Source organism: Sphingomonas oleivorans (genome assembly GCF_003050615.1).
GTDB classification, from domain to species: domain Bacteria; phylum Pseudomonadota; class Alphaproteobacteria; order Sphingomonadales; family Sphingomonadaceae; genus Sphingomonas_H; species Sphingomonas_H oleivorans.
This window is the reverse complement of the sequence record NZ_NWBU01000018.1, coordinates 107847-165517: the sequence shown is the minus strand read 5'-3', so window position 1 is coordinate 165517 and position 57671 is coordinate 107847. Positions and strand designations below refer to the sequence as shown.

At 65.8% G+C, this 57671-nt stretch carries 49 protein-coding genes (1 of these 49 only partly in view); 21 read left to right on the top strand and 28 right to left on the bottom strand.

From position 1 onward, the window contains the following. Positions 1–74: 74 nt before the first annotated feature. From CLG96_RS18115 to CLG96_RS18105, 3 genes are all read left to right on the top strand, one after another. Positions 75–1253 carry an MFS transporter gene (locus tag CLG96_RS18115; RefSeq protein ID WP_107970197.1) on the top strand — a complete coding sequence of 393 codons (1179 nt, stop codon included), beginning with the start codon at positions 75–77 and terminating at the stop codon, positions 1251–1253. Positions 1254–1412: 159 nt separating this feature from the next. Next, positions 1413–2354 carry a cyclase family protein gene (locus CLG96_RS18110; protein WP_107970195.1) on the top strand — a complete coding sequence of 314 codons (942 nt, stop codon included), beginning with the start codon at positions 1413–1415 and terminating at the stop codon, positions 2352–2354. A 73-nt stretch (positions 2355–2427) separates the two neighbouring features. Next, entirely contained in the window at positions 2428–2847 is a 420-nt protein-coding gene (locus CLG96_RS18105) for an SRPBCC family protein (protein WP_243395857.1), read from the top strand. On the opposite strand, the gene CLG96_RS18100 is transcribed toward CLG96_RS18105, so the two are convergent. Then, entirely contained in the window at positions 2831–3778 is a 948-nt protein-coding gene (locus CLG96_RS18100; protein WP_107970193.1) for a LysR family transcriptional regulator, read from the bottom strand. The two genes, CLG96_RS18105 and CLG96_RS18100, sit on opposite strands and share 17 nt — an antisense overlap. A gap of 125 nt (positions 3779–3903) precedes the next feature. Here CLG96_RS18100 and CLG96_RS18095 point away from each other — a divergent pair, with 125 nt between their 5' ends. From CLG96_RS18095 to CLG96_RS18075, 5 genes are all read left to right on the top strand, one after another. After that, positions 3904–4899 carry a TIGR03571 family LLM class oxidoreductase gene (locus tag CLG96_RS18095; RefSeq protein ID WP_207796751.1) on the top strand — a complete coding sequence of 332 codons (996 nt, stop codon included), beginning with the start codon at positions 3904–3906 and terminating at the stop codon, positions 4897–4899. 28 nt (positions 4900–4927) lie between these two features. Next, complete coding sequence (locus tag CLG96_RS18090; RefSeq protein ID WP_107970189.1) at positions 4928–5755, top strand: aldo/keto reductase; 828 nt, start codon at positions 4928–4930, stop codon at positions 5753–5755. 28 nt (positions 5756–5783) lie between these two features. Continuing rightward, on the top strand, positions 5784–6896 hold the full coding sequence (locus CLG96_RS18085) for an alkene reductase (RefSeq protein WP_107970187.1): 1113 nt from the start codon (positions 5784–5786) through the stop codon (positions 6894–6896). After that, entirely contained in the window at positions 6893–7789 is an 897-nt protein-coding gene (locus tag CLG96_RS18080; protein WP_107970185.1) for an NAD-dependent epimerase/dehydratase family protein, read from the top strand. Before CLG96_RS18085 ends, CLG96_RS18080 begins: the two co-directional genes overlap by 4 nt. Before the next feature lie 63 nt (positions 7790–7852). Beyond that, positions 7853–8104 (top strand): LysR substrate-binding domain-containing protein, encoded by a 252-nt coding sequence (locus CLG96_RS18075; protein ID WP_107970183.1) that lies wholly within the window; start codon positions 7853–7855, stop codon positions 8102–8104. On the opposite strand, the gene CLG96_RS18070 is transcribed toward CLG96_RS18075, so the two are convergent. From CLG96_RS18070 to CLG96_RS18035, 8 genes are all read right to left on the bottom strand, one after another. Further along, positions 8036–9484 carry a heavy metal sensor histidine kinase gene (locus CLG96_RS18070; protein WP_107970181.1) on the bottom strand — a complete coding sequence of 483 codons (1449 nt, stop codon included), beginning with the start codon at positions 9482–9484 and terminating at the stop codon, positions 8036–8038. The two genes, CLG96_RS18075 and CLG96_RS18070, sit on opposite strands and share 69 nt — an antisense overlap. Beyond that, positions 9481–10164 carry a heavy metal response regulator transcription factor gene (locus CLG96_RS18065; protein ID WP_107970179.1) on the bottom strand — a complete coding sequence of 228 codons (684 nt, stop codon included), beginning with the start codon at positions 10162–10164 and terminating at the stop codon, positions 9481–9483. The genes CLG96_RS18070 and CLG96_RS18065 overlap by 4 nt, the downstream gene beginning before the upstream one ends. Continuing rightward, positions 10161–11576 carry an efflux transporter outer membrane subunit gene (locus tag CLG96_RS18060; RefSeq protein WP_107970177.1) on the bottom strand — a complete coding sequence of 472 codons (1416 nt, stop codon included), beginning with the start codon at positions 11574–11576 and terminating at the stop codon, positions 10161–10163. Before CLG96_RS18060 ends, CLG96_RS18065 begins: the two co-directional genes overlap by 4 nt. Beyond that, a complete protein-coding gene (locus tag CLG96_RS18055; protein WP_107970175.1) occupies positions 11573–14719 on the bottom strand; it encodes a multidrug efflux RND transporter permease subunit in 3147 nt (1048 codons plus the stop codon). Before CLG96_RS18055 ends, CLG96_RS18060 begins: the two co-directional genes overlap by 4 nt. Then, positions 14716–15864 (bottom strand): efflux RND transporter periplasmic adaptor subunit, encoded by a 1149-nt coding sequence (locus CLG96_RS18050; RefSeq protein WP_207796750.1) that lies wholly within the window; start codon positions 15862–15864, stop codon positions 14716–14718. Before CLG96_RS18050 ends, CLG96_RS18055 begins: the two co-directional genes overlap by 4 nt. Positions 15865–15994: 130 nt before the next feature. Beyond that, a complete protein-coding gene (locus CLG96_RS18045; RefSeq protein WP_107970172.1) occupies positions 15995–16291 on the bottom strand; it encodes a DUF3861 domain-containing protein in 297 nt (98 codons plus the stop codon). Between the two features lie 42 nt (positions 16292–16333). Next, positions 16334–17263, bottom strand: coding sequence for an NADP-dependent oxidoreductase (locus tag CLG96_RS18040; protein ID WP_107970170.1), 930 nt, complete (start codon positions 17261–17263; stop codon positions 16334–16336). A 32-nt stretch (positions 17264–17295) separates the two neighbouring features. Further along, positions 17296–17778, bottom strand: a complete 483-nt coding sequence (locus CLG96_RS18035) for a DoxX family protein (RefSeq protein ID WP_107970168.1) — start codon at positions 17776–17778, stop codon at positions 17296–17298. Between the two features lie 141 nt (positions 17779–17919). Here CLG96_RS18035 and CLG96_RS18030 point away from each other — a divergent pair, with 141 nt between their 5' ends. Then, the gene (locus tag CLG96_RS18030) at positions 17920–18816 is read left to right on the top strand and encodes a LysR family transcriptional regulator (RefSeq protein ID WP_107970166.1); all 897 of its coding nucleotides are present in this window, start codon (positions 17920–17922) and stop codon (positions 18814–18816) included. Positions 18817–18850: 34 nt separating this feature from the next. Here CLG96_RS18030 and CLG96_RS18025 read toward each other — a convergent pair whose 3' ends face one another. The 12 genes from CLG96_RS18025 to CLG96_RS18885 form a co-directional block, all read right to left on the bottom strand. Then, a complete protein-coding gene (locus tag CLG96_RS18025; protein WP_107970164.1) occupies positions 18851–19294 on the bottom strand; it encodes an RrF2 family transcriptional regulator in 444 nt (147 codons plus the stop codon). Positions 19295–19383: 89 nt separating this feature from the next. Next, positions 19384–20619 (bottom strand): rhodanese-like domain-containing protein, encoded by a 1236-nt coding sequence (locus tag CLG96_RS18020; RefSeq protein WP_107970162.1) that lies wholly within the window; start codon positions 20617–20619, stop codon positions 19384–19386. After that, entirely contained in the window at positions 20616–21233 is a 618-nt protein-coding gene (locus CLG96_RS18015) for a cysteine dioxygenase family protein (RefSeq protein WP_107970160.1), read from the bottom strand. Before CLG96_RS18015 ends, CLG96_RS18020 begins: the two co-directional genes overlap by 4 nt. After that, complete coding sequence (locus tag CLG96_RS18010; RefSeq protein ID WP_107970158.1) at positions 21230–22045, bottom strand: ABC transporter ATP-binding protein; 816 nt, start codon at positions 22043–22045, stop codon at positions 21230–21232. Before CLG96_RS18010 ends, CLG96_RS18015 begins: the two co-directional genes overlap by 4 nt. A gap of 2 nt (positions 22046–22047) precedes the next feature. Further along, complete coding sequence (locus tag CLG96_RS18005; RefSeq protein WP_107970311.1) at positions 22048–22836, bottom strand: ABC transporter permease; 789 nt, start codon at positions 22834–22836, stop codon at positions 22048–22050. A 207-nt stretch (positions 22837–23043) separates the two neighbouring features. Continuing rightward, the gene (locus CLG96_RS18000; protein WP_107970156.1) at positions 23044–25209 is read right to left on the bottom strand and encodes a TonB-dependent receptor; all 2166 of its coding nucleotides are present in this window, start codon (positions 25207–25209) and stop codon (positions 23044–23046) included. 73 nt (positions 25210–25282) lie between these two features. Next, the gene (locus tag CLG96_RS17995; protein ID WP_107970154.1) at positions 25283–26062 is read right to left on the bottom strand and encodes a class II aldolase/adducin family protein; all 780 of its coding nucleotides are present in this window, start codon (positions 26060–26062) and stop codon (positions 25283–25285) included. Positions 26063–26080: 18 nt separating this feature from the next. Further along, positions 26081–27028, bottom strand: coding sequence for an NAD(P)-dependent oxidoreductase (locus tag CLG96_RS17990; RefSeq protein ID WP_107970309.1), 948 nt, complete (start codon positions 27026–27028; stop codon positions 26081–26083). 4 nt (positions 27029–27032) lie between these two features. Continuing rightward, a complete protein-coding gene (locus CLG96_RS17985; protein WP_107970152.1) occupies positions 27033–28211 on the bottom strand; it encodes an acyl-CoA dehydrogenase family protein in 1179 nt (392 codons plus the stop codon). A 5-nt stretch (positions 28212–28216) separates the two neighbouring features. Continuing rightward, positions 28217–29212, bottom strand: coding sequence for an ABC transporter substrate-binding protein (locus CLG96_RS17980; RefSeq protein WP_423828215.1), 996 nt, complete (start codon positions 29210–29212; stop codon positions 28217–28219). A 271-nt stretch (positions 29213–29483) separates the two neighbouring features. Next, entirely contained in the window at positions 29484–30539 is a 1056-nt protein-coding gene (locus tag CLG96_RS17975; RefSeq protein WP_107970150.1) for an aldo/keto reductase, read from the bottom strand. Further along, the gene (locus CLG96_RS18885; protein WP_165799698.1) at positions 30506–30676 is read right to left on the bottom strand and encodes a hypothetical protein; all 171 of its coding nucleotides are present in this window, start codon (positions 30674–30676) and stop codon (positions 30506–30508) included. Before CLG96_RS18885 ends, CLG96_RS17975 begins: the two co-directional genes overlap by 34 nt. A gap of 85 nt (positions 30677–30761) precedes the next feature. Here CLG96_RS18885 and CLG96_RS17970 point away from each other — a divergent pair, with 85 nt between their 5' ends. Beyond that, positions 30762–31712 (top strand): LysR family transcriptional regulator, encoded by a 951-nt coding sequence (locus CLG96_RS17970; RefSeq protein WP_107970148.1) that lies wholly within the window; start codon positions 30762–30764, stop codon positions 31710–31712. Between the two features lie 13 nt (positions 31713–31725). On the opposite strand, the gene CLG96_RS17965 is transcribed toward CLG96_RS17970, so the two are convergent. Beyond that, positions 31726–32343 (bottom strand): LysE family transporter, encoded by a 618-nt coding sequence (locus CLG96_RS17965; protein ID WP_107970146.1) that lies wholly within the window; start codon positions 32341–32343, stop codon positions 31726–31728. Positions 32344–32462: 119 nt separating this feature from the next. On the opposite strand from CLG96_RS17965, the gene CLG96_RS17960 reads away from it, so the two are divergent. Both CLG96_RS17960 and CLG96_RS17955 read left to right on the top strand, forming a co-directional pair. Next, positions 32463–33335, top strand: coding sequence for a LysR family transcriptional regulator (locus CLG96_RS17960; RefSeq protein ID WP_207796749.1), 873 nt, complete (start codon positions 32463–32465; stop codon positions 33333–33335). Positions 33336–33448: 113 nt separating this feature from the next. Then, complete coding sequence (locus CLG96_RS17955; RefSeq protein ID WP_107970142.1) at positions 33449–34459, top strand: LacI family DNA-binding transcriptional regulator; 1011 nt, start codon at positions 33449–33451, stop codon at positions 34457–34459. Between the two features lie 4 nt (positions 34460–34463). Here the strand turns inward: CLG96_RS17955 and CLG96_RS17950 are convergent, their stop codons facing one another. Further along, entirely contained in the window at positions 34464–36062 is a 1599-nt protein-coding gene (locus CLG96_RS17950) for an alpha-glucosidase (RefSeq protein ID WP_207796748.1), read from the bottom strand. After that, positions 36059–37900, bottom strand: a complete 1842-nt coding sequence (locus tag CLG96_RS17945) for an alpha-amylase family glycosyl hydrolase (RefSeq protein WP_423828214.1) — start codon at positions 37898–37900, stop codon at positions 36059–36061. Before CLG96_RS17945 ends, CLG96_RS17950 begins: the two co-directional genes overlap by 4 nt. 575 nt (positions 37901–38475) lie before the next feature. On the opposite strand from CLG96_RS17945, the gene CLG96_RS17940 reads away from it, so the two are divergent. From CLG96_RS17940 to CLG96_RS17910, 7 genes are all read left to right on the top strand, one after another. Continuing rightward, a complete protein-coding gene (locus CLG96_RS17940; protein WP_207796747.1) occupies positions 38476–40065 on the top strand; it encodes a sodium:solute symporter in 1590 nt (529 codons plus the stop codon). A gap of 225 nt (positions 40066–40290) precedes the next feature. Then, positions 40291–41157, top strand: a complete 867-nt coding sequence (locus CLG96_RS17935) for a cytochrome c oxidase subunit II (RefSeq protein ID WP_107970136.1) — start codon at positions 40291–40293, stop codon at positions 41155–41157. Further along, on the top strand, positions 41154–43685 hold the full coding sequence (locus CLG96_RS17930) for a cbb3-type cytochrome c oxidase subunit I (RefSeq protein ID WP_107970134.1): 2532 nt from the start codon (positions 41154–41156) through the stop codon (positions 43683–43685). Before CLG96_RS17935 ends, CLG96_RS17930 begins: the two co-directional genes overlap by 4 nt. After that, positions 43682–44071, top strand: coding sequence for a hypothetical protein (locus CLG96_RS17925; RefSeq protein WP_107970132.1), 390 nt, complete (start codon positions 43682–43684; stop codon positions 44069–44071). The genes CLG96_RS17930 and CLG96_RS17925 overlap by 4 nt, the downstream gene beginning before the upstream one ends. Then, positions 44072–44695 (top strand): cytochrome c oxidase assembly protein, encoded by a 624-nt coding sequence (locus tag CLG96_RS17920; RefSeq protein ID WP_107970130.1) that lies wholly within the window; start codon positions 44072–44074, stop codon positions 44693–44695. Then, positions 44692–45750 carry a c-type cytochrome gene (locus CLG96_RS17915; protein WP_107970128.1) on the top strand — a complete coding sequence of 353 codons (1059 nt, stop codon included), beginning with the start codon at positions 44692–44694 and terminating at the stop codon, positions 45748–45750. The genes CLG96_RS17920 and CLG96_RS17915 overlap by 4 nt, the downstream gene beginning before the upstream one ends. 74 nt (positions 45751–45824) lie before the next feature. Continuing rightward, positions 45825–46268, top strand: coding sequence for an MgtC/SapB family protein (locus CLG96_RS17910; protein ID WP_107970126.1), 444 nt, complete (start codon positions 45825–45827; stop codon positions 46266–46268). 24 nt (positions 46269–46292) lie between these two features. On the opposite strand, the gene secA is transcribed toward CLG96_RS17910, so the two are convergent. Then, positions 46293–49028 (bottom strand): preprotein translocase subunit SecA, encoded by a 2736-nt coding sequence (gene secA / locus CLG96_RS17905; RefSeq protein ID WP_107970124.1) that lies wholly within the window; start codon positions 49026–49028, stop codon positions 46293–46295. Between the two features lie 139 nt (positions 49029–49167). Between secA and argJ the strand changes: the two genes are divergently transcribed. Together argJ and CLG96_RS17895 are read left to right on the top strand one after the other, a co-directional pair. Further along, positions 49168–50391: a bifunctional glutamate N-acetyltransferase/amino-acid acetyltransferase ArgJ gene (argJ, locus tag CLG96_RS17900; RefSeq protein WP_107970122.1), complete on the top strand. Its 1224-nt coding sequence runs from the start codon at positions 49168–49170 to the stop codon at positions 50389–50391. Then, entirely contained in the window at positions 50388–51185 is a 798-nt protein-coding gene (locus tag CLG96_RS17895; RefSeq protein ID WP_107970120.1) for an inositol monophosphatase family protein, read from the top strand. The genes argJ and CLG96_RS17895 overlap by 4 nt, the downstream gene beginning before the upstream one ends. A 58-nt stretch (positions 51186–51243) precedes the next feature. Here CLG96_RS17895 and trxA read toward each other — a convergent pair whose 3' ends face one another. The 3 genes from trxA to addB all read right to left on the bottom strand — a co-directional run. Beyond that, positions 51244–51564, bottom strand: coding sequence for a thioredoxin TrxA (gene trxA / locus CLG96_RS17890; protein ID WP_107970118.1), 321 nt, complete (start codon positions 51562–51564; stop codon positions 51244–51246). A gap of 53 nt (positions 51565–51617) precedes the next feature. Further along, complete coding sequence (gene addA, locus CLG96_RS17885; protein ID WP_107970116.1) at positions 51618–55064, bottom strand: double-strand break repair helicase AddA; 3447 nt, start codon at positions 55062–55064, stop codon at positions 51618–51620. A gap of 111 nt (positions 55065–55175) precedes the next feature. Then, a protein-coding gene (gene addB, locus CLG96_RS17880; RefSeq protein WP_107970114.1) for a double-strand break repair protein AddB crosses the window boundary here: on the bottom strand, positions 55176–57671 show its 3' portion. 462 nt of this gene lie beyond the right edge of the window; 2496 of the gene's 2958 nt are visible here — the last part of the coding sequence; its start codon lies beyond the right edge, outside the window — the gene reads right to left on this strand; its stop codon occupies positions 55176–55178.

The window sequence follows — 57671 nt, the reverse complement described above, 5'->3', positions numbered from 1 at the left end:
GAGGCGGAGCGGCTTATGCTTCCGGCGGGACATCCCCAGAATGATGGCCAAAGCTGCTATGTTCGAGGGATGGCATGAAACCCAATTTTCCGCTCCTGGCCCTGTCGGTCGGTGCCTTCGGCATCGGGACGACCGAATTCGCACCGATGGGGCTTCTGCCCGTGATCGCCACCGATCTCGGCATATCGATCCCGACTGCCGGGATGCTCGTCACCGGCTATGCTATGGGCGTCATGGTCGGTGCGCCACTGATGACGCTCGGCACGCGCCGCATCCCGCGCCAGACGGTGCTGGTGGGCCTGATGGCCATCTTCACGATCGGCAATCTGCTTTCCGCTCTGTCCTCCAGCTATGCGATGCTGCTCGGCGCCCGGATCGTCACCTCGCTGTCGCACGGTGCCTTTTTCGGCGTCGGCTCGATCGTGGCGGCCAATCTCGTGGCGCCCGAGCGGCGGGCGAGCGCGGTGGCGACGATGTTCATGGGCCTCACCATCGCCACCATCGGCGGCGTACCCCTAGCCACGCTGGTCGGGCAACTCGTCGGCTGGCGGACGGCCTTTGCCGGCATCACCGCGCTCGGCGCGCTCGCCATGCTGGCGCTGTGGTTCGCCCTGCCCAGGCTCGATGCGGACGCATCGATCGACCTTAGGCATGAAATCGGCGTCCTGACGCGGCCGCCGGTGCTGCGTGCGCTGCTGACGACCGTGCTCAGCGCGGGCGCGATGTTCACCCTGCTCACCTATATCGCGCCGATCCTGCAGCATGAGACGGGCGCGGCGCCCGCCCTCGTCACGCTGATGCTCGTCGTGGTGGGCGTGGGCTTCACCGTCGGCAATGGCGTCGGCGGGCGCTTCGCCGACCGCTCGCTGGACGGCAGCCTGATCGCCTTCCTCGGCATGCTGGCCGTGCTCCTGCTGATCTTCCCCTTTGCCATGCACGCATCCCTGCCCGTTGCCGTCGCCATCTTCCTGTGGGGCATGGCCGCCTTCGCGGTGGTGCCGCCGCTTCAGATGCGGGTGATGGAGACGGCGTCGGACGCGCCGAGCCTTGCCTCGTCGGTCAATGTCGGCGCCTTCAATCTCGGCAATGCGCTGGGCGCCGTGGTGGGCGGCGGGGTGATCGGAACCGGCCTCGGCTATGCCTGGGTTCCCATTGCCGGCGCGCTGCTGTCGCTGGGCGGGCTCGCGATCGTCCTCTTCAGCCGTCGAGGCGCGGCCGCGCCCGACATGACGGTGAGCCGGGCAAGCGCCTGAATGGCGCCGCACCGCACATTCCGCGCGGCAAGCATCGAGCCATGGCGCGACTTATGAAACTTCTTCCAAGAAGCTGTTAGCGCTGGGGGAATTTCTTGGACTTTGAATGAAGGCTACCCGCCTTCTCACGCATATCTGCCTGCTCTTGAGGAGAAGGACGTGACTATCTGGAAGAACAGGGCCCTGCTCGGCGTCGCTCTTGCGGCCGGGCTGGCTGCTCCGGCGGTGGCGGAGGATTGGTCTCCGTCCCAATATGGTCCCGAGGACGAGATCGGCGCGGCCAATTTGCTGACCCCCGATCTGGTGCTGCAGGCGGCGAAGCTGGTCAGGACCGGCAAGACCTATCCGCTCGCGGTGCGGGTCGACAAGGATCTGCCGGCTTTCCGCCATCGCAGCTTCAGGCTCTACAATATCCAGCCCGGCCAGCAGGCGGGGCGGACCACCGGCCCGAACAAATTCACCTTCAATGACGAAATGGTCGTCGTCTGGACAGGCGTCGGCACGCAACTCAACGGCATCGGCCATATCGGCATCGACAATGTCTATTATAATGGCAACAAGGCCGCCGATTTCGTGACGGTCGAAGGTGTGAAGAAGCTGGGCATCGAGAAGGTGCCGCCGATTGTCACCCGCGGCGTCGTGCTCGACATGACCGCCCATTATGGCAAGCCGATCGTGCCGGAAGGCACCGTCTTCACCGTTGCCGACATCGAAGCGGTGCTCAAGAAGCAGGGTATCGCCATCCGGAAGGGCGACGTCGTCCTGTTCAACACCGGCTGGCTGGAACTGATCGGCAAGGACGACAAGCGCTTCCTGGAAGGCGAGCCGGGCATCGGCATGGAGGCCGCGAAATGGCTGGCGGACAAGGGCATCGTCGCCTTTGGCGGCGACACCTGGGCATCTGAGGCCTATCCCGGGGAAAGCGGCGACGAATTCCCCGTCAACCAGTTCATGCTTGCCAGGCACGGCATCTACAATCTCGAGCTGATCGACAGCCGTGCGCTCGTTCGTGACAAGGCCTGGGAGTTTCTGTTCGTGCTGGGGCAGCCGCTCTACACGGGCTCGACCCAGGTCAATGTGAACCCGGTCGCGATCCGCTGACCGGCTACGGCCGGGCGGTCTCCCGCCCATCCCCCCGGACCGCCCGGCCGGACCTTATTCTGACAGGAGAAATATGATGGCCAGCGCATCCCGGAGCATAGAGATTGCAGCTCCGGCCGAACGGGTCTGGGCCGTCGTCGGTGGTTTCGACAATCTGCCTCTGTGGTTGAAACTGCTGACGAACAGCAGCCTCGAAGATGGCGGCCGCGTCCGCCGGCTCGTTGCCATCGACGGATCGGTGATCGTCGAGCGCCTGCTGAGCTTCGACGAGGTCGCCCGACGCTACAGCTATAGCCATGTCGAGGCGCCCGATCCGGTGACGGACTATGTCGGCGCCATGATGGTCGAGGAGATCGACAGCGGACGGTCGCGCGTGACCTGGTCGAGCAGCTTCGTGCCGGCCGGCGTGACCGAGGCGGAAGCCGCCACCCAGCTCGAGACGGTCTACGACCAGGGCCTGACCGACCTGAAAAGCCTCATCGAGCGGGGCTGAGCGACGGAGCGGCGCTGGCCGAAAACCGGTCGTGCGCCATATAGGCCTGAAGGCGCGGCACCATGAAATCGAGGAAGGCGCGCACGCGTTGCGGCACGCGCTGGCCGCCCAGATAGAGCGCATGGACGTCCTCGACATCGCTATAGGCATCGTCGGCCAGCACCTCGACCAGCCGGCCCGCCGCGATATCCTCATCGATGTGGAAATTTCCCAGCCGCGCCAACCCGACGCCACCGATCGCCATCCGGCGTACCGTCTCGCCATTATTGGCAAGCAGGCTGCCGCGCACCATCCGATCGACAATACGACCGCCCTGGCGCGCGGGCCAAACGGGCGCCGAGCGCCGGAAGTTGAAGCCGAGGCAATTATGATCGTCAAGATCCTCGAACGATCGCGGCGTGCCGTGTTTTTCCAGATAGGCGGGCGCGGCGACGATCTTGCGCCTGGCCACGCCGATCTTGCGCGCCACCAGGTTGGAATCCGTCAGGGCGCCCACGCGGAACGCGATATCCGTCCGGTCGAGATAGAGGTCGACAATCTCGTCGGACAGCGAAATGTCGACGATGATGTTGGGATGCGCTTCCCAGAATAGCGGCAGCAGCGGCACCACGCCATGCGCGCCGAACGCCACCGATGCATTGACCCGGACGGTTCCGCTCGCATGGCGCGCGCCCTGGGCGAGCTCCCGCTCGATATCGTCGAGTTCGGCGAGCAGCGCGCCGCTGCGCTCATAATAGATCCGCCCCTCGTCGGTAAGCGACAGGCGCCGCGTCGAACGCTCGATCAGGCGCGCGCCCAGTCGCTCCTCGATCCGGCCGATCAGCTTGCTGACGGTGGATGGCGTCATAAGGAGCTGGCGGGCTGCTTCCGAGAAGCTTCCGGCCTCAACGACGCGCACGAATACCTGCATTTCGCCGGCGCGGTTATCCATTCCAACCCCTGACTTATGAAATTCAATCAAAGATTATGTGGACTGCCAGCGGATTATCAAGTGGCGGCCGTGCATCCATGTTCCGATCAACAGGCGACGCCATGTCGCCATCGATGGACAGGAAGATGGCTATTATATCCTCCGCGCTCGACCGGATCCGCAAGCCCGGCCGACTGACATTAGGGATCGAGCTGCCGCTCGACAATGACTGGTCTCCCGCCGGGGAAGCGAAGCGACGGGCGGATGGACGCCCGGGCGGCGTTCCCGATCTCGCCCGCCATGCGGAGCTCGTCCGCAAGGTGGATGCGGGCGGCTTCGCAGCCGTGTGGATGCGCGACGTGCCGGTGTTCGACAGCGTACGCATGGGCGATGCGGGCTCGGTCTATGATGTCTTCACCCATCTCGGCTTCCTCGCGGGCATCACGCGCAACGTGGCGCTCGGCACGGCGGCGGTGGTGCTGCCGATCCGCCATCCGATGATGATCGCCAAGGCTGCGGCCTCGGCGGATGCGCTGTCGGGCGGCCGGCTGATCCTGGGCGTCGCGTCCGGCGACCGGCCCGTCGAATATCCGCTGCTCGGCCTCGATTTCGAGAGCCGGGGCGAGCGCTTCCGCGAGGCGGTCGCCTATATGCGCGCGGCCTGGACGCCCGGCGGCCTGCCGATCGGTGACGGCACGCGCGAACCGACGCTCGATCTGCTCCCCCGCCCCGCCCAGCCGACCATCCCGCTGGTGGTGGCGGGCCGCGCGCAGCAGAGCGAGCCGTGGATCGCGCAGAATATGGACGGCCGCTTCGTCTATCCGGGAGACATTATGCGGCTGGCCGCGCAGGCGGCCGCATGGCGGGCGGCGCGCGGCTCGGAGGGCGCGTTCATCAGCGCCTTTCACCTCGACCTTGCCGATGATCCGGATGAGGCTGCAACCCCGCACCGCTTCGGCGCGCGCATGGGCCGCAATCGCTTCCTCGATCATCTGGAGGCGCTGCGGCGCGTCGGCGTTGATCATATGGCGGTGCTGCTGCGCCGCTCCGTCCGCCCGGTCGACGAGGTGCTGGACGAGCTCGCGGCGGAGATCCTGCCCGCGCTCGATGCGCCCTCGCCAGCCGTGGTGCAGGCCGCCTGACATAGTTTCAATTCCAAAGGACAGCATCATGCACAATGTGATTGCCCATGGGGCATCGATACCCGCGCTCGGCTTCGGCGTGTTCCGCATGTCTGGCGCGGAAGTCGAGCAGATCGTGCCGCTGGCGCTCGAAACGGGCTTCCGCCATTTCGATACGGCGCAGATCTACGAGAATGAGGCCGATCTCGGCCGCGCGCTGGAGAAGGCCGGTGCGAAGCGCGACGATCTCTTCATCACCACCAAGATATGGATCGACAATTATCCGGCGGAGAAGTTCGCCGCATCGGTCGACGAAAGCCTCGACAAGCTCCGCATGGATCATGTCGATCTGCTGCTGCTGCACTGGCCCAATGACAAGGTGCCGCTCGCCGATCAGATCGCCTCGCTGAATGCGGTGAAGGCCGCCGGCAAGGCGCGCCATATCGGCGTCAGCAACCTGCCGACGAAGCTGATGGCGGAAGCGATCGCGCTGAGCGAGGCACCGCTCGTCACCAACCAGGTCGAATATCAGCCCTATCTCGACCAGACGGCCGTACTGGAAGCCGCGCGCGCGGCCGGGCTTTCGCTCACCGCTTATTATGCCATGGCGGACGGCAAGGTCGTTACCGATCCCGCGATCCAGGCGATCGGCGCGCGCTATGGCAAGAGCGCCGCGCAGGTGGTGCTGCGCTGGCTCGTCCAGCAGGAAGGCGTGATCGCGCTGTCCAAGACGGCCAATCCGAAGCGCATCTCTGAGAATTTCGCCATCTTCGATTTCACGCTCAGCGACGAGGATATGGCGGCGATCCATGCGCTCGCCCGCCCCGATGGCCGGATCGTGAGTCCCCCCGGCCTTGCGCCCGTGTGGGACCGCTGAACCACCCTTCACTCAAAGGACCAAGGATATGAGCAAGCTTTTCGAGCCATTCTCTCTCGGCGACCGCATCCTTCCCAACCGCATCGCGATGGCGCCGATGACGCGCTCGCGCAATCCGGACGGCGTTCCCAACGACTTGACCGCGCTTTATTATCGCCAGCGCGCTGGCGCGGGACTGATCGTCACCGAAGGCACGCCGATCTCGGCCACCGCCGAGGGCTTCCTGTTCATCCCCGGCCTCTATCGCGCCGATCAGGTCGCCGGTTGGCGCAAGGTGACGGATGCGGTGCATGAGGAAGGCGGCACGATCTTCACGCAGCTCTGGCATGTCGGGCGCGTCAGCCATGTCTCCAACCAGCCGGATGGCATCGCGCCGGTCAGCTCGACCGCGCAGATCGCGCGCAATTCGCAGGCCTGGGGCCTGAAGGACGATGGCACGCCGGGCGCGGTCGATGTCTCGAAGCCGCGCGCGCTTTCCACCGAGGAAGTGCGCGGCGTGATCGAGGATTTCGCCCAGGCCGCGGCCAATGCGATCGAGGCGGGCTTCGACGGCATCGAGCTGCATGGCGCCAATGGCTATCTGATCGAGCAGTTCCTGAATCCGCTCGTCAACGACCGCACCGACGAATATCGCGGCGACACGCTGGAAGGCCGGACGCGCTTCCTGCTCGAAGCCGTCGATGCCGTGATCGAACGGATCGGCGCGAAGCGGACCGCGATCCGCCTCTCGCCCTATGGCGGCCTGTTCGACATGGGCCATTATCCGGAGATCGAGGAGACCTATCTCTTCATCGCCGACGCGCTGTCCGAGCGCGGGATCGCCTATGTCCACCTGATGGATCAGAAGTCGCGCGGCAGCTCGGCGATCCCGGCTGACTTTCTCGGCAAGTTCCGCACCCATTATAAGGGCGTGCTGATCCTCGCGGGCGGCATGACGCGCGAGCTGGCCGATCGCTATCTGGCCGACGGGCTGATCGACATCGCCGCGTTCGGCGAGCCCTTCATCGCCAATCCCGATCTTGTCGAGCGCCTCCGCAACGGCTGGCCGCTCGCCCCGGCCGATCGCGCGCTCCACTATGGCGGCGGCGCCAAGGGCTACACCGACTATCCGACCTATGCGCAAGAAAGGACCGCAGCATGAAGATCTTCGTAACCGGCGCGAGCGGCTATATCGGCGGCTCGGTCGCCGCCCTGCTCGCCGCCAAGGGGCATGAGGTGCGTGGCCTCGTGCGCACCGCGAGCAAGGCCGATGGCGTCCGTGCCAAGGGCATCGTGCCCGTGATCGGCACGCTCGACGATGCGGCCCTGCTGACGGCCGAGGCGAAGGCGGCCGATTCCGTCATCAATGCGGCCGACAGCGACCATCAGGGCGCGGTCGAGGCGCTGCTCGCCGGCCTTGCCGGATCGGGCAAGCCCTTCATCCACACCAGCGGCACCAGCCTTGTCGGCGACGAGGCGATGGGCGAGCCGTCCGACGCCACCTTCACCGAGGACACGCCCGTGAAGCCGGAGCCGGACAAGGAGCATCGCGTCGCGCTCAACAAGCTGATCGTCGATGCGGCGCCGGGCGTGCGCACCATCGTGCTGTGCAACAGCCTGATCTACGGCCACACGCTGGGGGCGCCGGCTGCGAGCGTGCAGATCCCGCCGCTGGTCGCGCAGGCGAAGGAAAGCGGCGTGCCTCGCTATATCGGCCGCGGCCTCAACATCTGGTCCAACGTCCATATCGCGGACATGGCCGATCTCTATGTGCTGGCGCTGGAAAAGGCCCCGGCCGGCAGCTTCTATTATGTCGAGAATGGCGAGGCGGCGTTCGGCGATCTCGTCCGCGCGATCGGCAAGGCGCTGGGCCTTGGCCCGGCGGAATCCTGGCCGGCCGAGGCGGCGGTCGCGAAGTGGGGCCGCGAGCTTGCGGTGTTCGCGCTCGGATCGAACAGCCGCGTGCGGGCCGACAAGGCGCGCAAGGAACTCGGCTGGGCGCCACAGCGTGGCTCGGTGATCGAATGGGTCGAAAAGGAACTCGTCCAGGCCTGAGCCCGGATCGTTCCTTCACTAATGTAGCGTAGCGTAGCCTATGGATGACACCGTCGCGCGGACGTGCGGCGGTGTCGTTCCATCAGTCTGAGGCTTATCGCCAATGCCGTGGCGGTGGGTGCGGGATGGTCGGTGCTGCCCGACTATCTCGCCGCCGACCATCTTGCCTCGGGCAGGCTCGTCGAGCTTTCCACCGCGCGCCCCGGCCCGGAAAATCTGCTCTATCTGACGTGGAACAAGGGTGCCCTACGTCATCCGCGCGTCGTCCATGTCCGCGACCATCTGATCGCTTCGGCCCTGCCTGCCTCTCTCTAGGCCGGGAACGGCCGGATCCAGTCCTTTCGCGATCGTCAGCCCTACCAATATCTCGCCGCCCTGGCTCCGCGCGAAGACGGAGCCGCCATGCATCTGGGCGATGGCCTTGACGATCGCCAGGCCCAGGCCATGGCTGTCCTTGCTGTTGGGCCGCACCGGATCGATCCGATAGAAGCGATCGAAGATGCGGTCGAACTGATCCGGATCGATGGGCGCGCCGGGGCTCCGGACGCCGATCGCCACATCGCCGGCCCTGTCCTCGATAGCGACGATGACGGTGCCGCCCGCATCGCCATGCCGAACCGCATTGTCGAGCAGATTGGTGATCGCCAGCCCATAGAGCGCGCGTTCCACCCGCGCGCGCGCATCCCCTTGTATAAGCAGCGTCGTGCCCGCTTCCTCGAACAGCATCTCCATGAAATCGGCGCTCTTGCGCGTTTCGGCGGCGAGCGACACTTCCGCCAGATTGGCGGCCAGATCGCCCTGATCCGCGCGCGCGAGGAAGAGCATGTCGTTGATGATGCTGCGCAGCCGCTCGAGTTCCTCGAGATTGGATTGGAGGACCGCCTCGAACTCGCCGGCCGAGCGGTCGCGCGAAAGCGCCACCTGCGTCTCGCCGATCAGATTGGCGAGCGGCGTCCGCAATTCATGCGCGACATCCGCGTTGAAGGTGGAAAGCTGCACATAGGATTGCTGCAACCGATCCAGCGCCTCGTTGAGCGCCAGGACGAGGCCCCCGAGCTCGGACGGAAGCGTGGCGGTCGGCAGCCGCAGCGACAGATCGCCGCCACCCAGCCGCCGGGCATGATCGGACAGCCGGTCGACCGGCGCCAGGCCACGCCGCGCGATCCACCAGCCGAGCCCGGCGACGGCAAGGATCGCAAGAATGGACACGATCAATATGCCCAGTGCGAGCACCCATTGCGCTCTGTCGACATCGCTCCGGCCGATCGCGATGATGAGCCGGACCTGCGGCCGTTCGTCCAGCGGCGGCACCAGCTTCGACAACGTCAGATAAGGACGTCCATCCATCTCGGCCCGGCCGAAGCCCTGGCGCGGCCCGGTCATGCTCGCGCGCGCCAGAAAGTCGCCGCTGAAACGGAAGCGCGGATCCGGGCTTTCGACGATGAAGCGCAAACTATTGTCGGGCGGCGTGAAGTCGTTCAGCTTCTCGGTGAAGCGGGACCATTTGGCCGCATCCCCATTATGCTGCGCCATCCGCTCGACGATGATGAAGCGGCCTGCCAGCTCCTCCATCTTGTGACGGCGCAGCTCCGTGGCCTGGAGAGCATAGAGGGCGATTCCGGCGATGGTGGAGACAAGTGCGGCTGCCAGCCCGAACATGATCGCCAGCCGGCCCGCGATGGATTGTGCCCTCATTCCCCCACCCCGTCGCGCAATTCCAGCACATAGCCCATGCCGCGCACCGTATGGAGCAGCTTCGCCTCGCCCGGCCCATCGAGCTTGGCGCGCAGCCGCTTGATCGCCACTTCGACGACATTGGTATTGGTGTCGAAATTTATGTCCCAGACGAGCTCGGTGATCGCCGTCTTGGAAACGATCTGCGACCGGCGCCGGGCGAGCGCCGCGAGCAGCGAAAATTCCTTGGCGGTCAGGTTCAGGCGGCGCCCCCGACGCGTCGCGCGCCGGGCGACGAGATCGATATGGAGATCGGCCACCTGTATCTGCGTCGCCTCCTGCGAGCGCCCGCGGCGGAGGATCGCCTGCATGCGCGCGAGCAGCTCGAGAAAGGAAAAGGGCTTGACGAGATAATCGTCCGCGCCGGCACCGAGGCCGCGCAGCCGATCATCGACCTTGTCGCGCGCCGTGAGCATGATGACCGGCGTGTCGCGCGAACTGCGCAGCGATTGCAGCAGCGAAATGCCGTCCAGCCTGGGCAGCATGATATCGAGCACGATCGCATCATAGTCGCCGGTGAGGGCGAGGTGCAGCCCATCCTCGCCATTGCCGGCATAATCGACCGAATAGCCCTGCTCCGCGAGCCCACGACGGAGATAGGCCACGGTTTTATCCTCATCCTCGACGATCAGGATCTTCACGGCAGAGCGCCATTCCCTCCCTCGGCCCGCGAGGCGATCATGGGCGCCTCGGGTGCGATTCCCATCAGGCGATACAGCGAAACGAGCCGCGACGACACATCCGCCATTGCCTGCACATGATCCCGCTCCGCCTGATAGACGGTGCGCGCCGCATCGAGAATGTCGAGCTGCGACAATGTCCCTTCGCGAAATTGCAGCCGGGAAAGCTCGGCGGCCCGGCGCGCCGCCTCGGCCGCGCGGGCGAGCTCGCGCTCGCGCACCTGCCCCTGCAGATAGGAGACGATCGCCGTCTGGGTTTCCTGAAGCGCGGTCCTGACGACTTGCTCATATTCCAGCCCCGATTGGCGCAGACGGGAGTCGGCAGCATCATAATTCGCCCTGCGCCGACCGAAATCGACGATCGGCGCAACCAGGCCGACAGCGACCGAGGCGATGCTGGTGCCGCCGTCGAGCAGGCTGCCGATGCCGTTGGCGTCGAGCCCGACCAGGCCCGATAGGGTAAGCGAAGGCAGCCGCGCCGCCGCCGCACCGTCGCGCTGGGCGCCGGCGGCGGCATAGCGTGCTGATGCAGCCCTCACGTCGGGGCGCCGTTCGAGCATCTCGGTTGGAGACAATAGCACATGGAGCGGATCGGCGGCCGGAATGCCGTCCCTGCCCGCAAGACGCGAAGCGATATCTTCGGGCGTGGTCGCGAGCAGATAGGCGAGGCGGAAGCGGGCGGCATCGGCCGCCTCGACCGCGACCGCGCTTTGCGACCGGGTCTGCGCCACCAGCGAGGCGGCGCGCTGGACGTCGAGATCGCTTGCCGTGCCGAATTCGAACCGATCGCGGGTGATCCGCAACGTATCTTCCTGCGCCGTGACGGTCTGTGCGGTCAGCACCACCAATGCCCGCTGTAACCGATAGTCGATATAGGCACGCGCAACCTCGTCCAGCAGCAGCAGGCGCACCGCCTCCGCATCCGCGGCGCTGGCCGCGACGTCGGCGCGCGCCGCGCGGACTGCGGCGGAAAGCCTGCCGCCGATATCGGGTTCCCATATCGCGCCGAGCGACACCGATGCGGAATCGCCCCGATTTAGGCCGGAGAATCGGCGCGCCTCCGTAGCACCGGCCTGGGCGCTCAGCTCTGGAAAAAGTCCGGCGGTGGTGGCGCGGCTGAGCGCACGCGATTCAAGAATGCGCTCCGCCGCCAGACGCAGATCGACATTGCGACGCTGCGCATCGTCGATAAGCGTGTCGAGCACCGGATCGGCAAAGCTCTTCCACCACGCGCCGGTTATCTCGCCGGCCGCAACAGGGGGGGAAGCCTCCCAGCCGAGGGGAATGTTGCTGGGAGTGGGCGGTGTTGCGGGCGAATGCACGCAACCGGCGAGAAACGGTAGGGAGGCCAGGAACGGCCATGCGCTCTTCATGCGCCGGCTCCTTCCATGACGCGCTTGAGACGCGGTTCCCGGCGCGGCGTGCGGCGGCGGAACAGGCGATCAAGCGCAAGATAGACGACAGGCGTCGAGAACAGGGTCAGCACCTGGCTGATGAGCAGCCCGCCGACGACGGCGACGCCGAGCGGCTGGCGCAGCTCCGCGCCGGTGCCGAAGGCAAGCATCAGCGGGATGGCGGCAAGCAATGCTGCGATCGTCGTCATCATGATCGGCCGGAAGCGCGTGACCGCCGCCTCATAAATCGCCTCCTCGGCGGAAAGCCCGCGATTGCGCTGCGCATCGAGCGCGAAATCGACCATCAATATGCCGTTCTTCTTGACGATGCCGATCAGCAGGACGACGCCGATCAGCGCCATGATCGAAAAATCGAGGCCGTAGAGCCAGAGCATCAGCACCGCGCCGAGGCCCGCCGAAGGCAGGGTCGAAAGAATGGTGAGCGGGGTCGAGAAGCTTTCATAGAGAACGCCCAGGATGATGTAGACCGCGATCAGCGCGGCGAGGATCAGGAGCGGCTGCGTGGCGAGCGAGGCCTGGAACGCCTGGGCCGAACCCTGGGCAGCGCCGGTGACGCTCGCGGGCACGCCGATTTCCTGGCGGATGCGCTCAATTTCCGCCATGGCATCGCCCAGCGCGACGCCCGCGGGCAGGTTGAAGCTGATGTTCGCCGCGGGCGACAGGCCATGGCGGGCGATCGACAGAGGTCCCGCGCGCTGCGGCTCGATCCGCGCGACTGCCGAGAGCGGGACCATGCCGCCCGTCGGCGAGCGCAGGAACATGGTGTCGAGACTGCCGACCCGGGCATAATGTCTCGGATCGACTTCGAGCACCACGCGATACTGGTTCGCCTGCGTCTGATATTCGCTGATCTGGCGCTGGCCGAAACTGTCGTAGAGCGCCTGGTCAATCATATCGACGCTGAGCCCGTAGCGGGCGGCGGCGATGCGATCGATGGTGATCGCCTGCATTCTGGCGCCGAGCTGCACATCGTTGCGCACGTCGCGGAAGAGCGGGGACGAAGTCATGCGCCGCGTCATCCGATCGGCCCACAGCGCCATCTCGTCGGTATCGGCGGACTTGACCACATAGGAATATTGCCCTGCCCCGCCGCCGGTGCCGATATTGATGTCCTGCGCGGAACGGAGCGACACGGTGATGCCGGGGATCTTCGCCAGTTGCGGACGCAGGCGCGCGATCAGCCCTTCGGACGACACATCGCGATCGCCACGATCCTTGAGCACGATCCACACCCGGCCATTGGCGAGCGACTGGCTGCCGCCGGTCGTGCCGATCGCCTGGTTGAACTGCTGCACGGCGGGGTCCTTGGCGATGATCGCCGCAATGGCCTCATGCTTGGCGCGCATCTCCTCATAGGAAATATCCTCGGCAGCAAGCGTCTGGCCGACGACGAACGCCGTGTCCTGGAGCGGGAAAAAGCCTTTCGGGATCATGACATAGCTCGCGACGGCCGCGGCGATGGTGGCGAGAAAGCCGAGCAGCATCAGCTTCTGCCGCGCGAGCGTCCAGCGCAACGCTGCGCCATAGCCGTCGATCAGCCGGTCGGCGAGGCCCGGCTTGCCGTCATCGGCGCGATGGCCCGGTGCCTTCATATATCGGGCGCATAGCGTCGGCGCGAGCGTGAGCGCGGCGACGACCGAGATCAGCAGCGAAAGCGTGACGGTCATCGAAAATTCGCGGAACAGCCGGCCGATGATGCCACCCATGAAGAGCAGCGGGATGAAGGCCGCGATGAGCGAAAAAGTGATCGAAACCACGGTGAAGCCGATTTCCCGTGCCCCTTCGATCGCCGCCTGGACGGGCTTCTTGCCCATTTCGAGGTGCCGGTGGATATTCTCCACGACCACGATCGCATCGTCGACGACGAAGCCGATGGCGATGACGAGCGCCACGAGCGTCAGATTGTTGAGGCTGAAGCCCAGCAGATACATCGCAGCGAAGGTCGCGACCACGGAAACGCCGAGTACCGCCGCGACGATCAGCGTGGCCGACACCTGCCTCAGGAACAGGCCCATGACCAGCACGACGAGCAGCAGCGTGATGACCAGCGTCAGCTCCACCTCATGCAGCGAGGAGCGAATGGTGCGGGTGCGGTCGTTGAGCACCGACACTTCGACGCTTGCGGGCAGCGAGGCGGTGAGCCGAGACAGCGCGGCCTGGATGGCGTCGGCGATGCGGACGATGTTCGCGCCTGGCTGACGCAGGATGATGATGCCGAGGCCCGGTTTGCCGTTTGGAAAGGCGCCGACATAGCTGTTTTCCGCGCCGATGCTGACCTCGGCCACGTCGCGCACGCGGACGGGGGCCCCGCCCCGCCAGGCGACGACGACATCCTGATAGGCGTCGGGCGTGAAGAGCTGGTCATTGGCCTCGAAGGTGGAAACGGCGTTCCGGCCGAACACCGCGCCCTTCGCCTGGTTGACGCTCGCGCGCTGCACGGCCTGGCGGATATCGGCCATGCTGAGCCCATAGGCGGCGAGCCGATCGGGCTGCGCGCGGACGCGGATCGACGGCTTTTGCTGACCGGCGATATTGACCTGGGCGACGCCGTCTATCTGGCTGATCGCGCGCGCGAGCCGGGTATCGACCAGATCGCTGAGCTCGGTGAGCGGCATGGCGTCGGACGTTGCGCTCAGCACCAGCACGGGGCTATCGGTCGGATTGACCTTGCGCCAGGTGGGCAGGTTCGGAAGGTCGCTCGGCAACCGCCCGGCCACGCTGTTGATCGCGGCCTGCACCTCCTGCGCGGCGGCATCGATATCGCGGCTGAGGGTGAACTGGATGGTGATGCTGGTTTGGCCGAGCGCGCTCGTCGAGGTCATCTCGGTGATGCCGGGAATGCCCGTGAAGGCAACCTCCAGCGGTGTTGCGACGGACGAGGCCATCGTCTCCGGGCTGGCGCCGGGCAGGCTGGCGCTCACCTGGATCGTCGGGAAATCCGCTTCCGGCAGCGGCGCCACGGCCAGATTGGGGAAAGCGAAAATGCCAAGCAGGACGGCGGCGATGGTCAGAAGGACGGTCGCGACCGGCCGCCGGATGAACCAGGGCGACAGGCCGCCCTTGACCGCCGCTTCGGCGGCGACGGAGCTGTGCTGGTTCATCGCGCACCCATCCGCATCGTGACCGGAGCGGCGCTGGCCGGTGCTTGAGACGGGCCGATCGCAACCTTGCTGCCCGAGGTCAGGCGCGAATAGCCGTCGCTGACGATGACATCACCGGCGGCAATGCCGCGCGCGACGACCGCCAGTTCATCATTCGCATAGCCGAGCTCGACCGGAACGCGCTCGGCGGCGCCATTGCGGACGCGATAGACGAAATGTCCCTCAAGGCCCGGACGGACAGCAACCGCCGGCAGCACGATGGCGTTCGGCGTAAGCCCGGTACGCATCCGCACCGAGACGAAGGCTCCGGGCGAGAGCTGCTCCGCGCCATTTTCGAACTGGGCCCGCACGCGTGCGGTGCCGGTGCCCGTATCGATCGCATTGTCGAACGCGACGATCCGGCCATTGCCCAGCGATGCCCCGCTTTCCCTGTCCATCGCCTCCACGGCGGCACCGCCGGGGCTGCGCACGCTTGCCTGAAGATGGGCAAGGGCGGCCTGCGGCACCGGGAAGACGACCGAGATGGGGTTGACCTGCGCGACCGAGACGAGGCCGTCGGCATCGCCCATACGCACCAGATTGCCCGCATCGACGCGCCTGATGCCGACCCGGCCGCCGACGGGCGAGACAATGCGCGTATAGGACAGGTTCACCCGCGCGGTATCGACATTGGCCCGGTCGAGCTGCACTGCCGCGCGGAGCTGATCGACCTGAGCGGTCTGCTGATCGACCGTCTGGCGGGAAATGGCGTTGCGCTCGGAAAGATTGCGGTAGCGCGACAAATCAAGCTCGGCCATGCGGAGCTGGGCGGCGTCACGCGCAAGCTGGGCTTCGGCCGCCGCCAGAGCGGCGCGCAATGCGCGATCGTCGATGGTGGCCAGCAATTGGCCCTTCCGAACGCTATCGCCTTCCCTGAAGAAAAGCTGCGTCAGAATGCCGTCCACCTGCGTGCGGACCACGACATTCTGGAGCGATGCGACCGTGCCGACAGCCTCGACCAGATGCGGCACATCGCGCTGTTCGGCATGCACCGTGCTTACCGGCACAGGCGGAGGTGCTGCAGGCCCCTGTTGCGACTGGCCCGTGCCGGCGACGAAGGCACCCGCCACGCCGATCCCGACGATCGCCCCCGCCGAGGCGATCACGCGGCGCTTTCCACCGATGAGGGTGCGCCACCCCGGGCGCAAATTCTGATCTGAATCCATGGCTTTCACTATTAAAGAGGGCAGCGGGTCATGAGCCTGACGCGAAGCTGACAAAGCTGACAGGCGGGCATCACGCGCTTGTTTCGCTCGCCGAAATCCTGGCCTTCAGCGCGCCGGTAAATTCCCGGATCGGCGCACGAAGCGGATCGAAAAGGGGATCCTGCCTTTCCCGGAGCATGGCCTCGCTCAGCAGCTTGAGCCCGATCGCCGTCGCGGCGGCAATATCGGGTGCAAGGCCGGAACCTGCCTGCACGCGCCCGGCTATGGCGATGATGTCGTCATGATTGACATGGCTGAAGCTGAACGCCGGCCGTTCATCTCCAAGCGGCGTGACGGTGATGAGGAAGCTATGGCCGCCTTTGGGCATATGAATTGGCCTCATGGTTCGGGAAAGAATACGTGCGCCGGATCAGGCGAGGCCGAGCAGGATCTTCCCCCGCGCGCGGCGGGAGGCACTGTGTTCCAGCGCGGCCAGCCCCTCTTCGAGCGCATAGGTCCGATCGATCACGACCTGCAGGTGCCCGGCGTCATAAAGTGCGGCGATCAGCGCGAGGCGCGTGCCATCTGTGGCATGGCCCATGCGCATTGCCATTGTGCCATGCGCGGCGGCCTTTTCGGCGTTGACGGGCGTGGTGATCGAAACCAGCACGCCGCCATTCTTCAGGAGCGGATAGCTCCGCTCCTGCGTCTCGCCACCGACCGTATCGAGCACGATATCGACACCGTCGATGCAGGTGGTGAAATCCGTCTGCCGATAGTCGATCACCATATCGGCACCGAGGCCATGGACGAGCGGTACCCCGTCGCCGGACGCGGTTGCGATAACCCTGGCGCCCGCAATCTTGCCGAATTGCACCGCAAAGCTGCCGACGCCGCCCGCGCCGGCATGGACCAGCAGCGCCTGCCCGGCCCGAAGCCGCGCAACCTCGAACAGCGCCTCCCAAGCCGTGCCGGCGGCCGTCGGCAGGCCTGCACATTCCGCCAGCGGCAATCCAGCCGGCGCCGCCGCGACATGCCGGGCCGGAACGAGCGCGAATTCGGCAAAGGCGCCGCCACGCGTCGGCACGGGCCGCGCGAAGACCCGGTCGCCCGGCTTCCAGCGGACAGCAAGCGGCCCAACGCGCTCGACCGTGCCAGCAAGGTCGGTGCCGAGCGTATAAGGGAAGGTCAGTGGGAATATCTCGCGACGCGCGCCGCCGAGCAGCAACAGGTCGAGCGGATTGATGCTGGCCGCCTCGACGCGGATCAGCACCTCGTCAAGGCTGGGTTCCGGAATGGGAACATCCTCGAGACGCACGGATGCGATGTCGCCATGATCATGGATGCGGAGCGCTCTCATGCCGCGATCTCCCTTGTCGATATCATGAAGGATCAGATTTCCCGGCCGATCAGCCGATCGAGCGAGGCCGGTCCGCCGCCGCGCAGCGCGATGAGCAAGGCGATGAAGCCCAGCATCACCGGATATTCGATGCCCCGATCGATCCACGGCCATGTCGGGCCGAGCGCGAGGCTGATGAAGATCATCTGCACCGCCATCATCGCTGCCAGCGGACGCGTCAGAAGCCCGATCGCCACCATGAGCCCGCCCAAAGTTTCGAGCAGTGCGACGAGCAAGGCGAGCATAGGCGCGAAGGGCAGATGCAGCACATTGTCGATCAGCCTGATGGAACCAGCCATCGGATCCGTCATCGAGCCATGCGGCATCCCCAGCAGCTTGGGCAGGCCGTGCGTCAGCATGGTAAGACCGAAGGCGAAACGCAGCAGCGCATAGCTGGCGGGCTGAAACCGCGCGTAGAAAGCGCCAAGAGGCGCAAACAGCAGCCGGCCCCTCTGACTGGTCAGATCATCAACCATCGGCTCTATCCCTTCCTTTCGCGCAGTGACGTCTCTCACGGCTCGGGAGGATATGCGTTCATCAAATCTGCAGTAGTCAGCCCGGTTTGACCTGACCGTTTCAAGATCGCTAACAATGATCCGACAGAGGACAAGGGCGCGATGGACCGGATCGAAGCGATGAGGGTGTTCGTCCGGATCGTGGAGCGGGAGAGCTTCGCCCAGGCCGCGCGCGATCTTCAGATCCCGCGGCCGACCGCGACCAATGCGATCAAGCAGCTTGAAACGGCGCTCGGCACGCGCCTGCTCGAACGCACGACGCGGCATGTCCGCCCGACGCTCGACGGCGAGGCCTATTATGAACGCTGCGTCCGGCTGCTCGCCGATCTGGACGAAGCCGAAAGCACCTTCCGCAATGCCAGCCCGCGCGGCCCCCTGCGCGTCGACATGCAGGGCACGCTGGCGCGTTTCTTCGTGCTGCCCGCGCTTCCGCGCTTCATCGCGCGCTATCCCGGGATCGCGCTGCGGCTGAGCGAGGGCGATCGCATGGTCGACATGATCCAGGAGGGGGTGGATTGCGTGCTGCGCGCGGGCGAGCTCAAGGACTCCTCGCTGATCGGACGGCGCGTCGCTTCGTTCGAGCAAGTCACCTGCGCGAGCCCGGACTATCTCGCGCGCTTCGGGGTTCCACAATCGCTCGACGATCTGGCCGGGCACCAGATGGTGGCCTATGCCTCCTCCGCCGCAGGGCAGGCTTATCCGCTGGAATTCCGCGAGCAGGATCAGCTACGACTCGTCCCCCTCCCCCATGAGGTCACGGTCAGCGGAGCGGAAATCTATACGGCCTCGGCGGTCGCCGGACTGGGCCTGATCCAGGTTCCTCTCTATCGCGTCCGGCATCAACTCGAAGCGGATGTGTTGAGGCTGGTCCTCCCGCACCATCCGCCGCCGCCCATGCCCGTGTCGGTTCTCTATCCGCACAACCGCCATCTTTCGCCGCGGGTCCGCGTCTTCGTCGACTGGCTGGGCGAAATCTTCGCGGAGGCTGCCAAGCCCTGATCGCTACCGACGCCAGCATGCCGGACAGGAGCGATCAGCCTCCGATCAGCTCGGCGCTTATGCCCGGACGCGCCATGGCATCGGCCAGGGTCGTCCGGTCGAGAATATCCGAAACCTCCTTGCGCACCATGCCCATCACCCGCCTGAGCGCACAGGCCGCCTCGTCCGGGCAATCCTCGCAACGCCGGTAGAATTGGCGGCTGACGCAGGGCAGCAGCGCGAGAGGACCGTCGGTCAGCCGCATGATCTCGCCGAAGGTGATGAGCTCGGCCGGCCGGGCCAGACGATAGCCGCCCAGCTTTCCGCGCGCGCTTTCCACCAGGCCGTGCTGGCGGAGATCGGACATGATCGCTTCCAGGAATTTGCGCGGAATATTTTCCTCGATGCTGATCAGGCTCACCTGCTTCGGGCGGCGATCGGCCACCCGCGACAGATTGATCATCGCCTTCAGCGCATAACGCCCACGCTGCGAAAGCATCGCCGCTCCGAAAATCCCAGACTCCGCCCTCCCTATGCCAATATATGGCGGCGCAGGCCAGTCCGCTCGGCTCGGCTGTTCCGGATGGGTCAGATCACGAAGAAGCCATGCGTGCCGTCGCGCGCGAGCTGATCGACCAGCCCATATTCCCAGTCGAGATAGGCCTGCATCGCGGCGGCCTTGTTGTCGGTCCCTTCATAGGGGCGCTTGTACCGCCCTTCCCGCCCGCGCGGCGGCGGACCGGCGGGTGCGCCGCGCTCCAGCGGCCCATCGAAACCGCCGTCGAGGACATAGACTTCCCAGCCCATCTGCGCGAGCCAGGAGGCCGTCATATCCGCCCTCGCCCCGAGATCGTCGGCGAGGAGGATGCGGGCGCCGCGCACGGGCGCGAAATGATCCGTTTCCTGGACGAGCTGACCGCCCGGCGCGCTCAGGAAAGCGGGAAGATGGCCGGCGGCATATTCCTCCGGCGTGCGTACGTCGAAACGGTAGAGCGTCCGGGCCGCATCCGCCGCGAGCGTGGCCAGCCCCCGGGTGTCGATCCGTTTGACGCCGGCGCGATAGGCCACGTCGCGCGCGCGCCGCCGTCCCTCGTCGGCCAGTTCGCCGCCCACCTCGGGCGCGCGGCGCTGCTGCCCGGTTTCCAGCGCCCTGCCCGCCAATGTCCAGCCGATCGTGCCGTTGCGCAGCGCCGCCACCCGGTTGGGCAGGCCGGCATTGACCAGCGACTGGGTGCCGATGATGCTGCGCGTCCGCCCCGCGCAATTGACGATGATCAGCGTATCCGGATCGGGTGCTACCGCGGGCGCGCGCAGCACCAGCTCCGCGCCGGGCACGCTCGTTCCGGTCGGGATGCTCATCGTCGCATATTCGTCGAAGCGGCGCGCATCGACTATCGCGATATCCGCCTTTTCCTCGATCAGCGCATGGACATCCTCCGCCGAGAGCGAGGGCGTATGGCGGCGATGCTCCACCAGCTCGCCGAACGCCTTGCTGTAGCTATTGACGTCCTGGAACAGCTCATATCCGGCGTCGCGCCAGCCCCGAAGGCCGCCCTTCAGCAACCATATGTCACTATAGCCGAGCGCCGCGAAGGCGGCCGCGCCTGCCTCCACCAGCCCCTCGCCATCATCGTAGAGGATGATCGGCACATCCTTGCGCGGCAGCCTGTATCCGGCCTCGATCGCGATCCGATCGACCGGGATCTGCGCCGCGAACAGCGGATGCGCCTGGGCGAAATCATGTTCGTCGCGCAGATCGAACAGCGCGATCTCGGTGCGCGTCAGCAGCGCATGGCGCACGTCCTGCGGCGTGATGTCCGTCATGCGGTGGCGATCCCATCCCAGAGATTGGGCAGCGTCCTGTTCGCATAACCCGAGACGAAGCGCTTGGGCCGGCCTGCCGTATCATAGGTCGCCCGCTCGACCGCACCGATATTGGCGCCATAGACATGGATGCTGATCGACGTGCGGTCGTCATAGGCATTGGCGACGCGATGCACGTCGCCAATGCCGGGGCCGATCGCGTCCACCTCGCCGGGCCGGAACAGCGCCGGCGGCCCGCCCGAGACGAGATCGCCCTCGGCATTGCGCACGAACGGCTGGACCAGCTCCGCCCCGCGCAATATGCCCACCAGGCCCCAGACGCCATGATCATGGACCGGCGTCGCCTGGCCCGGCCCCCAGACGAAGCTCACCATCGAAAAACGCTCGCGGCTGTCGCAATGGAGCAGATATTGCTGATAGCGGGTGGGGTCGGGCCGGGCATAGGCCTCCGGCAGCCAGTCGTCATGCGCGACCAGCTTGCGGAGCAGCGCCGATCCCCGTTCGAGGATCGCGCGTTCCTCATCGGTCGAGGCGAGCAGCTCGGCGAAGCTCGAGACGAATCCGCGCAGCCGGGAAATGTTCGGCGCGGCAGCCACGGAGGTAAGGGCGTTCATCGGGCAGCTCCGGGAAAGGCGATCAGATCGGCATAGGCACCCTCGGGCGCATCGACGCCGAGATGGCCGAGCAGCCTGGCGCGCAGCGGCCGCGCGACCGCCGTGCGTTGGCCGCGTTCGGCGGTTATCCGTTCCTCTGCGACGATCCTGCCATGATCGAGCACCAGCAGCCGATCGGCGAGCGCCATCGCCTCCTCGACATCATGCGTGACCATCAGCACCGCCGGCCTGTGCGTTCGCCATAGCGACAGCACCAGCTCATGCATCTTGATGCGGGTGAGCGCATCCAGCGCTGCGAAAGGCTCGTCGAGCAGCAGCAGTTGCGGCTCGCGGACGAGCGCGCGCGCGAGTGCTGCGCGCTGCGCCTCGCCGCCCGACAGGGTCAGCGGCCAGGCTTCGAGCCTGTGGCCAAGGCCGACCTCGCGCAGCGCAGCCTCCGCACGGGCGCGTATATCGCTGCCGCCAAGGCCCAGCGCCACATTGCGCCAGATGCGTTTCCACGGCAGCAGGCGCGCATCCTGAAAGACGACCGCGCGCGAGCCGGGAATGGTGACATCCTGCCCGCCAATATCGTCCAGCCCGGCCAGCGTGCGCAGCAAAGTCGTCTTGCCGCTGCCCGAACGGCCGAGCAGCGCCACGAATTCGCCCGGCGCGATGTCGAGATCGAGCCCGTCGATGATGACATTCGCCCCGAAACGCCGGGTGAAACCGCGCAGCCGCACGACCGGATCGGGCTGGCGCGGATCGGCAGCGAATGTCGTGGTCACGGGCCGGAATTCGGTCGAAGCGGATGCCGCAACTCGTGCGTCCATGGTCAGGCCTCCACCAGATTGGGTCGCCACGCTAGCGCGCGGCGTTCGAGCAGACGGACGAGATAGTCGGCGGCCAGGCCCAGCAGCGCATAGACCATCAGGCACAGGACGATGATGTCGGTGCGCATGAAGTCGCGCGCATTATTGACCAGATATCCCAGCCCAGCCGATGCGTTGATCTGTTCCGCGATCACCAACAGCAGCACCGAAAGCGACAGCGAATAGCGCAGGCCCACGAACAAGGAGGGCAGCGCGCCGGGCAGGATCACATGCAGGATGAGCTGCGCCCGCGTGAGACCGAAACTGCGCGCGGCATCGACCAGCCGCACATCGACGCTCCTTATGCCGTTGTAGAGATTGAGATAGATCGGAAACAATGTCGCGAAGGCGATCAGCGCGATCTTCGGCGTCTCGCCAATCCCGAACCAGACGATGAACAGGGGCGAAAGCGCCACCACCGGGATAGTGCGCTTGATCTGCATCAGCGGATCGATCACGGCCTCGCCCGGCCTGGAAAGCCCGGCCATAAGGCCGAGCACGAGCCCGGCCGACGCACCGATCGCGAGGCCGAGCGTGGCGCGACCGAAGGATATCAGCAGGTTCGACGGCAGCTCGCCGGACAAGGTCATGCTCATCAACGTGCCGAGCACCGCCGATGGCGCGGCCAAGGTCCGTTCGGGGATCAGCCCGATTCGAGAGCCAAGCTCCCAGAGCAGCAGCAGAAGGACCGGCGACAGCCAGCGCGTGCGCGCCAGCAGATGCGCTAGGGATTCCCGCTTTGGTTTAGACATGGTCCATCCATTTGCATTCGCGATATGCGGCAGCGAACCGCGATAAGCCCACCATTTCAATAGAGTTTACTGGCCAAACCTATGAGCATCGCCAATAGACGGCGAATAATCTCCTCTTTTCAGTGGTTTGGCCTGCATATCGCGAAGCAGAAATTTTCCTTTGCGCAGGGCAAGAGAATGCACTGGCTTCAAGTCCAGCACGCGCCGCTACAGCCTGTAACGGACGGTCGCCAGCGCAGTGCGCGGGTCGCCCGTCACGAAATACCAGATGCCGTTCGATGGCGTGTAGGTCACCGCCTGCGGCGTCCTGTTCTCGAAGATATTCTTCACCGACAGCGACAGGCTCCAATGATCGTCCGGCGCATCCCAACGTAACAGGCCGTTGACGAAGGCCGATCCCTCGATCCTGTCCTGCGGCCGGTTGAGCGCATTGCTATAGATGGCGGATGAATATTGGACGTCGAAACCAAGCCGGGTCGCACCCGGCACGGGCAGCGGCAATCGCCAGTCGACCGCGCCCGACAGCGTCCATCTGGGCGCATTGACCAGCCGGTTGCCCGACGCGTCGGTCCCGGCGCCGGCAACACCGACGAAATCGCGATATTTAGCGACGAGATAGCCCGCCGATCCCTGAATATTCACGCCTTCCAACGGGCTCGCCGAAAGCTCGAGCTCCGCGCCATAGGTTTCGGCGCTCGCCGCGTTGGTCCGCACATTGCGGTTGAGCGAGGGAACGAAGGATGTGACCTGCAAATTGCTATAGTCATTGTAGAAGGCCGCCAGATTGGCGCGCAGATGGCGGCCGAACAGCTCGCTCTTGAGCCCCGCCTCATAGCTGCGCACCTTTTCCGGATCGAAGGCCCGCTCGGCATCCTCGATGCGCTGCGCGCGATTGTCGAAGCCGCCCGCCTTGAAGCCCTGAGTATAGCTCACATAGCCCAGCACCGTCGGGCTGAACGTATAATCCAGCGCGATCTTCGGCGTCAGCGAATTCCAGCTCTTGTCCGACCTGCCCGCGAAACGCACCGCCACGACCTGCCTCAGATCGTTGATCGCGTTGCTCTGGAAGACGAACTTCTTCTCCTCCCAGGTCGCACGCAAGCCGGCGGTCAGCTTCAGCGCATCGGTGAGCTCGTAGGTGCCCTGGCCGTAAATGGCATAGCTGTCGGTCGTCGTGCTGTTGACGTCGCCGATCTTGTTGACCGGCGAGGCAACGAGCGGGCCTGTGCGCGTGAAACTGTCGCGATCGACATCGAACACCTCATGGAAGTAGAAGGCGCCGAGCGTGAAGACGAAGCGATCGAACGTACCGTTGAGCTGCAATTCCTGCGTGAAATATTTGTCCTTATAGTGAATAAGATTCTTCTGGATGAGCTCCGCCTTGCCATCATTCTCGAAATCCACCGGCTGATCGAAACCGCGATAGGTGGTGACGGATTTCAGCGCGAAGCGATCGTCCAGATCATATTTCACGCGCAGCGACGCGCCGCCCTGATCCAGTTCGTTCCGCGGCTCGACCTCGGAATAGGAGACGAAGGCATCATAGCCGCCACCCGGCTGCACCCTGGGCGTATAGCCGCGCGTGTCGCTGCGGTCGCGCAGGCCGTCGAGCGTGAGCTGCACGTCCAGCCGCTCGGCCGGCGTCCAGCGCAGCTTCGCGCGCAAGGCGTTCACGTCGATCGCGTTGACATGCTTGCCGAGCGTCGGATTCCAATGCGTGCCATCGCGGCTATAATGGGTGTAGGCGATGCTGGCATAGAGCCTGTCGGGCAGGATCGCTCCGCTCAGCAGCGCGCGCGCCTTCACCGCATCATAACTGCCATAGCCCAGATCGGCGGCGACACGCGTCTCCCCGTCCGGATCGCGGGTGATGACGCGCAGCGCGCCCGCCGAGGTGTTGCGCCCGTAGAGCGTGCCCTGCGGCCCGCGCAGCACCTCGATCCGCTCGACATCGTTGAAATCGAGCATCGAGCCGATCTGGCGCGGCGAATAAACGTCATCGACATAGACAGACAGTGTCGGTTCCTGGATCGGATCCGTCTCGCCGACGCCGCGCAGCGAGAAGAGCTGCGTCGTATAGCCAATCGTCGCGCGCGGGATGCGCAGGTTCGGGATCTGGCCGGCAAGATCCCGAATGGAGTCGACCTTGCGGCTTTCCAGCGTCTCCGATCCGAACGCGCTGATCGCGATCGGGGTGCGCTGGAGCTTGGTCTCGCGCCGCTCGGCGGTAACGGTGATCTCGCCAAGCGCTTCCGTATCGGGCGCAGCGCTCGGCGCCGCTTCGGTGGCTGCGGCATTGGCGCTCGTGGCGAGCAGCAGGACGGGCAGGCTCGAGGCCGCAAGCAGCCGCCATGCCCGGCGGGTAACCGGCATGTCTTGTCTCCGATGATCTGGATGAAAGATCGGGCGGAGGGGGAGCGGCGCTCCTCCCTCGCCCGTTCAGGGATTATTCGAGGAAATCCGGCTGCTCGCGCAGCACGCGCTCCCATAGCGGACGGAAGCCATAGGCGCCGGGATCGCCGCCGCGCATCTGATCGGCGGTATGGCGCGCCACCTCATGGTCGATCGGCTTGATCGTGCCCGCCGCCTCGGCGAGCAATTGCGCCTGGCAGGCATTTTCGAACGCGACATAGCCCGCCACCGCACTTTCCACGCTCCGGCCGACGGTGAGGATGCCGTGATTCTGCAGGATCGCGGCGCGCTTGTCGCCCAGCGCGGCGGCAATCCGCTCGCCTTCCGACGTATCGAACACGATGCCGGTGAAATCGTCGAACAGGACATGGTTGTCGTAGAAGAAGCAACTGTCCTGGCTGATCGGATCGAGCAGGCGCCCCAGCGCCGACCAGGCCTTGCCATATATGGAATGCGAATGCGCCGCCGCGATCACGTCCGGCCGTGCCTTGTGGATCGCCGAATGGATCGCGAAGCCGGCCTGGTTGATCGGCCCCTCGCCCGCCAGGATGTTGCCGTCATGATCGACAAGCACCAGATCCGACACGCGGATATGGCCGAACCAGGGCCCGATCGGCGCCACCCAGAAACGATCCTCATATTCCGGGTCGCGCGCGGTGATATGGCCGGCAAGGCCATGGTCATAGCCCTTCAGCGCGAAGATGCGATAGGAGGCCGCCAGCCGGCGCTTGCGATGCAGCCTTTCCTCCTCGACGGTCGCGCGCGGCGCTTCGCCGCGAAGCTGAAAGGCTGCGGGACGGACGATCTGGTTCATGAATATCCCCCTTTCGGATCAATAGCCGGCCTGGACATCGACGATGTCGCCCGGCGCCTCGCCCCGCACGAAGCGATCGATATTGGCAGCGACCCTGTCGAACAGCAGGCCGCGCACGGCGGTGTAGTTGGACGAGACATGCGGCGTCAGGCGCACCAGCGGATGCGTCCAGAGCGGATGGCCGGCAGGCAGCGGCTCGGGCTCGGTAACGTCGAGCGTCGCGAAGCCCAGCCGCCCGGCATCGAGCGCCGCCAGCAGCGCGTCCTGATCGAGCACCGATCCACGCGCGACATTGATGAGATGCGCGGTGGGCCTTGCGCGCGCGAGCAGCTTCGCATCGATCAGCTTGCGCGTCGCCTCGGTCGCGGGCAGCGCCAGCACCAGATGATCCGCCGAAGCGACGAGCAGCCCGAGATCGTCGAGCAATTCGACGCCCGCGACCGGGCTCGGCAGATGCCGCCGCCGGCTCGCCACGACCCGGGCGCCCAGCGCCAGCACGCGCCGTGCCACCGCCGTCCCGATCGCCCCAAGGCCGATGATTCCCACCGTGCTGCCGGATACCCGGCCGAGCGGTGCCTGCTTCCAATCCGAAAGGCTGCGCGCGCGCACCGCTTCGAGATTCTTCGCCTGCGCATAGATAGCGGCGATCACATAATCGGCGATCTCGTCCGAGGCGACACCGCGCCCGCAGGAGACGATCGGTGCATCGAGCAGCCAGCGCGGATAGAAGTCCACGCCTGCCGAGGCGCTATAGACCCATTTCAGCCGTCCCGGCCAAGCCGCCGGCCGCGCGCGATCCCGGCTGCCGCGCCATGCCGGCGAGGGACGGACGAGCAGCATGTCGGCATCGTTCGCGGCTTCCCAGGGGCGCTCCTCCGGCACGTCGATCACGATGGGCTTCACACGATGCGCGCGCAGATCCGCGTTGAACCCTTCCTCCATCTGGCTGGCGATCACGAGGCTCATCGCATCAGATCCCCAGGCCTGCGCGCCCGGCGGCGACAAGGATCGTGTCATTCTGGGGCGAATGGATGCGGCTGCACAGCACGTCGCGATAATGGCGCTCGAGCGGATTCTTTCGGCTGAGCCCCGGATTGCCGGTCAGCTCCAGCCCGATCTCGACCGCACGAATGGCATTGCCGGTGGCGAGATATTTGACATTATTGGCTTCCACCGCAGTCGGAACATCGCCCGCATCGGCGCGTCCGGCGGTGGCTTCGATCAGCACGCGGTTGGCATGGAGCAGCGCCTCCAGCTCGCCGAACTTCTCCTGCACGCGCGGCAGGGTGGCGAGCGACGCGCCGAGATTGGTCGGCACGCGCGCCTTCAGATAATCGCGCAGCCAGTCGCGCGCGGCCCGCGCTACCCCGTCATAGATGGTCGAAATGGCGAGCGCATTCCACAGGCCTTGCGCGCGATCCTCGGGCCGTGCCGCCCAGTCGGCCGGCGCGCGCACATCCACCGCATGCGCAAGCGGGATGGGCGTATCCTCGAACGCCACCTCGTGGCTGACGGTCGCGCGCATGCCGAGATGATCCCAGGCGGGCCGGATGGTGATGCCGGGGCTGTCCGCGCGGACGAGGAAATTGCCGACACGTGGGCTTTCCTCGTCGGTGCGGGCCCAGACGGCGTACCAGGCCAGGCCGGTCGATCCGGTGGAATATATCTTGCTGCCGCTGATCGCCCAGCCATCCGCCGTGCGCCGCGCCACCGTCTTGGGCAGGCCGCCGCGCACGGGCGTCCCCAGTTCGGGCTCGACGCGCAGGCCGCCGATCAGCCCGCCGCCCGCCACCGCCTCGCGCGCGAGCTGTTCATAGAGCGGGCGCGGCCATGATTGCGCGCGCGTCGGCGTCGCATGATAGCCATAGGTCATGGACAGGATCAGCGCGGTCGAAGGCTCGCCCTTGGCGACTGCACCGAGCACGCGCAGCGTTTCCGCAAATCCCGCGCCGCGCCCGCCATAGTCGGGCGAGACGGTGAGGCCGATCAGCCCCTTTTCCGCCAACAGATCGAAATTGGCGCGCGGAAATTCGGCGCTGCGGTCATAGGCTTCGGCGGTCTCCGCGAACCGGCGGCTGATATCGTCGAGCACATGCTGCGGCACCGGGCCGGAAGCGGGCGGACGGGCGAGGGCGAGCGTCGCGGACATGGGGCTCACGCCTCCTCCTGGATGATGGAATTGAAGCGATCGTCCCACAGCGGCCGGACATCGACATGGCCGGGGATAAGGCCGACACGGGCGAAGACGTCCGCCACCTCCTGCTGCGAGGCGATGGCCGCATCGGTGACGGGACGGAGCGTGTAGACATCGCTCTTCCGACGGAATTGCTCCCGCACATATTCGAGCGGGACGCCGATATTCCCAGCGATCGTGCTCGCCCATTCGTCCTGATGCGCTGCGGCCCAGGCGTAGGCCCGCTTGATGAGCCGCAAATAGCGGCCGATCAGATCGACCTTCGCCGGATCGGCCAATGCATCGACATGCGCCGACACCAGATAATTGCCGGACAAGATGCCGAACGCGGTCTTCAATATGCGCGCGCCATCGATCGCGATCGCCCGCTCGATCGGGTAGCCATAGATCGCCCAGGCATCGAGCGACCCGCGCGAGAAGGCCGCCGCACCATCGGACACGCCCATCGCCACCGGCTGGATATCATCCCAGCCGAGGCCGACCTGCTCCAGCATCCGGATCAGATAATATTGCGAGGTGGTCGCGCGGACATAGCCGACGCGCTTGCCCTTCAGATCCGCGATCGACCGCGCGGCCGATCCCTTCGGCACCAGCACGACCTGGTTGTTGACGTTGCCATGGGCGATCGCGATCTGCCGGAAGCTGTGGATGGTCGAGGCGGCCGCGAAGATCGGCGGGATCTCGCTCATCCCGCCATAATCGAGCGAACCGCCGTTCAGCGCCTCGATCACCAGATGACCCGACTGGAAATCGCTATATTCGACGCGGAAGCCTTCGGGCGCGAGGCCCGCGGTCCTGATCAGAAGCCGCGTATCACCATCGCCCTTGCCGGTGATGGAGGCGCGCAGCACATCGCCACCCGCTGCGTTTTTGCCCCCGCATGCCGAGAGCGCCAGCCCCATCGCCGCGGCGCCTCCGCCGAGCAGAATCTGTCGACGACCCCAGATATCAGCCACGCACGGCCTCCGGGGTGCTCAGGAAAACTGCCGTCAGCCGCTCGCGCCAAGCCATGAATGCCATCCCGCTTCACAAAACCATAGGCGCAAGGCGCCTTTCGTTAATTCATAGCGCTAAACTATGACTTGTGCACAAGCGCGCATTTTTTCAGCTAGTGGAAGCGGAACTTAATTATTGAGCTCTGCTAGGATATATTATGAGCAACGCTGATGGCTCGAAGACCGAAGCCGCACGCCCGATCACTCGGACGTGCGGCGCCGGTTGCAGCTATCAGGCCGCCTCGGCCGGGATGGTCACGGGCGGCGGATTGACTGCGCTGAAGCCTGCGTTGCGCCAATAAGGATAATAGGGATAGGCCGGCGTCACGGCGCTGGCCGCATCGAGACGGGCGATCTGCTCGGCGCTGAGCGACCAGCCGACCGCGCCGAGATTGTCGCGCAACTGGCCTTCATTGCGTGCGCCGATGATCACGCTGGAAACGGTCGGCCGCTGGAGGAGCCAGTTGATCGCGATCTGCGGGATCGTCCTGCCGGTCTCGGCGGCGATTTCGTCCAGAATATCGACCACGCCGTAGAGCAGTTCGTCATCGACGGGCGGGCCGATATCGGCGGTCTCGTGCAGGCGGCTGACCTTCGGCAGCGGCTGGCCGCGACGGATCTTGCCGGTCAGCCGGCCCCAGCCCAGCGGGCTCCAGACCATGGCACCCACCCCCTGATCGAGGCCGAGCGGCATCAACTCCCACTCATAATCGCGGCCGACCAGTGAATAATAGGCCTGATGGACGATGTAGCGCGGCCAGCCATGACGATCGGCAGCGGCCAACGACTTCATCAGATGCCAGCCCGAGAAGTTGGACGCGCCGACATAGAGGATCTTGCCCGCGCGCACGAGATCGTCGAGCGCCGAGAGCGTCTCCTCGACCGGGGTGAAGGCGTCGAAGGCGTGCAGTTGCAGGAGATCGATGCGGTCGGTGCGCAGGCGCTTCAACGCTGCCTCCACGCCCCGGACGAGCCGCAGCCGCGAATTGCCCGCGTCCAGCGGCCCATCGCCCATCGGCAGACCGATCTTGGTGGAAATCAGCGCCTCGTCGCGCCGGCCCTGCAGGGCCTCGCCCAAAGTCTCCTCCGACGCGCCGTTCGAATAGACGTCAGCGGTGTCGAACAGCGTGACGCCGGCCTCCAGGCAAATGTCGATCAGCCGGCGCGCTTCCTCGACGCGGGTGTCGCCCCAGGCACTGAACAGCGGCCCCTGCCCACCGAAGGTTCCGGCGCCGAAGCTAAGTGCGGGCACCTTCAGGCCCGAAGCGCCCAATTGTCTGTAATCCATGCAATTATCTCCTTGTCAGGCAGGGATGGACGGGCGCCGCGATGCTCGATGCCGAGGCTGCTCAGCGCCAATGCCGAGAGCGGCGCCAGCGCGGCGACCGGGCCGATGGCGAACAGGCCGGGCCCATTATCGATCACCGTCCCGCCCAGCAGCGGAGATGGAGCCTTGTTCGTTTATGAACTAGAATGAAAATGGGAACAGCATCTGTGAGATGAGGTTGAAATGGCCAGGCTGGAGGTCAATCGTGCGGGCGAGATGGAGGTGTTCGTACGTGCGGTCGAACTTGGCGGTTTCTCGGCGGCCGCGCGCAGCCTGCGCATGACGCCATCGGCGGTGAGCAAGCTTGTGGCACGGCTCGAAGCCCGTCTCGGCGCCCGGCTGATCAACCGCTCGACCCGCAAGCTGCAATTGACGGCGGAAGGACTGGCGTTCCACGAAAGAGCACTTCGCGTGCTCGCCGACCTCGACGAGGCCGAACGCGCGGTCGCCGCGGGCGCGGCGCCGCGCGGCCGGGTCAGGGTAAATTCCAACGTGCCCTTCGGACTGCATTATCTCCTGCCGCTTGCACCGCGCTTCACGGAGCTCCATCCGGAGGTAACGCTCGATATCACCATCACCGATCAGGTGATCGATTTAATGGACGAGCGCGCCGACGTCGCCATTCGCGTGGGACCGATGCGCGCATCGCAATTGATGTCGCGCAAGCTGGGCGAAAGCCGCATGGCCATTGTCGCGTCGCCCACCTATCTGGCCCGGCGTCCCGCCCCCGCCAGCCCCGCCGAGCTTGCGGACCACAGCCTGATCAGCTTCAACTTCGCCCGGCACTGCGACGAATGGCCTTTCCGTGCGGGGAACGAACGCTTCTTCCTGCCGGCCCATGGCCAGGTCATGGTCGGTGACGGAGAGAGCGCAAGACGGCTCGCCATCGCCGGCCAGGGCCTCGCCCGGCTGTCCCTCTTCCATATCGGCCGCGACATTGCGGCCGGACGACTGGTGCCCGTCCTGGAAGCGTTCAACCCCGGCGATGTAGAGGAGATCAATGCCGTCTATCTCGGCCAGGGCGGATGGTTGCCGGCGCGAATACGCTCCTTCATCGATTTCCTCGTCGAGACCGTCGACATCGAGAATCCGTCCCGCGCCGACCGGAAGCCCGAAGAATTCGGCCACAGCTAAGCGCGCCACGGCCTCAGCGGCTGACCGTCGCCATCGCCAAAGCAGTTCCGAAGCCGAGGAGCAGCGCGCCGAACGCACGGTCGATCCAGTGGCGAATCCTGAGCAGAAGCCGGCGCATCTCGCCTGACGAAAAGAAGAGGGCGACCAGCGAGAACCAGAGCATATGGGCCGCCGAGATGAACAGGCCATATCCGATCTGAACAGCCATTTCCGTGTCAGGATGCACCACCTGCATGAACAGACTGACGACGAAGATCGTCGTCTTGGGATTGAGCGCATTGGTGAGGAATCCCGTCCTCAGCGCCTGCCCGTCAGTCAATAGGGGCGCCACTGCGGCCTCCACGACGGCCGCCGGCCTGGCTCGAAGCATCCTGACGCCGAGATAGATAAGATAGGCGGCCCCCACGAGCTTGAGCAGGCCGAACAGGATGATCGATTGCCGGATCAGCAGGCCGATGCCCAATATGGTGTAGCCCACATGGACGAGCGCGCCCATGCCGATCCCGATCGCGGTCAGCACGCCGGCGCGACGCGACAGGACAAGGCTGTTGCGCGTCACCATCGCGAAATCCGGCCCGGGACTGATCACAGCCAGCAAGGTGATTGTGATTACACCTAGCAACTCCGTCATTCATGACCTCCGCGCCGATATATATTGGCTGCCTAGAAATAGAGGCTGTCGACGCATAGGAAAAACGATGCTTAGTAACGACCATGGTGCGTGGAGTTCACAAAATAGGCAGACGATCCATGCCCCCGCTGGGCGGATTGCGATGTTTCGAGGCCGCGGCCCGGCATGAAAGCTTCTCCCGCGCGGCCGAGGAACTGAACCTCACCCATGGCGCCGTCAGCCGCGCCGTCCGGGCGGTCGAAACGGAGCTTGGAACCAAGCTTTTCGATCGACGCAGCCGCCGCGTCTTTCTCAACGCCGATGGCGAACGGCTGCACAAGGCGATCTCCCAGGCGTTCGACCTGATCGGCGACGCGGCTCACAAGATCCGCGCCCGTACCCGGCACACACCGCTCCTCCTGTCTTGCGAACCGACGCTGTTGATGCGCTGGCTGATCCCGAGATTGCCGTCATTCCACGCAGCTTATCCCGAGATCCCGGTTCGCCTGGTCGCAGGCGGAGGTCCCTTCTCTTTCGGTGGCGGCATCGATCTCGCCATCCGGAGGAACGACTTTGATTGGGGACCGGCCATCCATGCCGCCAAGCTGTTCGACGAACAGGTCGGCCCCATATGCAGCCCCGGCAGAGTGGAGGCCTTTTTCGAGAGGAGCGATCATGCCCGGCTCCGCGACGACGCAATGCGCCTCCACGCCGCCACGCGCCCCGATGCCTGGTCGAGCTGGGCGGAACTGAGCGCGTCCGCAACGGCAGGAGCCGAGCCCGAGGAACATGTCTTCGAGCATTTCTATTTCAGCCTGCAAGCGGCCGTAGCCGGCCTTGGAGTCGCAATCGGCCCCTATCAGCTCGTGCGCGACGATATCGCCGCAGGCCTGCTCGTCGCGCCGATGGACTTCGTGGAAGACGGATCCTCTTATTTCCTCCTGTCCGATCACAAGATAGAGGATGGGACCGCCGAGGCGCGACTGCTGGACTGGTTGCGATCGGTCGCCTGATGCTCATGCGAACCTGAAAAGAGAATGAGCGGGCTTGCAAAATGCCTCGGCCGATGTGCTAGAGAGGCGATGAAAAATTTTGCAGCAAAGCTTGCAACGACGGACATACGGCAATGAGCAAGTCGACCCGGCTCGAGGATCTCGCAGCACTTGCCGGCGTGTCGATCTCCACCGTCAGCCGTGCGCTCAACGACAGTCCGGCGGTCAATCTGCGTACCAAGCAGGCGATCTGGAAGCTTGCGCGCGAGCATGATTATCCCTTCCGCCGCTACATGCCCGCAGGGCCGATCGGGGCGGACGCCACGATCGCCATCGTCGTGCCGCGCCCGCAGGGCCGCGAAGGGCGGCTTTCCGATCCCTTCTTCCTGGAGCTGCTTGCCGGCGTGGGCGAAGCGGCGCGCGAGCGGGGCTGCGACGTGCTCGTCAGCCATGTCGCGCCCGCCAATATCGAGGATCTGTCCGTGCTGACGAGCACCAGCCGGGCGGACGGCATCATCTTCCTCGGGCAAAGCTCGCTGCACCACGAATTCAACCTGTTGGCAGAGCAGGATGCCCGCTTCGTGGTGTGGGGCGCGCAACTGCCCGAACAGGCCTATTGCTCGATCGGGAGCGACAATCTGCTCGGCGGGCGGCGCGCGACCTTGCACCTCGCCCGGCTCGGCCGGCGCCGCATCGTCTTCCTGGGCGATACCGAAGCGCCGGAGTCGATGCAGCGCCATCGCGGCTATCTGGACGGGCTGACCCAGGCCGGGCTCGATCCCGATCCGGGCCTCAGCGTGCCGGCCCATTTCGACGTGGAGGGCGCCGAGGCCGCGGTGGACCGGCTGATCGCGCGTCGCATCGATTTCGACGGGATCGTCGCGGCGAGCGACCTGATTGCCCTGGGCGCGATCCGGGCGCTGCTGCGCGCCGGCCGTTCGGTGCCGGGCGACATATCGGTGGTCGGCTATGACGACGTGCCGTTCGCCCGATACAATCATCCGGCGCTCAGCACCATTTCGCAGGATACGGCCAAGGCCGGGCGGCTGCTTGTCTCGAAGCTGCTGCTCGCGCGGGAGGGTGGCGACATCCGCTCCGAGCGCGTGCCGACCGACCTGATCGTGCGCGAATCCTGCGGCGGCTGAACGCTCAGCCCAGCCGTTCGGCGATGAAGCCCGACAATGGCGGCAGCAGCTCGCCCTCGGGGCCGCCGACCGCTTCGATCATGCGCCATGTAGCGGCATCGGACGGCTGCCATGCCACCGCCTCGTTCCCCAGATTGAAGGCGCAGAGCAGCCGCTCCCCATCCGCCTCCCGTTCGAACGCCAGCAGCGGCGCGGGCAGGTCGATCGGCCTGATTTCCCCCGCACGAAGCGCCGGCCGGACCTTGCGCAACGCGATGAGCCGCCGGCTGAGATTGAGGATCGAGCCGGGGTCCACCTCCTGCAGATCGACCGCAAGATCGAGATGCTCGGGCGGGACCGGAAGCCATGGCGCGATGTCGCAAAAGCCACCATTGGGCATATCGCCATGCCATGGCATCGGCGTGCGCGCGCCGTCCCGCCCCTGCGTCGCGGGCCAGTTGGCGATCGCCTCGGGATCGCGAAGCTGCTCGAAGGGCACATGCGCCTGCGGCAGCCCGAGCTCTTCGCCCTGATAGAGGAAGATATTGCCGCGCAGCGCCATCAACACCATCAGCGCCAGACGCGCGAAAGCGCGCTGATCGCGTCCGGCGGCCCAGCGCGAGACGACGCGCGGCGCGTCATGGTTGGAAAAAGCCCAGCTCGGCCACCCCTCCCCATCCTCGCCCGGCCAAAGCGCGATCGTGTCATGGACGAGTTCGGGCGTCAGCCGGTCGGCATAGAGGAAATTGAATCCATAGGCGCTGTTGAGCCGGTCCGGCCCGTGCGTGAACAGCTTCATCTCCCGATCCGCCTGCTCGCCGCCGACTTCGGCGACGGTGAAGCGATCGCCGCCATAGCCGTCGATCAGCCCGCGCAGCCGCTGCAGGAAGAGCGGGATATCCGGATGCGACTGGTTATGGAAATGATGCTGGAACTCGAACGGGCGCGTCCGCTTTCCGACGCCGGGAGCGACCGGCGGATTATCGGTCAGCGCCGGATCGTGCATCGAGAAGTTGATCGCATCGAGACGGAAGCCGTCGACGCCCCGATCGAGCCAGAAACGGGCCGTATCGAGCAATGCCTGCTGCACATCCGGATTGTGGACGTTGAGATCGGGCTGCGACGACAGGAAATTGTGCAGATAATATTGGCCACGCCGCGCGTCCCAGGTCCAGCAGGGGCCGTGGAAGACGGATTGCCAATTATTGGGCGGCGAACCATCCGGCTTCGCATCCGCCCAGACATACCAGTCGGCCTTGGCATTGGTGCGGTCCGTACGGCTTTCGCGGAACCATTCATGCTGATCGGATGTGTGCGAATAGACCTGATCGATAATCAACTTCAGGCCCAGCTCATGCGCGCGCGCCACCAGCCGGTCGAAATCATCGAGCGTCCCGAAGATCGGGTCGACGCCCCGATAGTCGGCGATATCATATCCGAAATCCTTCATCGGTGAGGTGTAGAAGGGCGACAGCCATATGCCGTCCACGCCGAGCGATGCGACATGATCGAGCCGCGCGGTGATGCCCGGAAGATCGCCGATGCCGTCATTATTGGCGTCCGCGAAGCTGCGTGGATAGATTTGATAGAGGACGGCGCCATGCCACCAGCAATTGCCGCTCAACGTGCCTCTCCCGACGGCTGTGCCGTGCAGACGAGATAATCGAGCGGGGCAAGGCTCACCGCATAGCTGCCCCGCGCGCTGGCCGCGGGCGCGCAGCTTCCATGAAGCGAGCGCCAGCTTCGTGATGCCGCATCCACCTGTATCTGGCCACTGACGGGCTTCGTCGATGTGTTGAGCACCACCAGCGTTTCCGTCCCATCGGCAAGCTGGCGGGAAAAGGCGAAAAGCCCCTGCCCCTCGTCATAGTTGCGAACGATCTGCTCGCCCCGGCGCAATGCCGGATCGGCGGCGCGGATTGCGGCCATTGTGGAAATCGCTCGATAAAGCGGCGCGGCGGGATCGAAGCTGGCGGTCGCGGTCGTCTTGTCCGTACCGATCAACTTATTGTCATTGTAGCTGGCGACCTTGCTCGCAAACATGTCCTCGCGCGCATCCTGATCGCCGCCATCACCGGTGAAGCCCTGCTCGTCGCCATAATAGATGACGGGCGCGCCGCGTGCGAAGATCAGCATCGCATGGCCGAGCGTCACCCGCTTGAACAGATCCTCGTTCGAAAGCGAGGGAGCGGCCGCGCGGAGCAGATGGGCGAAGCGGCCCATATCATGATTGCCGAGGAAGGTCGGAAGCTGCACCGCCGAAACGGGCCCACCCTCATAGAGCGCATCGACCTGGAAGAGCTCTGCGAGCCGATCCGTCCCGGCCTTGCCGGCCAGCACCTCCGTCACCGCCGATTGGAAACCGAAATCGAGCACCGCGGGATAGCGATCGACCCGGGTGAAACGCGCCAGCGTCGCGGGATCGGGATCGGCCACTTCGCCGAATATATGGAAGTTCGGAATGCCGCGCGCCTTGGCCCGTTCGATCATGGCGGGCACGAAGGCCTGCCAGAATTCCGGGTTCACATGACGCGCCGTATCGATACGGAAGCCGTCGATCCCGAAATCGTCGATCCACTTGCCATAGATGTCGATGAAGCCCTGCATCACGCGGGGATTTTCGGTGAAGAGGTCGTCGAGCCCCGAAAAATCGCCATAGGTAGAGCTTTCGCCCTTGAAGCTGGTGTCGCCGCGATTGTGGTACCAGATTGGATCGTTCAGCCATTCGGGCTTTTTGACCTTCGCCTCCGCCGCCGGGACATAGGGCGCATAAGCATAGTCCGGCTGGGTAAGCCGGGCGAAGTTCGCTGCCGTCTGCCTGGCCTTGTCGTCACCGGCAAAGCCCGCATTGATGCCCGGCCCCTTCACGCCGCCGCGCGTGGAATAGGGATAGTCGGCAAGGCTGCGATAGGCGCAGGCGCTCGTCGGACATTCGCGATAGCGGATCACGTCCGCCGTATGATTGGTGATGATGTCGAGATAGACCTTCACGCCCCGTGCATGCGCGGCGTCGACAAACGCCTTGAGGTCCGCACGCGTGCCGAAATGCGGATCGACATCGGTGAAGTCGGTGATCCAATAGCCATGATAGCCGGCTGATTCCTGGCCGGGCGGGCCCTGGACAGGCTTGTTCTTATAGATCGGGCCGAGCCAGATGGCGGTCGCGCCGAGGCCCTGAATATAATCGAGCCGCGCCGTCAGCCCCTTGAGGTCGCCGCCATGATAGAAGCCCTTGGCCGCGGGATCGAAGCCGGTCCGCAGGCGATCGCCCTTAAGCCCGCCGCGATCATTGGCGGCATCGCCATTTTCGAACCTGTCGGGCAGGACGAAATAGATCAGTTCATCCTGCGCCAGCCGATCGCGAAAATTTGCCGCGGGCGCCATCGGCGCGCCGAACAGCATGGCCGCCAAGCCGAGCGCCATGGCCGATACGCCGAATCGCTTCTCTTTGCGCTGCCCCATATGCCTTCCTCACCCTCTTGCCCGGCCGGGTTTCCGCAAGACGGTCCGCCGGTTTTGTCGTGTAGTTTTGCATAAACTTGCAGATGGCGGAGAGCGCCGTCAAGCGAGCATTGCGGGATGAAGATAGGACAGTCACTCAAGCCGCATATGAAAAGCGGCTTTGTTGCGGCACACCATGCTATGCTCGCATCTGCGGCAGAAGGAAATTCGCTTTTGGCTATTGTCATCCTGCCAAGGATTTGCATAGATTTTCCAGAAAATGGATCGACGCGGACGCACGCGCCGACGAAGCGGAGAGTGGCGCCAAGCTGTACCTGCAAGCTGCATGTCGCAGTCCGTTGCCGGGCAGATAAGCGTCGAGGTGCATCAGCCTGGAGGGGGACAATGGCAGAAAGCAGGAAAGCAGAATCAAGATCGCTGGCGCGAAAGCCGGCCACCATTCATTCTGCCCGGACAAGATGATCGGCGAACAATTCCGCTCTGGAGGCTGATCTCCACGCCAAATTCACCGAATGACACTGAGATAAAATAAAAACCGCACCGGAACGATCGGCAAGCGGGAGCATCAAGGAGGGATGATGCCACCAATTCAGCGAGGGCTAGCGTCGATCGATCTGATGGTGATCGCGCTCTATGGCATGGCGGTGATCGCGCTCGGCCTGTGGGCGGGGCGTCGCCAGGCAAGCGGATCCGATTTCTTCCTCGCATCGCGGGAATCGCCTTGGCCGGTGATCGGCCTGTCGCTGCTCGCCTCCAACATTTCCTCGGCGACGCTGATCGGCCTGGCGGGGGCCGCCTATGCGATCGGCATCTCGGTCTTCAACTATGAATGGATGGCGGCGGTCGTCCTCGTCTTCTTCTGCATCTTCTTCCTGCCGTTCATCCTGCGCAGCCAGGTCTATACGATGCCGGAATTCCTCGAGCGGCGGTTCAGCCGGGGCATCCGCATCTATTTTTCGGCGCTCACCATCTTCCTGTCGGTGGTCGTGGACAAGGCGACGACGCTCTATGGCGGCTCGCTGATGTTCAAGCTGCTTCTGCCCGACATGCCCGTCTGGCAGATCGTGGCGGGGCTCGCGGTGGCGAGCGGCGTCTACACGATCGTCGGCGGCCTGAAGGCGGTGCTCTATACGGAAGTCGTGCAGGCGGTGATCCTGCTCGGCGCGGCGGTGATCCTCAGCATCTTCGCCTTCGACAAGGTCGGCGGCTGGCATGCGCTCCACGCCGCCGTGTCGCCGGACAAGCTCAGCCTGATCCGCCCGCTCGGCGATCCCGGCATGCCATGGCTGGGCCTGGTGCTGGGCGTGCCGATATTGGGCTTTTATTTCTGGTGCACCAACCAGTTCATGGTGCAGCGCGTGCTCTCCGCCAAATCGCTCGATCATGGTCGCTGGGGTAGCCTGTTCGCGGGCCTGTTGAAGCTGCCGGTGCTGTTTCTGATGGTGCTGCCGGGCACCTGCGCGATCCTGCTCTACCCCCATCTCGGCAATGCCGATCTGGTCTATCCCACGCTGATGTTCGATCTGTTGCCGGCCGGACTGCTCGGTCTGGTGATCGCGGGTTTCCTCGCGGCAATCATGTCGGCCACGGCATCGACCTTCAATTCGGCGGCGACGCTCTTCACCATGGATTTCGTACGGATCTGGCGTCCGGAGCTGAAGGGCAAGGCGCTGGTGCGCGTCGGCCGCCTCGCGACCGTGGGCTTCATGCTGGTGGCGATCGTCGTGGCGCCGCAGATCGAACGGTTCGGATCGCTATGGCAATATCTGCAGGCGATGCTGTCCTATAGCTCGCCACCGATCGTCGCGATCTTCCTCATCGGCCTGTTCTGGCGGCGGGCCAATGCGCGTGGTGCCGCCGCGGCGATCGTGGCGGGCCTCGCGGCGGGGATCACGCTCTTCGCGCTCAACGCTACGGGCGCCTTTCCGCTGCACTTCCTCTATGTCGCACCGATCCTGTTCGTCGCGGCGGGCGTGGCGATGATCCTCGGCAGTTGGACGGCACCGCCTCCCTCGCCCGCGCAGGTCGAAGCCCTGATCTGGACGCGCCGATATTGGCATGCCGAAAGCGCGGAATTGCGCGACATCAGCCTCTGGAAAAATTACCGTTTCCAGTCGCTGATCCTGCTGACGCTCACCGCATTGCTGGTCATCTGGTTCCGCTGATCCGCCGCGCAGCATAGGCTGCCAAACGGCATGGGAACATGATCGTCATGTTCCCGTTGGAGCTTTTGGCGGGATCGAAACCCGCCTTGCTGTAGAGGCTCCACGATCTTCAACTGCCGGTTCCGTCCCGCCGCTATTCTCATCTTCCCGCCGCTTCTTGCATCGGCCTGTGCGGGCGAACAATCGACACTCGATCCCGGCAGCGCCGAGGCGGCGCGCATCGCCATGCTTGCGGGTGGGATGGCGATCGCAGCACTCCTCATCTATCTTTCCGTAATGCTGATCGCAGCCCATGTCGGGCGGCGACGCCGGGGCCGGATCGACCATCATACCGGCATGCGCTTCATCCTCTGGGCGGGCGCGATCGGGCCGACGATCCTGCTGCTCGTCCTGCTGCTGACCGCGCTTCCCATGATGCGGCCGATCGAGGCCGGCGCACGCGATCTGGCGATCGACGTGTCGGGTGAGCAATATTGGTGGCGCGTGCGCTATCGCCCGCCCGGCGGGCCGGCGGTGGATGCGGCCAACGAGATCCGCCTTCCCGCCGGCCGGCCGGTGCTGTTCAACCTGTCTTCGCCCGACGTGCTGCACAGCTTCTGGATTCCGGGCCTCGCCGGCAAGATGGATATGATCCCGGGCCGGACCAACCGGCTCGTCATCCGCGCGACGCGGCCCGGCCGCTATCGCGGCGCCTGCGCCGAATTTTGCGGGCGATCCCATGCGCTGATGCGTTTCACCGTCGTCGTGATGGAAGCGCAAGCCTTCGATCGCTGGCTTGTCAAACAGGCCGCGCCCTCCCCGGCCGCGCTGGCGCAAAGCGATGCGCGCGCGCTTTTCCGGGACTATGGCTGCGCCGGCTGCCATGCGATCCAGCCGGATGCCATTGGCCGGCGCAGCATCGGGCCGGATCTCGGCCATGTCGGGGGCCGCGGATCGATCGCCGCCGGCGTGCTGCCCAATGAGGAAGCGGCCATCGCCGGCTTCATCCGCCATCCGGAACGGACCAAGCCCGGCATCGCCATGCCGTCCTTCGACTTCATGCCCGAAGCCGACGCCCGGGCCATCGCCGCCTGGCTGAGGTCGCTCGAATGAGCGTCGATCCGCAGGACGATCCGGCCGTCCGCCGCGCGCAGGCGGATCGGCTTTCCGCCGTCTGGGCCAGCCCGAAGGGCCTGTTCCTGCGCTGGACGGACACGAACAATAATCGCGTCGGCGCCTGGTATGTCATCACCGCCTTCGCCTTCTTCCTGTTCGCGGGGGCGCTTGCGCTGCTGATGCGCGCGCAGCTTGCCATGCCGGACAATGATCTGGTCGGCCCGTCGACCTTCAACCAGCTCTTCACGCTGCATGGCTCGATGATGATGTTCCTCTTCGCCGTGCCGATGTTCGAGGCGACGGCGATGCTGCTGCTGCCCCAGCTCCTCGCCGCGCGCGATCTGCCTTTCCCCCGCCTCTCGGCCTTCGGCTATTGGAGCTTCCTGATCGGCGGTGTGTTCGTCGCCGGATCGATCTTCTTCGGTGCCGCGCCCGATGGCGGCTGGTTCATGTATCCGCCGCTCACCACCGAGCCCGAACAATCGGGCATCGGCGCGGACATATGGATGCTGGGCCTGTCCTTCATCGAAGTATCGTCGATCGCGGCGGCGGTGGAGCTGATCGTCGGCGTGCTCAAATGCCGTCCGCCGGGCATGCGGCTCAACCTGATGCCGCTTTACGCCTGGTATATCCTCGTCGTCGCGGTGATGATCCTGTTCGCCTTCCCGCCGCTCATCGCCGGCGATATATTGTTCGAGCTCGAGCGGCTGCTCGACTGGCCCTTCTTCGATGCCGCGCGCGGCGGCGATCCGCTGTTGTGGCAGCATCTTTTCTGGATCTTCGGCCACCCGGAAGTCTATATCGTCTTCCTGCCCTCGATCGCGATCTTCGCCATGGTGGTGCCGACTTTCGCGCAGCGCCATATGCTGGGCTATGCGTGGATCGTGCTGGCGGCGGTGGGCACGGGCTTTCTGAGCTTCGGCCTGTGGGTCCACCACATGTTCACCACCGGCCTGCCGGGCATCAGCCTGGCCTTCTTCTCGGCCGCCTCCGAAGCGGTGGCGATACCTACGGCGGTGCAGATCTTCGTCTTCATCGCGACGCTCTGGGCAGGTCGGGTGGTCTGGTCGACGCCCTTGCTCTATGCCGCCGGCTCGCTCGCCATCTTCACCCTCGGCGGGCTGACCGGCGTGATGGTCGCCATCGCGCCGTTCGACTGGCAGGCGCATGACAGCTATTTCGTCGTCGCCCATCTTCATTATGTGCTGATCGGCGGCACGGTGCTGCCGCTCATCGGCGGCCTTTATTATTATTGGCCGCTGCTCACCCGGCGCAAGCTTTCGGACCGGCTCGGCAAGATCGCCTTCTGGTTGATGTTCGCGGGCGCCAATATCGCCTTCTTCCCGATGCATTTCTCCGGCCTGCTCGGCATGCCGCGCCGCGTCTATAGCTATCCCGAGGCGCTGGGCGTCGGCGGCCTCAATCTCGCCTCCACCATCGGCGCCTATCTCTTCGCGGCGGGCATGGCCGTCATCGTCCTCGATCTCGTCTGGCCGCGAAGCCACCCGCCCGTGGTCCGCAACCTCTGGAATGCCGGCACGCTCGAATGGCTTGCCGAGACGGACGACACCAATTGGGGCGTCCGATCCGTGCCGATCGTCCTCAGCCGCTATCCGCTGTGGGACGATCCCGATTTTCTGCGCAAGGTGGACGAAGGCCGCTTCTACCTGCCCGATGCCGAGGAGGGTAAGCGCGAGACGCTGGTCACCAGCGTGATCGATGCCGTGCCGATCCAGGTGCTGCGGCTGGCGGGCCCCAGCATCATCCCCTTGGCGACGGCGGTGGCGCTCGGCGGCGTCTTCATCCTGACGACCTTTCATCTTTATCTGGCCGCCACGATCAGCGGGATCGTGACGCTGGCGTTGATCCTCTTCTGGCTCTGGACGGGCACCGGCCTTCAGCCCGAGAAGCCGGAAAAGCATGTCGGGCTGGGCCTCAGCCTGCCGCTCTACATATCCGGTTCGCGCTCGGCCGGCTGGTGGGCGATGTTCATAACGATGATGGGCGATGCCACCGCTTGGGCGAGCCTGGTCTTCGGCTATTTCTTCTACTGGACGATCCATCCCGTTTTCCCGCCCGCCGCCGCGCCGGGGCTCGCCGGTCCGGGCGTCTTTTGGCCGATGGCGGCCATGGCGCTGATCCTCGCCGGATGGATAGGCACGATCGCGGCGCGCGAGCTTTATGCGCGCGGTGTCGTGCTCGCGGCCCGTCTTACGCTTGTCGCTGCGACGCTGCTGTCGCTTGCCGGCGGCCTCGCCTCGCTGGCGGGGCCCTGGCTCCATGGCCTCGATCCGGCACGCCACGTCTATCCGGCGATCGTCTGGGTGTTGGCCAGCTGGGTTTCGGCCCATGTCGCCGCCGGCATAATCATGCAGCTCTATTGTCTGGCGGGAAGCTTCGCCGGCCGGCTGACGCCGCAATATGACGGCGATCTGCGGAACATCACCGTTTATCAGCATTTCCTCGCTTTGTCGGCGGCGATCACCTTTCCGGTAATCGGCCTGTTTCCGGAGGTAGCGCGATGATCGGCAAGCTCCATGCCCGCGCGCAGCAGCTTCGTGCGACGCTGTGGACGATGATCGTGCCGCCCAGTGCCTGGGCGGCGCATTTCCTTGCCTGCTATCTGCTTGCAGCGATCACCTGCGCCAAGCTCGGGCGGACGGCGCCGGTCGATCGGACCCATCTGATCGTCGGCGGCTTCACGCTGTTGGCGCTGCTCGTCATCGCCGCATCCGCCTTCATCGCCTGGGCGCAGCGTCGCATCGAGGGTGATCCCCCGCCGCACGACGATTCCACGGACGAAGATCGGCTGCGCTTCCTCGCTACCGCGACGCTGATGCTCGCGGCGCTGAGCGCGGTGGCGGTCATCTATGTCGCTGCCTCGGCGCTGTTCTTCGAGGATTGTCGCTGAATGGCTCCCTTCGCGCTCATCGGCGGGGTCGGCGTCGCATTCGTCGCCTGGGCAATCGCGCTGACGGGAAATGCCTTCACCGGCCATATGGTCGCGCATATGGCGCTGGTCGCGGTCGCGGCGCCGCTGCTCGCACTGGGACTGGCCGGCACGCGGCTCGATCCGGCGACGCGCTGGCCGGGCCATGTCGCGCCGTTGCCCATGTCGCTGGTCGAACTGGTCGTCGCCTGGGTCTGGCATGCACCGGCCGCACGTGCCTTCGCCGAAGCGTCGCTGCCCGGCTTCCTGATCGAACAGGCGATGTTCCTCGCCGCCGGGCTGCTGCTCTGGTCCGCCTGTCTTGGCGCGCCCCCGCAGGATCGGGCGCGTCGCGGCACCGGCGTCGCGGCGCTGCTCCTCACCTCGATGCACATGACGTTGCTCGGCGCACTTCTCGCGCTCACGCCCCGCCCGCTCTACGGCATGGCGATCAGAAGCTGTCTCGGCATCGATCTGCCGCCGCTGGTCGATCAGCAGCTCGGCGGCACGATCATGCTGATGATCGGCGCCGTCGCCTATCTGGTCGGTGGCCTCACCCTGCTGGGCGGCCTGCTGCGCGCCCGGGCGGGAGAGGAGTCGCGATGACGCTCCACCTGCGCTGGAAGCATCTGATCGGCATCGTCGCAACAATCGTGATCGGCAGCATGATACTCGCCTGGTCCGGCCTGATCAGCGTCGCGGCCTCGAGCGGTCACTGGAAGATCAGCGACTGGTTCCTCCATTGGGTGATGCGCAATTCGGTGCGGACGCAAACCGCGCTGTCGGTTGACGGCGCCGTTTCCGACGATCGCGCATTGGTCGCCGCCGCGGGCCATTATGCGGCCGCCTGCACGGTTTGCCACGGCGCCCCGGGCGAGCCGCCCTCCCCCCTCATGCGCGCCGCGACCCCGCCCGCGCCCTCGCTCACCGGCACGGCGGACCGCTGGAGCGAACGCCAGCATTTCTGGATCATCCGCCATGGCGTGAAATATACCGGCATGCCTGCCTGGCCGGCGGCGACGCGCGAGGATGAAGTCCGCCGCATGGTCGCCTTCGTTCGCCGGGTCGGGCATATGTCGCCCGCCGAATATCGCCGCCTCGCTTATGGCACGACCGGCCTGATCGCATCGCGCGCGGTCACGCTGGAAACCGCGCTTCCCGACTGTGCCCGCTGCCATGGCGATGACGGGCGGGGCCGCGGCCAGCGCGACATTCCCATTCTGGCCGGGCAGGATCCGCGCTACCTCGCATCCGCGCTTGCCGCCTTCCGCAGCGGAGCGCGGCCGAGCGCCGTCATGCAGACCGCCGCCACGCGGATCGATCCGGCCACCGCGCAAGCATTGGCGAGACATTATGCCGCCCTTGCCCGTCCGGCCGGAAAACCCTCTGCCACCACTCTCCCGAACGCGGAACGCATCGTCTCGCACGGCTTGCCGGAACGGAAGCTCCCGGCCTGCGCGAGCTGCCATGATCGGCCGGCAAGCCGAACCGCCTATCCCCGGCTGAAGGGCCAGCGCGCCGCCTATCTGGCGGACCAGCTCCATCTGCTCCGCGAACAGGGTGCGGTCGCGAGCCCATCGCGCCGCCTCATGGCCCGGATCGCGCGGAACATTCCCGAGCAGGAGATCGAGGCCATAGCGCGCTGGTACGCGGCGCGCTGAGCCTGGGAACGATCGCCCGCAACGGGCATTGCCCCGCCAGTGCCGATTTCCAGCGAAGAGACCGAGCCTCTGCCATGCCCGACAGCCTGACCGAAATGTCGCTTAGGCTCGGCCTCGCGACCTTCGTCGGCCTGCTGCTCGGCTTCGAGCGCGAAATTCGCGGGCATGAGGCCGGCATGCGCACCCATGCGCTGGTCGCGCTGAGTTCCGCGATGATCACCATATCCGCGCTGCTATTGTTCGATCAGCTTCGCACCGAGCAGCAACAGCCCGATCCGCTCCGCGTCATCCAGGGGCTGGCGCAGGCGATCGGCTTCATCGCCGCCGGCCTGATCTTCGTGCGCGGTGGCGATGTGGTGAACATGACGACCGCGGCGAATCTCTGGATGGCTGCCGCCATCGGCATTGCCGCCGGCGCCGGTCAGTATCGCCTCGTGCTGATCGGCTCGACGGTCACGCTGCTCCTGCTGACAGTCGCGAGCTTTCTGAAGCGATGGATGCCCCCCGGCCGGCATTGAGTCCCGCCAGCGGGAGGCAGCGTATCAATAGGTGCCGTGGCAATGCTTATATTTGCGGCCCGATCCGCAAGGGCATGGCGCGTTGCGACTGACCTGGCCCGCCCAGTTCGCCGGATCCTCGCTGAGCGCATCGGCCAAAGCCGGCTGCGCGAGCTGGAGCGGCGCGATGCGGGTCGTCACGAAGCCGCGCGAGGCCGCATCGAAATCATTGGTGTCGTCCTCGCCCGTCAACGAATCGACATGGCTGGTGACGAAATCCGGCATCGGCGGCAGTTCAGGCGGAGCCGACATGAAGCGGGCATGCGCCAGCACCCTGGTCACATCCTCGCGGATCGCGACCAGCATCCGCTCGAACAGCGAGAAAGCTTCCTGCTTATATTCGTTGATCGGCGTCTTCTGCGCATAGGAGCGCAGGTGGATCACCTGGCGCAGCGCGTCGAGCGTCGCCAGATGCTCCTTCCAATGATGATCGAGCGACTGGAGGAGGACGTTCTTCTCGACGCCGCGCCACGTCTCGATTCCGATATCGGCGGTCTTCGCCTCGATCGCTGCGGCAGCGGCGGCCTGGATGCGCTCGGCAAGCATGTCCGGCTCAATGCCGTCCTCGGCCATCCAGTCGTCGATCGGCAGATCGAGCCCGAGCACATCCTGGGTCGCAGCCTGGAGCTGCTCGACATTCCACTGCTCGGGATAGCTGTTCGGCGGGCAGGCGTCGGCGACGAGCGTGTTGACCGTGTCCGCGCGCATGTCGGCCACCACCTCGTCCACCGTCTCGGCGTCCATGATGTCCGATCGCTGCTCGTAGATCACCTTGCGCTGGTCGTTCATCACATCGTCATATTCGACGACCTGCTTGCGTATGTCGTAGTTGCGCGCCTCGACCTTCTTCTGCGCGGTCTGGATCGCCTTGGAGATCCAGGGGCTGACGATCGCCTCGCCATCCTCCAGATTCTTGTTCATCATCTTCGCGAACATGGTCTGCGGCCCGAAGATGCGCAGCAGGTCGTCGTCCAGCGAGAGATAGAAGCGGCTCAGGCCCGGATCGCCCTGGCGCCCCGAACGACCGCGAAGCTGATTGTCGATGCGGCGGCTCTCATGCCGCTCGGTGCCGAGCACGAAAAGGCCGCCCGCGGCGAGCACCTTCTCCTTCTCCTCCTCGATCTCGGCCTTCAGCCGCTCGACGATCGCATCGCGCTCCGGCCCTTCCGCCAGATCGGGATATTCGTCGGCGAGACGGAATTCGAGATTGCCGCCAAGCTGGATGTCCGTGCCGCGACCGGCCATGTTAGTGGCAATGGTAACGGCACCCAGCCGGCCCGCCTGCGCCACGATATGCGCCTCACGATCATGATGGCGCGCGTTCAGCACATTATGCGCCACGCCCTCATGCTTCAGAAATTCGGACAGAAGCTCCGATTTCTCGATCGAGACGGTGCCGACCAGCACCGGCTGGCCGATTTCGGATTTCTCGCGAATCGCCTTGGCGATGGCACGGAACTTGTCCTGCAGATTCTTGTAGAATTCGTCATCCTCGTCGATCCGGCGGATCGGATTGTTCGTCGGGATGGTGACGACGTTCATCTTATAGATCTGGAAGAATTCCTGGGCTTCGGTCGCAGCCGTGCCCGTCATCCCGCCCAGCTTCGGATACATGCGGAAATAATTCTGGAAGGTGATGGAGGCGAGCGTCTGGTTCTCTGGCTCGATATTCACGCCTTCCTTGGCCTCGACCGCCTGGTGCAGCCCGTCCGACCAGCGGCGCCCCTCCATCATGCGGCCGGTGAATTCGTCGATGATGACGACCTTGCCGTCCTTCACCAGATAATCGACGTCGCGCTTGAACACGATGTTCGCGCGCAGCGCCTGGTTCAGGTGGTGGACCACCTGGGTATTCTCGATGTCATAGAGATTGGCGCCCTGGAGCAGCCCGGCGGCCTCGAGCGAGCGCTCGATCGCCTCGGTGCCATCCTCGGTCAGCACGACCGAGCGCTGCTTCTCGTCCAGCTCATAATAATCCGGCGTGATCTGCTTCACGATCCGGTCGACCGCCAGATAGAGCTCGGACTTGTCGTCGGTCGGGCCCGAGATGATGAGCGGAGTGCGCGCCTCGTCGATCAGGATCGAATCCACCTCGTCCACGATCGCGAAGTTGAACGGGCGCTGCACCATCTGGCTGCGCTCATATTTCATATTGTCGCGCAGATAGTCGAAGCCGAACTCGTTGTTCGTGCCGTAGGTGATATCCGCGGCATAGGCCGCGCGCCGCTCCGTATCCGAAAGATTGGGCACGATCACGCCGGTGGTAAGGCCCAGGAAGCGATAGACCCGGCCCATCCAGTCCGCGTCGCGCGAGGCGAGATAGTCGTTGACCGTGACGACATGAATGCCCTTGCCGGGCAGCGCGTTGAGATAGGTGGCGAGCGTCGCCACCAGCGTCTTGCCCTCGCCCGTGCGCATCTCGGCGATCTCGCCGCGATGGAGGACGATGCCGCCGATCATCTGCACATCATAATGACGCTGGCCGAGCACGCGCTTCGCCGCCTCGCGGACGGTCGCGAACGCCTCCGGCAGCAGATCGTCCAGGCTTTCGCCATTGTCCAGCCGCTCGCGGAACAGCACGGTCTGGTTCGCCAGCTCCTCGTCGGACAGGGCCGAAAGGGTGGGCTCGAAGCCTGCGATCCGCTGGATCGTCGGCTGCATCGACTTCACATAGCGATCGTTGGACGAACCGAAGAGGGCCTTGGCGATCCCGCCGAGCATAAGCGATCCTTGGAAACTGGGCGCGCGAAGACGGCTTGCGCCATCCCGCAACTGATCGGCGCGGAGATAGGTGGCAAGGCGGGATACGTCAATTCGACCTGATGTTTCCTTACGCGACAGAGGCGACTATGCGGACCCTATGGAACGCTCTCCGCTCGCCCCCGCCGCCTTTCCCGACCTTCCGCCCATCGCCGGCGTGCGCGCGGCGGTGGCGCGGGCACGATATAAGAATTGGGATCGGTGCGACCTCACCTTCATGGCTCTGGACGAGGGCACGGCGGTGGCTGGCGTCACGACGAAGAGCCGCTGCCCCTCGCCCGAAGTCGAATGGTGTCGTGCGGCGTTGCCGCTGGGCCGCGCGCGTGCGCTGGTGGTGAATGCCGGTAACAGCAATGCCTTCACCGGTCATCGCGGACGCGCCGCCGTGGAGGCGATCGCGGCGAAGGTGGCCGGATCGATCGGCTGTCAGCCCTCCGACGTGTTCGTGGCCTCGACCGGCGTGATCGGCGTGCCCCTGCCGATCGACAAGGCCGAGGCGGGAATCGACGCGGTGCTGGCGGCTCCCCAGGCAAGCTGGGAAGATGCCGCCGCGACGATCATGACGACGGACACCTTCCCCAAGGCCGCTGCCGCCAGCGCGATCGTCGACGGCCGGCCCGTGACGCTCGTCGGCATCATCAAGGGATCGGGCATGATCGCGCCGGACATGGCGACGATGCTCGGCTTCATCTTCACCGACGCCGCCATCGAGCCCGCCTTCCTCCAGAAGATGCTGGAGGAGGCGAACGGCACGAGCTTCTCCTGCATCACGGTCGATGGGGATACGTCCACGTCCGACACGGTCCTCACTTTCGCGACCGGAAAGGCCGGGAATGCCCCGCTCGCCTCGTTCGACGATGCGGGCGCGGATGCCTTCCAGGCGGCGCTCACCGATCTCTGCACCCGCCTCGCCCATCTGGTGGTTCGCGACGGCGAAGGCGCGTCCAAATTCATCGAGATCGGCGTCGAGGGCGCCGTTTCGGACGAAAGCGCGCGGACCATCGCGCTTTCCATCGCCAATTCGCCGCTGGTGAAGACCGCCATCGCCGGCGAGGACGCCAATTGGGGCCGCGTCGTGATGGCGGTAGGCAAGGCGGGCGAGCCGGCCGAGCGCGACAGCCTGTCGATCCGCTTCGGCACTACCCAGGTCGCGCGCAACGGCCTTGCCGTCGAGGGCTATGACGAAGCGCCCGTCGCGGCGCATCTCAAGGGCCGCGAGATATTGATCGGGGTGGAACTCGGCCTCGGCGAAGGGCGGGCGACCGTCTGGACTTGCGACCTAACCCATGGTTATATCTCCATAAACGCGGATTATCGCTCATGATTCCAGCTTACGCTCCTGCCGTTCGCAAACTCATCCACGAAGTCGCGGACAACATCATGATGCCGCGCTTCCAGCAGCTCGCGCTCGACGAGATCGTCGAAAAGATGCCGGGCGACCTCGTGACCGTCATCGACCGCGAATCCGAGGCGCGGCTGACCGAGGGCCTGCTCGCCATTCTGCCGGATAGCCGGGTGGTGGGCGAGGAAGCGACGGCGGCCGATCCCTCGCTGCTCGATCGCATCGGCGAAGGCGTCGTATGGATCGTCGATCCGCTGGACGGCACGGCCAATTATGCCGAGGGGAAATGGCCCTTCGCGATCATGGTCGCGCTGGCGATCGACGGCGTGACGGAAGCAGGCTTCGTCTATGATCCGGTGAAGAAGCGGATGTGCGAGGCGGTTGCCGGCGTCGGCGCGTTCGTCAATGGGGAACGTATTACCGCACGCAGCACTGGCCAGCCCCTGCCCGTCGGCGCTTTGCCCAATCGCTTCCTGACGGACGAAGAACGCCAGGATTTCGAGCGCCGGATGGAAGGCCGATTCTTGCCCGTCCCGATCCCAGGCTGCGCGGGCGAGCAATATCCGCGCCTTGTCCTTGGGGAAAATGATGTCGCGCTCTTCTGGCGCGCGCTGCCCTGGGATCATGCGCCGGGCGCGCTGTTCCTGACGGAAGCCGGCGGGCGCATCGCCCGATTCGACGGCACGCCCTATCGTGTGGACGATCGCCGCACCGGGCTGATCGCTGCCGCCTCGCCCGCGCTGTGGGACGAGGCAGCGAAGATATTGGTCGGCTGACGATATTGGTCGGCTGACGCTGGATCACACCCCGGCCCGGGCCGGGGTGATGCCGCGATCAGAGCGATCCTTCGATCCAGCCCTTGAGCTGGCTCTTCGGCGCAGCGCCGACCTTGGTTGCAGCGGGCACGCCATTTTTGAAGAGGATCATCGTCGGAATACCGCGCACGCCATATTTGCCCGGCGAATCCGGATTCTCGTCGATGTTGAGCTTCGCAATGGTGACCTTCTCACCAAGTTCGTCGGAAAGCTCTTCCAGCGCCGGGCCGATCATCTTGCACGGGCCGCACCATTCGGCCCAGAAATCCACAAGCACGGGGCCGGACGCGGAAAGAACGTCGCTCTGAAACGAGCTGTCGGTGATGGTCTTGGTCGCCATTCGGAAAACTCCTGTCGTTACGGCCGCCGATGTAGGCGGCGGACATGCAAGCCTCAATGGTCGCGCAGCAGCTTTTGCTCTGCATCCGCCAAGCTGGACTTGTAACGCGCGATCAGTTCGGACGGCAGCGAAAACAATGTCGGGCCCGACGTGTAGAGCAGCGCCGCTTCGACCTGCCTGCCGGGAAATATGATTTCGAGTGCCCCGACATAGGCCGCCATCTGCCGCAGATGATGTTCGGGCGCGGAGGCGGCGTCGCGCGGCACGCGGCGTCCCGTCTTGAAATCGACGACCTGGACGCGATCGTCCGTCACCAGCAGCCGATCGACCGTGCCGGCGACCACCGTACCGCCCACCACCGCCGCGATCGGCGCCTCGGCGAGCGAGTCCGGCCCGAAAATGCCGCTCAACGCCGGATCGGCGATGATCGCGCAGGCATCGCGAATCAACGCCTTGCGGAGCGCATCCTCCTCCACCCCGGCCGAAGCCTGGAGCCAGCGATCTGCGGCGGCGATGCGATCATCGGGCGCAACTGCGGGAAGCCGTTCGAACAGGGCGTGGAGCAGGCGGCCGCGCCGGGCCGCATCGAGCAGCGCCGGCGTCGGGGGCGGATCGGCGACATCGTCCGGCCCGAGCGACGAGGGCGCGAGCGGGCGCGGCGGGCGCGCCTCATGCGGTGCGGGCCGGCGCAGCCATTCGGGCTCGGCGATGGATGGCTCCACCTCTGAAGCGGTTCGGACACGCGGTGCGAGCGGCGTTCCGCCTTCGCCTCGATAATGGCGCGCGGCAGTCCAGAGCGGATCGTCGACCAGCCCGGCGCCGAGCGCATCGAGCGCGGCATCGACCGCCTGATACCAGCTTTCCTGCGGCGGCACGCCGCGTGCCCGGGGACCGAGCGCGCCGGCGACGACCAGCCACTCCTCGGCGCGGGTGAGCGCCACATAGAGAAGCCGCCAATGTTCGGCGCGCTCGCGGATCCTGGCAGCTTCGAGATCGGCGGTGAGCGAGCCGGCCAGCTCCGCCTTGCGAGGGCGGAAGACGGGGAGCGTGGGCCCATCCTCCCCGATCGACCAATGGATCGAATCGGCACGGCTGGCATCGGGATCGGCGGTGGCGTCGGCGAGGATGACGAGCGGCGCCTGAAGGCCCTTGGCGCCATGGACGGTCATCACCCGGACGGCATCGAGCGGAGCGGAAGGATCGCGGGTGATCTCCACCTCGCCGCGATCGAACCAGTCGAGGAAGCGCTGGAGCGTGGGGGTGGCATCCGCCTCAAAGGAAAGGGCGGCGTTGAGCAGTTCCTCGATCGGATCGCGGGCTTCGGGGCCGAGGCGGCGAAGCAGCTTGCGGCGAGCATCGAGGGGGCCGGAGAGGAGATTTTCGAGGAAGCGATAGGGGGTGACGAGATCGGCCTGGTTGAGGAGCTTGTTTAATCCTGCGGCGGTGTCGCGATATTCGCTACGATGACGCAATGATGCCCAGAGGCTGGCATTTCGGCGATGGCCGATGCAGTAGAGATCGTCCTGCGACAGGCCGAACAGCGGCGAGACGAGCAGGCTTGCAAGCGTGAGATCATCCTCCGGCTGGAGCGCGAAGCGGATGGCCGCAAGCAGATCGCGCACGGCGAGCGGCTGATCGAGGCGGAGCCGATCGACGCCCGCCACGGGCACTTTTTCCGCATGCAGCCGCGCGACCAGCAGTGAAGGAAGCGCGCCGCGCTTGCGGACGAGCACCAATATATCCTCGGGCCGGAGCGGCCGGCCCCTGCCCTCCAGCATCAGGCCATCATCGAGCCACAGGCGGATCTGACGTGCGAGGCGGTTGGCGAGCGTGCGCGTGGCATCGTCCACCCAGCCCTCCTCCCCCTCATCCTCCAGATCGCCCGAAAGATCGGCGGAGATGGGGCGCCACAGGCTGACCGTACCGGGCAATTTTTCGCGCGCGCTCCGGTGCGGCTCGGCGGGATCGACGAGGCCGAGCCGATCGGCGCCGATATCCTCGATCAGCCGATCGACCACGGCGAGGATCGGCGGCGTCGAGCGGAAGGAACGATCGAGCGAAAGACGGTGGATGACGCGTCCCGCATCCCGCGCACGCGCATCGAACCAGAGCTGCGCCGCCTCGAAATTGCGCGGATCGGTGCCCTGGAAGCCGAATATGGCCTGTTTGAAATCGCCGACCGAGAAGATGGTCCTGAGCGGGCGCGTCTCCTCGCCCGGCTCCTCGGTGAAGAATTCCCCGGCGAGCGCGGCGATGATCGCCCATTGGCTGGCATTGGTGTCCTGCGCCTCGTCGACGAGAATATGGTCGGTGCGCTGATCGAGCTTGTAGCGCACCCATTCGCCCGTGCCCGGCCGCCCGAGCAGATCGACCGTCGAGCGGATCAGATCGTCAAAGTCGACAAGCCCCGCGATACGCTTCGCCTCGGCATAAGCGGCGGAATAGCTTTGCCCGGCACGCAGGCCGCAGGCGAGCAAGGCGGCCAGCGCAGCGCGCTCGCGCAGGCCCAGCAGCGCGCGGGCGGCATCGGCAAAACGGGCGCAGAGGCCGGCATAGTCCGCATCGCAATCGATGAGCTTCTGCGAGAAGGAACGCGGCTCGCCTGCCTTGGTAAGCGCCACCGAGATGAGATCGGCCAGCAGCAATGCGCGCTCCCTGGGCGCGGCGGCGAGAAAGGCGGCGATGCGATCGGCATCGGCAAGGCCCGTCTTGGTGCCCCATGCGGCATTGGCGGCGGCGATGCGGCGCAGCCCGGCGCAGTCGAACCGATCGTCGGCGCAGGCGGCCTCGATCGCTTGCTCGACATCGCCGAGCGGGACGGACAGCGCGGTGCGCAGCCGCGCCTCTATGCCCTGCCGAGGGCCCAGCGCCGCCATCGCCTCGGGATGGCGCGCGCAGAGCATGAGATAGCTTTCCGCCTTGCCCTCGCCTAGCCGGCGGCTGAGCGCCTGCACGTCGACGATCAGCGAAAGATCGCCGCCGCGCTCCGCCCGTTCGAGCAATTCGGCGAGCGTGCGGCGGGCGAGCGCGGCCTCCTGCCGGCCATCGAGCGGGCGGAAGCCGGGGGTGAGCCCCGCCTCGGCAGGAAAGCCGGCGAGCAAGGTCTGGCAGAAGGCATGGATCGTCTGGATGCGCAGCCCCCCGCCTGGCGCCTCCAGCACGCGCGCGAAAAGCGTGCGCGCGCGGGCGACGGCATCGGGGTCATGCGGCTCGCCGAGCGCGAACAGCTCCTTGGCGAGCTTCACCGCATCGAGCCGCACCCAATGGGCCAGCCGCGCATGGATGCGATCCGCCATCTCGGCAGCACCAGCCTTGGTGAAGGTGAGGCAGAGGATCGATTCCGGGCGGACGCCATGAAGCAGCAGGCGCATCACGCGCGCGGTCAACACATGCGTCTTGCCCGTGCCGGCGGAGGCGGAAAGCCAGACCAGGTCGCGCGGATCGGAGGCGTGGAGCTGCGCACCGAAGAGGCGATCGAGCGGGCGGAGATGGCCGCTCATTTGCTCGCCTCGCGTGTAGCAAGGCACGAGATCGGCGTGCGGGACGCTCGGGCCTTGCCCTTGCGGCCCCTCACCCAACCCTCTCCCCCGAGGGGAAAGGGCTTTCTCCTGCTACTCATCGGCGCGACCATACCATTCGTCGAGACGCATAAGCTGATCATAATCGGCATAGGGCGCATATTCTGGATGGAGCTTCGCGGTGAAGGGCGCATCGCCCGCCAGCCATTGGGCAACAGCGGCGGTGAGGACCGCGGCGGAGCGGCTGGTAAAATCGGCGGGATCGATGCCGTCGCCATTCTTCTTGAGGCCCACGGGACTGGCGACATAGCCAAGGCCATCGCCGCGTGGAGCCGAAGCAAGCGACCAATATTCAAAGCCTTGTGGAATACCCTTCACATCCTCTCCAAAGCCGCCATGTTCCGCGATCAGGCCGAGCAGCCCCAATTGCATCGCATAGCCGGCGGCGACAGCGCGGGTCGCGGGAGGCTGGCCGGTCTTGTAATCGACGATGGCGAGGCTGCCGTCGGGCAGACGATCGATCCGGTCCACCGTGCCTTCAAGCGTGATTCCAGCGACTTCCGCCTTGCCTTTGCGCTCGGCTGCGAGCGGCTTGCGGCCAGCGGAGAGATTGGCGCTCATCTCGGCCGCGACCCAGTCGATCGCCTCGATCAGTCGCGGCGTCCAGAGCGCCCGTAGCACGGGATGCGCGGCAATCTCCTCCAGCATCGCCTCGGCGCGCGAGCGGAGCTTGGCCGGATCGCAATCATCCTCCTTCATCCAGCGTTCGAACACGGCATGGACCGCCGTGCCGCGCCACGCTGCCGTGGGATCGGCATCGACCGCATCCCAGCGACGCAGGCCCAGCATCGCATCGGCATAGAAAGCGAAAGGATCCGCCTTCAGCCGATCGAGCTTGGTGACGGCGATGCGGCGCGGGCGATCGGCAACGGGCGGCGAAGGCTGCGGGCGCGACGCAGGCGCATAATCGGCGGGACGATCGAGGCAATGCGCCCAGTGACGGAGCTGCGTCATCCGGGCGAGCCCGCCTGTCATCGCCTCCAGACGGAGCCAGAAACGCGAGGCAATGGCGGGCGCACGGGCATCGCGGCGCGCGCGCGTCACCAGCACCTGCGGCGCCCCGAGCGCGCCTGCGAATTCGTGCGCCTGGATGCCGATACGCCGTTCGAGCCCCGGCAGGCCGAGTGCCGAGCGGATGGCAGGCGCGAGCCAGGGATCGGGCGCAGGTGCGGAAGGCCAGACGCCTTCATTCAGCCCGCCCAATATCATCAGATCGGCATGTTGCAGCCGTGCCTCGATGAGACCCCAGATGAAGATGCGGGCATGGCCGCCCTGCGGAGGACGGATGGCAATTTCGTCCAGCATCGATTTGAGAAGAAGTGGGAAATTATCCGTACGAGTGCGGCGCGGGCCGCCCGGCGCGGCGGCCTCGAGCTGCGCCACCAGCTCGGCGGCGGCACGGCCGGCGGGGCGCGACCAGGCCTCGTCCCCCGCGAGCGCGGTGGCGGCGTCGCGAACGGCGGCGAGGAGCGTCGCAAGATCCCGGTCGCTGCGGCCGGAGGAGAAAGCCTGTTCGAGCGGGCGGAGCAGCTCCGCCACCTCCTTCCACCAGTCGAGCGCGGCAAGCCGATCGCGCTGCTGCCGGCCCTCGCCGCCGAGGAGATGGCGGGTAACGCCGTCCAGCCCGGCATCGGGGCGCGGGCCCCGCAGCGCGCAATCGAGCCGGCGTGCGCCATCGAGCCAGGCCAGCCGCCCCTCGCCCGCGCGGACCAGCGGATGCTTGAGCAGCGCCAGCAGCGGCACGGGCGCGAAGCCCTCGGCGGCGGCCTCGGCTATGGCGAGCAGCAAGGTGCCCGGCGGCATAGCGGAGAGCGGCCGGCCGGCGCTGTCGTCCGCTTCCACGCCCCAGCGCGCGAGATGCGCCACGACGCGGCCGGCGAGCGCGCGATCGGGCGTGACGAGCGCGGCGGTGCGGCCCGGTGTTTCCAGCACCTCGCGCATGGCGATGGCGATAGCCTGCGCCTCCTCGGCGGGAGCGGCCAGTTCCAGCGCGCGAACGCCGGAGAGGCGGCGCTCGGCGGGTTCCAGATCCTGCCATTTGCCGGTGAAGGCGGCGGGCGCCATGGCATTGCCGATCGCGCGGGTGCGCACTGCCGGCGCATCGCTGCCCCCGCCCCGTCGCCAGACGCGCACCTCGGCTCGGCCGACGCCCATGCGATCGAGCAGCAGCTTCAGATGATATTGGGGATGGGTCTCGATCGGGCGGGCGCCGTCATTGGGGCCAAGCGCGTCCCATTCCTCGCCGGGCATATCCAGGTCGAGCCCGGGCAGCACGACCATGCCGGCATCGAGCCGCGCGATGCGGGCGAGCAACGCCGCCACGACGGGCGCGGCGACGGTGATTCCGGCAGCGACGACGAAGCCCGGCGGCGGGCTCGCGGCCCAGCGCCGCTCGGTGCGGGCAAGGAGGCGGTTGCGCCGGTCGGCAAGATCGATGCGGCCGAGCCGGGCGAGCTCGGCGGGCCAGCGATCGAGGATGGTCGCAAGGATGCGGAGCGACGCCTCCCAATGGTGGGAGAGTTCGGCGGG

Bases quoted from the DNA above. Each gene is read 5' to 3' on its own strand.
- CLG96_RS18115 (WP_107970197.1), top strand. From the start codon at position 75: ATGAAACCCAATTTTCCGCTCCTGGCCCTGTCGGTCGGTGCCTTCGGC.
- CLG96_RS18105 (WP_243395857.1), top strand. From the start codon at position 2,428: ATGATGGCCAGCGCATCCCGGAGCATAGAGATTGCAGCTCCGGCCGAA.
- CLG96_RS18100 (WP_107970193.1), bottom strand. From the start codon at position 3,778: ATGGATAACCGCGCCGGCGAAATGCAGGTATTCGTGCGCGTCGTTGAG.
- CLG96_RS18095 (WP_207796751.1), top strand. From the start codon at position 3,904: ATGGCTATTATATCCTCCGCGCTCGACCGGATCCGCAAGCCCGGCCGA.
- CLG96_RS18090 (WP_107970189.1), top strand. From the start codon at position 4,928: ATGCACAATGTGATTGCCCATGGGGCATCGATACCCGCGCTCGGCTTC.
- CLG96_RS18085 (WP_107970187.1), top strand. From the start codon at position 5,784: ATGAGCAAGCTTTTCGAGCCATTCTCTCTCGGCGACCGCATCCTTCCC.
- CLG96_RS18080 (WP_107970185.1), top strand. From the start codon at position 6,893: ATGAAGATCTTCGTAACCGGCGCGAGCGGCTATATCGGCGGCTCGGTC.
- CLG96_RS18070 (WP_107970181.1), bottom strand. From the start codon at position 9,484: ATGAGGGCACAATCCATCGCGGGCCGGCTGGCGATCATGTTCGGGCTG.
- CLG96_RS18060 (WP_107970177.1), bottom strand. From the start codon at position 11,576: ATGAAGAGCGCATGGCCGTTCCTGGCCTCCCTACCGTTTCTCGCCGGT.
- CLG96_RS18055 (WP_107970175.1), bottom strand. From the start codon at position 14,719: ATGAACCAGCACAGCTCCGTCGCCGCCGAAGCGGCGGTCAAGGGCGGC.
- CLG96_RS18045 (WP_107970172.1), bottom strand. From the start codon at position 16,291: ATGCCCAAAGGCGGCCATAGCTTCCTCATCACCGTCACGCCGCTTGGA.
- CLG96_RS18040 (WP_107970170.1), bottom strand. From the start codon at position 17,263: ATGAGAGCGCTCCGCATCCATGATCATGGCGACATCGCATCCGTGCGT.
- CLG96_RS18035 (WP_107970168.1), bottom strand. From the start codon at position 17,778: ATGGTTGATGATCTGACCAGTCAGAGGGGCCGGCTGCTGTTTGCGCCT.
- CLG96_RS18030 (WP_107970166.1), top strand. From the start codon at position 17,920: ATGGACCGGATCGAAGCGATGAGGGTGTTCGTCCGGATCGTGGAGCGG.
- CLG96_RS18025 (WP_107970164.1), bottom strand. From the start codon at position 19,294: ATGCTTTCGCAGCGTGGGCGTTATGCGCTGAAGGCGATGATCAATCTG.
- CLG96_RS18020 (WP_107970162.1), bottom strand. From the start codon at position 20,619: ATGACGGACATCACGCCGCAGGACGTGCGCCATGCGCTGCTGACGCGC.
- CLG96_RS18015 (WP_107970160.1), bottom strand. From the start codon at position 21,233: ATGAACGCCCTTACCTCCGTGGCTGCCGCGCCGAACATTTCCCGGCTG.
- CLG96_RS18010 (WP_107970158.1), bottom strand. From the start codon at position 22,045: ATGGACGCACGAGTTGCGGCATCCGCTTCGACCGAATTCCGGCCCGTG.
- CLG96_RS18005 (WP_107970311.1), bottom strand. From the start codon at position 22,836: ATGTCTAAACCAAAGCGGGAATCCCTAGCGCATCTGCTGGCGCGCACG.
- CLG96_RS18000 (WP_107970156.1), bottom strand. From the start codon at position 25,209: ATGCCGGTTACCCGCCGGGCATGGCGGCTGCTTGCGGCCTCGAGCCTG.
- CLG96_RS17995 (WP_107970154.1), bottom strand. From the start codon at position 26,062: ATGAACCAGATCGTCCGTCCCGCAGCCTTTCAGCTTCGCGGCGAAGCG.
- CLG96_RS17990 (WP_107970309.1), bottom strand. From the start codon at position 27,028: ATGAGCCTCGTGATCGCCAGCCAGATGGAGGAAGGGTTCAACGCGGAT.
- CLG96_RS17985 (WP_107970152.1), bottom strand. From the start codon at position 28,211: ATGTCCGCGACGCTCGCCCTCGCCCGTCCGCCCGCTTCCGGCCCGGTG.
- CLG96_RS17975 (WP_107970150.1), bottom strand. From the start codon at position 30,539: ATGGATTACAGACAATTGGGCGCTTCGGGCCTGAAGGTGCCCGCACTT.
- CLG96_RS17970 (WP_107970148.1), top strand. From the start codon at position 30,762: ATGGCCAGGCTGGAGGTCAATCGTGCGGGCGAGATGGAGGTGTTCGTA.
- CLG96_RS17965 (WP_107970146.1), bottom strand. From the start codon at position 32,343: ATGACGGAGTTGCTAGGTGTAATCACAATCACCTTGCTGGCTGTGATC.
- CLG96_RS17960 (WP_207796749.1), top strand. From the start codon at position 32,463: ATGCCCCCGCTGGGCGGATTGCGATGTTTCGAGGCCGCGGCCCGGCAT.
- CLG96_RS17955 (WP_107970142.1), top strand. From the start codon at position 33,449: ATGAGCAAGTCGACCCGGCTCGAGGATCTCGCAGCACTTGCCGGCGTG.
- CLG96_RS17945 (WP_423828214.1), bottom strand. From the start codon at position 37,900: ATGGGGCAGCGCAAAGAGAAGCGATTCGGCGTATCGGCCATGGCGCTC.
- CLG96_RS17940 (WP_207796747.1), top strand. From the start codon at position 38,476: ATGATGCCACCAATTCAGCGAGGGCTAGCGTCGATCGATCTGATGGTG.
- CLG96_RS17935 (WP_107970136.1), top strand. From the start codon at position 40,291: ATGCTTGCGGGTGGGATGGCGATCGCAGCACTCCTCATCTATCTTTCC.
- CLG96_RS17930 (WP_107970134.1), top strand. From the start codon at position 41,154: ATGAGCGTCGATCCGCAGGACGATCCGGCCGTCCGCCGCGCGCAGGCG.
- CLG96_RS17925 (WP_107970132.1), top strand. From the start codon at position 43,682: ATGATCGGCAAGCTCCATGCCCGCGCGCAGCAGCTTCGTGCGACGCTG.
- CLG96_RS17920 (WP_107970130.1), top strand. From the start codon at position 44,072: ATGGCTCCCTTCGCGCTCATCGGCGGGGTCGGCGTCGCATTCGTCGCC.
- CLG96_RS17915 (WP_107970128.1), top strand. From the start codon at position 44,692: ATGACGCTCCACCTGCGCTGGAAGCATCTGATCGGCATCGTCGCAACA.
- CLG96_RS17910 (WP_107970126.1), top strand. From the start codon at position 45,825: ATGCCCGACAGCCTGACCGAAATGTCGCTTAGGCTCGGCCTCGCGACC.
- secA (WP_107970124.1), bottom strand. From the start codon at position 49,028: ATGCTCGGCGGGATCGCCAAGGCCCTCTTCGGTTCGTCCAACGATCGC.
- argJ (WP_107970122.1), top strand. From the start codon at position 49,168: ATGGAACGCTCTCCGCTCGCCCCCGCCGCCTTTCCCGACCTTCCGCCC.
- CLG96_RS17895 (WP_107970120.1), top strand. From the start codon at position 50,388: ATGATTCCAGCTTACGCTCCTGCCGTTCGCAAACTCATCCACGAAGTC.
- trxA (WP_107970118.1), bottom strand. From the start codon at position 51,564: ATGGCGACCAAGACCATCACCGACAGCTCGTTTCAGAGCGACGTTCTT.
- addA (WP_107970116.1), bottom strand. From the start codon at position 55,064: ATGAGCGGCCATCTCCGCCCGCTCGATCGCCTCTTCGGTGCGCAGCTC.